The following is a 57,440-nucleotide window of genomic DNA, read 5'->3' on the forward strand; positions in this document are numbered from 1 at the left end:
CTGCTTGATGGGCAAAGAGGCGTGTTACCGGACAGCGAAAATCACCGCCTGCACGAAGCGCTGGTGACTGATTTGAACACTGCAAAAAATGCCTACGCCAGCTACCGTGCGACGCCACTGCAGGACGATGAGCGCGCGGCGGGTGACAAACTGGACCTGGTCTGGCCGACCTACATCAGCACATCACAAAAGATTGTCGAACTGATAGACGCCAAAAATCTGGACCAGGCCGCCGTCATCCTCAACGGCACCAATAACATCGCGTTCAGTGAAGCGCGAAGCCTGATACGGGCGATGGTTGATTCCAACAACCGACAGATAGGCGAAGGCGCTGCTGAGGCGGAAGCGTTGCACCGCACCGCCATACTGTCGTTGACGACCGGGATCATCATTGCGTTCGTCCTGGCAATCGCCCTTGGCGTCTTCATCACCCGCATGATCACACGTCCATTGGCGCTGGCCGTGTCTTACGCACAGGAGATTGCAGGTGGGGACCTCACCCGAGCCATCAGCGGCAACAGCCACGACGAAGCAGGCCAGTTGCTCAATGCCATTTCTGCGATGCAAGGGGGCCTGAAGCGTACCCTCACACAAATCGCCAACGCATCGGATCAACTGGCCTCAGCCGCCGAAGAACTGTCAGCTGTGACCGAAGAAAGCACACGCGGGTTAACCCGTCAGAATGATGAAATCCAGCAGGCTGCCACGGCGGTCAACGAGATGACCGCTGCGGTTGAAGAAGTAGCACGTAACGCCGTCACTACTTCACAAGCCTCAAGCAGCGCCAGTAGCGACGCCATTAACGGTCAGTCACAAGTCAAACAGACCGTGACAGGCATCACCCACATGGTGGCCGAAATCACCGATTCCAACCAGGCAGTGACCGAACTGGCCGGCAATGTCCGGGAGATCAGCAAGGTGCTGGACGTGATTCGCAGCATTGCCGAACAGACCAATCTGCTGGCCTTGAATGCCGCTATCGAAGCGGCCCGTGCGGGAGAGCAAGGTCGTGGTTTTGCCGTGGTGGCCGACGAAGTTCGTGCCTTGGCCCATCGCACCCAGGCCTCCACCGTGGAAATCGAAGGCATGATCAGCACTGTGCAACGCGGGGCCGACGGGGCCGTGAACGCCATGGGCAAGAGCCTGGCACTGGCCACTCAAACCCAGGACCTGGCGCAGGACGCCGGTTCGGCGTTGCAGAAGATTACGGACGGCGTTTCGATCATCAACGAACGCAATCTGGTGATTGCCTCCGCCTCCGAAGAGCAGGCCCAGGTCGCACGGGAAGTGGACCGTAACCTGACGAACATCCAAGACCTGTCGACCCAGAGTACCGCGGGGGCCAATCAGACGGCGGCCGCTAGCCAGGAGCTGTCTCGCCTGGCCGGTTCGTTCAGCACCTTGGTCGCCCAGTTCAAACTCTGAGCGCCGCCGCCCCACTCCCGCAAGGACCACACCGGACCGTGTGGGGCGGACCTGCTTACGACGGGAGCGACCCGGTCTATCTGAAAGGATCGAGGTGTTAGAAATCCCGCTTGTAGAAGATGTCCAGCGAACTGGCCACGCCGCTGGCGGCTTCGAGGTAGACTTTTTTGCTCAGCTTGTAACGCAAGGCGATGGTGTTGGCCGGTTCAAACACGCCTACGCCATAACGCAGGCTGAGCTTCTCGGAGATGTTGCCGCTGGCCACCACACTGGTGGTATTGCCGCTGCCTTGGGTATCGAGCTGGAAGTCCTGAATGCCCAGATCCTTGGCCAACCCGCTAGTGACCCCGGAGCTGCCCATCAAACCCAAGCCGAGGGCGGCCTGGGCGAGCATGTTGTTGTCTTCACCGGTGGTACTCAGCGGACGCCCCAGCACCAGGTAGGACAACGCCTGCTCCTGACTCATCGCCGGCTCGGAAAAAATCTGCGTGGTCGGCTGTTCGGCACTGCCGCTCAAGCGAATGCCGGCAATCACGTCGTCGGTCTGGCGAATCGCTTCGATGTCCAGGTACGGCTGATCGATGGGACCGGCAAACAGCAATCGGGCCCGACGCACCGTCAGCCGCTGGCCGTAGGCGCGATAACGCCCGTCGTTGAGCCAGAGCTCGCCGCGTGTGTCCATGTTGTCGCCGATGTGCACATGACCTTGCAGGTTGGCGGTCAGGCCGAAGCCGGCAAAGCTGAGTTTGTCTTCCCCGACCACCACATCGATGTCCATCGCCATGGCCATCGGCGGCTTGCCCTCTTCGGTCTGCTGACCGATGATCACCGTGTCATCGGAGACCTTGACCGTCGACGGCGGCAGCTCACGCACGGTGATTTCGCCCTTGGGCACCAGCACTTTGCCGACGATTGCGAGTTTGTCGTCCTTCATGGAGATTTTCAGGTCCGGCGCGACTTCCAGCGCGGCGTAGGGTTCGACGGTGACCGGCAACTGCGTGCCTTTGAGGGCCAGGTCCACCACCAGCGCCTGGCCCCAGGCGATATTGCCATTGAGAGTGCCCTGCCCGGCCTTGCCACTTTTCCAGCCGCCGTTCAGCTGTACGGTTTCGCCGGCAATCACCGCTTGAAGTTGCAGGGCCTGGAGCGCCATCGGCAGTTCTGGCCCGGAGATTTCACCGTCGCGCAGCTCAAGGTTGCCGTTGACCTGCGGCGCCAGCAACCCGCCAGACAGCGTGCCGCTGCCGTTCAAATGCCCGGTGAGTTTCTCGACCATCGGCACAAACGGCCGCGCCACCGACAAATCCAGGCCATTGAGGCGGAATGAGCCGGTCAGCGGTTTGTTCTTCGGCAACGGGTTGATCTGCGCCTGCAGCATCAGCTCACCAAGCTTGCCACCGACGAAGCTGAGGTCGGTGTCGATGCGTTTTGGCGTGAGTTTGCTGGTGAGTTTCAGGGTCTGGTACGGGAAGTCCAGCCACTGATCCTTTTCCTTCATGCGCAACGTGCCGCCGCTGGCATCGACGCTGATCTGGCCGTTCGGGCCGCTGGCCGGCAAGTCCAGTTGCAGGTCGGCGTTGAGCCGGCCCTGCCAGGCAAAATCCTTCGGCAGCCATTGCGCCAGGCTGTCGATCGGGAACTGCTTGAGGTGGTAACGCAGCTTTGGCTCCGGCATCAAGCGCTGGTCTTCGCCACACAGGCTGGCCGGGCCGGACATCCAGCAATGGGCACCGAAGTTGATTTTGCCGTCCGCCAGCCGTTCGAGTCTGGCCGGGTTTTGCAGCTTCCAGTCCTGACCACCGGCCTGGATATCGCCACTGGCCAGACGCCCGCGCCAGTTACCTTTATCCAACGCGCCGTCAAGACCGAGCGCCAGTTTCAGTTTCGGTCCTTGCAGGTCGAGGGTCAGCTTCTGGTTTTTGATGTCGCCCTGGCCGCTGGCGGTCAAGGTGCCCAGTGACGTGTCGCCGGTCTGAATGCCGCTGCCCTTGAGGTCGATCTTCGCCCGTTGGGCACTGTCGAGGGTGGCATCCAGATTGAGGCTTTGCAGGCGGTTGTCTTCGAAAACCAGTTGCGTGCCTTGCAGGGCGAGCTTGCCTTGCGGTGCCTTGAGCGTGCCGGCGACATTGACCCGACCATTGAGCTGGCCGCGCAGTTGCGGCCAGAGTTGGGCGAGGCGCGGCATTTTGATGTCGATCTGGCCGGCGAGTTTCTGTTGCAGGCTGCCTTGGCCATTGATGCTGTTGTCACCCAGGCGAATCTGCAACGCGCTGAGGTTCCATTGCTCGCCGCCGCCATCAGCCTTGGCTTGCAACACCGCCGGCTGCCCGCGCAGTTTGCCTTTCAGGTCCAGGTCGGCGGTCAGGCTGAGCCTTTCATTCTTCATCTCGCCTTTGCTGCGTAACGGACCCGCCAAGGTACCCGGCAACTCCGCGAGCCAGTACGCCGGGTTGATCGCCGAGAGGTCCAGCGCGGTATCCCAGGCGATGCCGTCGGCAAATTGCAGGTTCAGGTGCCCTTCGGCCTTGCCCTGCCCGGCTTCGAGCTTGAATTGCGGCAGATGGATTTGGCTCAGGTCGCCGCTGAACGGGCTGTTCAGGCTGAACGCCCCGGCCGGACCATCCAGTGCGGCCTTGAAGTTACCGATGTAGTTGCCGTCGGTGTAGGAGACTTCACCGTTGAAGCTGCGCAGTGCCACTTGCGGCTCGTCGATCAGCGGATAGAGGCGGTGCCAAGGGAAATCCAGCCAGTCGATTTTCGCTTCGGCACTGAAGCCTTTGCTCCAGTCCAGTTGCCCGGTGAGCTTGAGGCTTTGTTTGTCATTGGCGGTCAGGTCGAGACCCGCGATTTGCGCGCCCTTGGCGTCAACCTTGCCTTGCAGCGACAACGCGACCGGGCCAAGTTCGGCAGGCAACGTGGCTTTGCCGAGCAACTGGTAGCCGTTTTTCAGGTCGCCATCGCCGGTGAGTTCCAGTTGATTGAGTTGCAGGGTGTCCGGCAGCTCGGCGCTGGCCTTGAAGCCGTCAGAGATGATGCGCACTTTGGCCGGCAGGTTTTCCACCAGCGGCTGCAATTCGCCGGTCAACTGCCCGTTCAGGTAACCGCTGCTGTCGGCTTTCAGGTTCAGGGTTTTCAGCAGATCGCCGTCGACCTTCAACACCAGCGCCCAGGGTTCGGTGCCCGGCGCCGGCAAGGTCAGTTTGCCTTCGGCGGTCAGCGGCCAGTTGCCGCTCGGTTGCAACAGGCCAGACAGGTTCAGGCTCAGTTCATCCCGCTGCAAGTGCACCGAGTCGATCTGCAAACCCTGTTCGGTCCAGTGCGCCGCCAGTTGCAGGCCTTTGAGCTCTTCACTGCCATTGAACAGCAGACGGCCGACCTTGACGTCACCCAACTCAATGGCCAGCGGCAATTTCAAGTCTGGAAGGCTGATCGGCCCGCTGCTTTGCTCTTCTGCGCCTGGCGGAAATTGCAGGCTGACCTGCTCGGCCTGCAATTGCTCGATGCACAGCGTCATGCGCGTCAGGCACAGTGGCGACCAGGCGAAAATCGCCTGGTTCAGCTCAACCCGGCTGTTGTCCTGCTGCCACAGCAGATGGTCGGCGCTCCACTGTCCACCCAAACGGCCCTGGAAATTCTCCACGGTCAAACCCGGCACAAACCCGAGCGCCCAGCGACTGCCCGTCGCCGTACCCAGCACGATGATCAAGGCCAGCACGACCAGCATCAGCAGCGCCGGGATCGCCAGCAGCGCTATTTTCAAACCACGCTTCACAGCTCAGGCCCCATGGAAAAGTGCAGTCGAATGCCGCCGTCGTCGTCCATCGCGTGGGCCAGGTCGAGGCGAATCGGCCCTACCGGCGAAACCCAGCGCACGCCAATACCGACGCCGGTCTTCAGGTTCGGCAGTTCGAGGGTGTTGAAGGAGTTGCCCTGATCGATGAAGGTTGCGACCCGCCACTTTTCGGCGATGGAGTATTGATACTCGACGCTGCCGGCCACCATGTAGCGGCCACCGATACGGTCGCCCTCGGAGTTCTCCGGGGACAGGCTCTGGTAGTCGTAACCGCGCACGCTCTGATCGCCACCGGCGAAGAAGCGCAGAGACGGCGGCACCGATTTGTAACCGTTGGTGGCGCTGCCGCCGACCTGCACCCGACCGAGGAAGCGGTGTTTATCGAAGACCGTGGTCAGGCCTTTGACCAATGCCGTGCCATACACCAGGTTGGTGTCCGAACCCAATCCTTCCTTGGCGACCTTGGTTTCGAATTGCAGGCGATAGCCATTATGCGGATCGATGCGGTTGTCGCTTTTCAGGTACGAATAGCTCACGCCGGGCATCAACAAGGTACTGAGCCCCGAGTCGTCACCGAGTGTGTATTCCTCGCGTTGCCATTTAAGCGACACCACCCGCTGCCACCCGCTGGGCAACTTGCTGTGCCATTCGGGGCCGAGGGTCAGCAATTTGCTGCGGGAGTCGGTGCCAGCGATATCTTCATATTGATAGCCAGCGGCCCAGCGCAGTTTGTCGGTCAACGGTGGGTCCAGGGGAATGTCGTAAAACACCCCGACGTTCTGCCGCGGTGCCGACAGTTCGGCTTCCCAGCCATAACTGTCGCCTTGCGGGTTGACCCAGTGCCGGGTCCAGTTGGCCTTGATTCGCGGGCCGACGTCGGTGGAAAACCCCAGACCCAAGCCCATGGTCCGCGGCTTGCGGGTGTCGAGTTTGACCGCCACCGGGATCACGTCGTCCTTGGAGGCCGTTGGCGCCGCGTCGACGCGCACGCCTTCGAAATAACCGCTCGATTGCAGCGCCTGATTGAGTTCGGCGATCAGTTCGGAGTCATAGGGCGTACCGGCCTTGAACGGCACCATGCGTTGCAGCAGGTCTTCGTCGAACGGCGTGTCGCCTTCAAAACTGACTTTGCCCAGCGCATAACGCGGGCCGCTGTCGTAGATCAATTCGATATCGGCGACGCCCGCGCGCGGGTCCACCAGCAGCTTCTGGCGAGTGAAGCGCCCACTGAAGAAGCCGAAACGCGAGGCCTGGTTCTGGATCAACCGCTTGGCGTCTTCGTAACGGCCATGGTTAAGCACCGCGCCTGGCATTAGCAGGTCGCTTTTGGGCACACGAAAGGATTTGAGCGAGGCGGCAGGACCGTCGACACGTATCGTGACGTTACGCAAATGGATCGGCTCGCCGGGATCGATGTTCAGCACCAGGCGCGGCGTCTTGCCGCCCTTCACGTCGCTGTCGATTTGCGGCTGGTAATACCCCAAGGCCTGGGCGGCCTTGCGCGCCTGTTCTTCGGCGCCGCGACTGAAGCGCAGCAAGGCTTCTTCATCGCGATCGCCGAGGCTACCGATATAGCCCTCTATATTGGCCTTCAGTTCATCGTTGGACGGTTTGATCCGCACATCCAATTCACTTTGCGCCAGCGCCGCGCAGCTGGATAACAGCATCAACAGGCCGCTGGTGATTCTTCCTGGAACATTCATAGGCGCGGATGCTATCACGAGCTTGGGAGCCTGATAGAGCCGGACTTGTCCCATAAGTTCGGCGATTACGCTGTTGCTGTTTGTAACACCTGCGGGTTGGCGTGGAAAAACACGTGCTCACGAATCGGTCCTACGGCCACTTCGCCGATTTCCTCATAGCCCTGACGCTTATAGAACTCCAGATAGCGAGGATTCCCGGTGTCGAGGATCACGCCTTGGGAGTGCTCATCGACCGCGCACCAGTTGTGCACCGCTTGCAGCAACTGTTCGCCAAAGTGCTTGCCCTGGAATTGCGGGTGAACCCCCAGCAATGGCAGGACGTGCACCGAGTCGGACGGCACGCACGCCATCACGGCGGCGTGGTAATCGAGGTAGCGTCGGGTACAGCGAAACCCGGTGCTGAGTACCATCCGCAGGCGCCAGGCCCAGCTTTCGGTGATGCCCAGGCGGCGTTGCGGCGGCGCGATCAGGGCGATGCCGATCAAGCGGTCATTCACCAGTAGGCCGATGGCCGGCAAATCCTGCAGAAAGTGCTGTTTGATCAGTTCGCGCACCGTCGCCCGGACTCGCTGTTCATAACCGGGGCGTTCGGCTTCGAACAGGTAGCCGAACGTCGGCTCGTGCCGGTACGCCTGGTACAACAGGGAACGCGCTTCGCGGGAATAGCCGCTGTCGAGCATGTGAATATCGGCGATGGCGGTCGAGGTTTCGGGCATAACGGCGGATCTCCCTGGGGCACAGCTCAGATGGCTGCGCTCTTCTTGGTACGAGCCTTGGGGTGGCTTCACAGTTCCCCAGACAGGTATAGACCAAGCGAGGAGCTTCATCGACCGGGCTTGCCCGCGAAGAGGCCGGATCTGCCAACACATCTCTGACAGGACACAACGAATCCCCTCACCCCAAAGCTGGCCCCATTCCTACATGTCAGCTAGCATCGCACTTTTGCCAGGACTGCCGACCATGAAGATCGTCTCCTTCAACATCAACGGGCTGCGCGCTCGCCCGCATCAGCTGGCGGCGCTGATCGAAAAGTATCAGCCGGACGTGATCGGGTTGCAGGAAACCAAGGTCCACGACGACCAGTTTCCCCTGGCCGAGGTGCAGGCGCTGGGGTATCACGTGTATTTCCACGGCCAGAAGAGTCACTACGGCGTGGCCCTGCTCTCGCGCCAGGAGCCGATTGCGCTGCACAAAGGTTTCGCCACGGATGAAGAAGACGCTCAACGGCGCTTTATCTGGGGCACGTTCGCCGACGCCAATGGCGTGCCGGTGACCATCATGAACGGCTATTTCCCACAGGGCGAAAGCCGCGATCACCCCACCAAGTTCCCGGCCAAGGAACGTTTCTACAGCGATTTGCAGCAATTGCTGGAAAGCCAGTTCAGCAACGACCAGCCGATCGTGGTGATGGGCGATGTGAACATTTCCCCGGAAGACTGCGACATCGGCATTGGCCCGGATAACATGAAACGCTGGCTGAAAACCGGCAAATGCAGCTTCCTGCCCGAAGAACGCGAATGGATGGCACGCCTGAAGAACTGGGGTCTGGTGGACAGTTTCCGTCACCTGAACCCGGAGGTTGCCGACCGTTTCAGCTGGTTCGACTACCGCAGCCGCGGTTTTGAAGATGAGCCCAAGCGTGGGCTGCGGATTGACCTGATCATGGCGTCCAACGGGTTGTTGCCTCGGGTCAAGGACGCAGGCGTGGATTACGAACTGCGCGCAATGGAAAAGCCTTCCGATCACGCGCCGATCTGGCTAGAGTTGAGCTGATAACGTTTTGCTGATCATTCCCACGCTCCGCGTGGGAATAATCACCGTCATCGTTCAGAAACCTTACTGACTTATTCTCCCGGCACTTTCTTTGGCTTATTAAGGTGCCGGCATGTCCCTGCGCGTGTTGTTCCTGCTGCTCGGCGCCGTGCTGCCGTTGACAGTATCGGCCGGCGATCTGCCGACGCCCGAACGCGGCCCGGTGCTGCGCGTCCAGGGTTCCAACACCATTGGCGCGGCGTTGGGGCCGGCGCTGGTCGAGGGGTTGATGCATGAACAGGGCCTGCTCAAGGTGCACCGCGAAGCCCCGGACAAAGCCAACGAACAACGCATCGTCGGCGAAACCGCTCAGGGCCGCCGAGTCGAGGTGGAAGTCGCGGCCCACGGTTCCAGCACCGGATTCAAAGCCCTGAAAATCGCCTCCGCCGATCTCGCGGCCTCGTCACGGCCGATCAAGGACAGCGAACGACTGGATCTCGAATCGCTGGGCGACCTGAAAAGCCCGGTTGCCGAACAAGTCATCGCCATCGACGGGCTGGCCATCATCCTTCATCCGCACAATCCGCTGAAGCAGCTCAACACCGAGCAATTGGCACGAATCTTCAGCGGCGAGACGAAAACCTGGGAAGAACTCGGCGGCACCGGTGGGACAATTCATCTCTACGCGCGGGATGACCAATCGGGCACCTACGACACGTTTAAGGAACTGGTCCTCAGCCCGCGTGGGAAAATGCTGAGCGGCAACGCGAAACGCTTCGAATCCAGTGAGCAATTGTCCGACGCGGTGAGTCTGGACCCGCAAGCCATCGGCTTCATCGGTTTGCCTTATGTGCGCCAGGCCAAAGCCGTGGCCATTGTCGATGGTGACTCCCAGGCCATGCTGCCGCTCAATAGCCTGATCGCGACGGAAGATTACCCGCTGTCCCGTCGGCTGTTCTTATACCTGCCGCCGAACGGGAAAAATCCCTGGGCCAAGGCGCTGGTGAAGTTCGCCCAGAGCAGCAATGGCCAGGCGATTGTTGCGGCCAATGGTTTTATCGCGCAAACCGTTCAGGCCATGGCCGTCACACCGAATGCGCTGATGCCCGAGGGTTATCAGGCACTCAGTCGGCATGCCCAGCGGCTGACGGTGAATTTTCGTTTCGAAGAAGGCAGCGCGACGCTGGACAACAAGGCCCGCCAGGACCTGTCGCGGGTGCTCGACTATATAAGGCAGCACGACAAAGCCAATCGGCAGGTGACGCTGGTAGGGTTTGGCGATGCCAAGAGCGACCCCGCGCGGGCCGACCTGCTGTCGAAACTGCGGGCCATGGCGGTGCGGCGAGAACTGGTGAAAAGCGGCGTGGTGTTTCGCGAAATTCGCGGTTTTGGCGCCGAGATGCCGGTGGCGGCCAACAGCGGGGATGAAGGGCGGATCAAGAATCGGCGGGTTGAGGTTTGGGTGTATTGAAGTAAGCACCAAACATTGTGGCTTGGGGGCCTACTGTGGCGAGGGGGCTTGCCCCCGTTGGACTGCGAAGCGGGCCTCAAACCGGCCACCGCATTTTTCCTGGAAAGACGCGGTGTACAATTTACGACTGCTGCGCAGCCGAACGGGGGCAAGCCCCCTCGCCACAGGTCTCAGTGCCCCCTGCGCATCATTTCCTTAGGCACATACTTGCCGATCTCGAACTTGCCAATCGCCGCGCGGTGCACTTCGTCCGGGCCGTCGGCCAGGCGCAGGGTGCGTTGCATGGCATACATGTAGGCCAGCGGGAAATCATTGGACACCCCTGCCCCGCCATGGATCTGGATCGCCCGGTCGATCACCCGCAACGCCACGTTCGGTGCAACCACTTTGATCTGCGCGATCTCGCTCTTCGCCACTTTGTTGCCGACGGTGTCCATCATGTACGCCGCTTTCAACGTCAGCAGTCGCGCCATGTCGATCTCCATCCGCGAGTCGGCGATTTTGTCAATGTTGCCGCCCAGACGCGCCAGAGGTTTACCGAATGCAGTGCGGTTGACCGCCCGTTTGCACATCAGCTCCAGCGCACGTTCAGCCATGCCGATCGAACGCATGCAGTGGTGAATCCGGCCCGGGCCGAGGCGACCCTGGGCGATTTCGAAGCCGCGTCCTTCGCCCAGCAGGACGTTTTCGTACGGCACCCGGACGTTCTCGAATAGCACTTCGGCGTGGCCGTGAGGCGCGTCGTCGTAACCGAACACCGGCAGCGGACGCACAATCTTCACGCCCGGCGTATCCACCGGCACCAGAATCATCGAGTGCTGCGCGTGGCGTGGTGCATCCGGATTGCTCAGGCCCATGAAGATCAGGATCTTGCAGCGCGGATCGCAGGCCCCTGAAGTCCACCATTTCTTGCCGTTGATCACCCACTCATCGCCATCACGCACGGCACGGGCAGCCATGTTGGTGGCGTCGGACGAGGCCACGTCCGGCTCGGTCATGGCGAACGCCGAGCGGATCTCGCCGCGCAACAGCGGTTCGAGCCAGCGTTGCTTCTGCTCTTCGTTGGCGTAACGCACCAGCACTTCCATGTTGCCGGTGTCGGGCGCCGAACAGTTGAACGGCTCTGGGCCCAGCAATGAGCGACCCATGATTTCCGCCAATGGCGCGTATTCGAGGTTGGTCAGGCCGGCACCGAGTTCGGACTCAGGCAGAAACAAATTCCACAGGCCTTCAGCCTTGGCCTTGAGTTTGAGCTCCTCCATGATTGCTGTCGGCTGCCAGCGATCGCCCTCGGCGACCTGGCGTTCGAACACCGCTTCGGCGGGGTAAACGTAGGTGTCCATGAACGCAGTCACGCGCTCACGCAGTTCCTGGACCTTGGGCGAATAAGCGAAATCCATGGCAGCTCTACCTTTTAATCAGGGGTTCAGAGGAGTTGTTCAGGTCATGCAATCGATGCTAGAACAGCTACGAAAATTTACCTAACCTATTCTCGGCGTGTATTAACATTCATCACCGATATATGATCGGCTGATTGCCAAGGCCCTCGGGTCCGATCAAGACGCCCCTGATAACAAGAGTGCAGCGCATGAATCTGAGCAAGGTCGACCTCAACCTTTTCATCGTCTTCGACGCGATCTACACCGAAGCCAACCTGACCCGCGCCGGGCAGATCGTCGGCATTACTCAACCGGCGGTGTCGAACGCTCTGGCCCGTCTGCGCGAGACCTTCAACGACCCGCTTTTCGTGCGCACCGCCCAGGGCATGGTGCCGACGCCGATGGCGCAGAACATCATCGGGCCGGTGCGTAACGCCCTCTCCCTGCTGCGGGTGTCGGTGCAGGAAAGCCGCATCTTCAACCCGTTGCAGGCGGTCAAGACCTACCGCATCAGCATGACCGACCTCACCGAAGCGGTGATCCTGCCGCCATTGTTCCAGCGCCTGCGCCGCCTGGCGCCGACGGTGATCATCGAAAGTTTCCTGTCCAAACGCCGCGAAACCACCAAGGAACTGGCGGCCGGGCGCCTGGATTTCGCGGTGGATGCGCCGCTCAACACCGACCCGCAGGTGCGCCACGTCAAGTTGATGGAAGACCGTTATGTGTGCGCCATGCGCAAGGGCCATCCGCTGGCGGGCAAAGAGAAATTCACCCTCGACGATTACCTGTCCCTGACCCACATCCATATTTCCAGCCGCCGCAGCGGCCTGGGCTATGTCGACCTGGCCCTGGGCAAAATGGGCATCCAGCGCAAGATCGCCCTGCGCTCCCAGCATTACCTGATGGCGTCCCAGGTGTTACAGCAGACCGACATGGTCATGACCGTGCCGGAACGCTTCGCCCGTCGCCATGATTTGTACTCGGTGAACCTGCCGGTCAAAGAAGTTCCGCCGGTGGAAACCCACCTCTACTGGCACGAAAGCACCGACCAGGACCCGGCCAACCGCTGGATGCGCGAGCAGATGATCGAGTTGTGCCAGCAGGTCACGGCGCACGAGAAGAAGCTGGATACGGTGTAGGACGTTAATCCGCGTCATCGTTCTTCGCGGGCAAGCCTCGCTCCTACAAGGTTAGCGTCGAACCACGATTAAATGATCGACACCAAACCTGTAGGAGCGAGGCTTGCCCGCGAAGAGGCCCGTCACTACACAGACAATTCATGCCCCTTGACGTAAACGTCAACCTGACATTAGCTTAGCGCCATGACCTTTTTCGAGCGCTTCCATGAGCAGCCAGACCTATAGCATTTCCGACCTCGCCCGCGAGCTCGACATCACCACCCGGGCCATTCGCTTCTATGAAGAGCAAGGCCTGCTCAGCCCCGAGCGTCGCGGTCAGGAACGCATTTATTCGCCCCGTGACAAGGTCAGTCTGAAGCTGATCCTGCGGGGCAAGCGCATTGGTTTTTCCCTGGCCGAATGCCGCGAGCTGATCGAGCTCTATGACCCCTCCAGCGGTAACACCAAGCAATTGCACAGCATGCTGGCGAAAATTGCCGAGCGTCGGGAACAACTCGAGCAGCAACTGCTGGACATCGAACAGATGAAGCTGGAACTCGACACAGCCGAGGAGCGCTGCACCCAGGCGCTGGAGCAGACGATCAAGAGCCAGCAGCTCGTGTAGGAGCTGAGCTTGCTCGCGAAAGCGGTATGTCCTTCAACATGGATGTCGACTGACCTGACGCTTTCGCGAGCAAGCTCAGCTCCTACAGGGCTCTGTGAACATTCATACAATCTCAACAGGTCGATTCCCATGTCCCTCCCCACCCACGTACGCCTGGTCGAAGTCGGCCCCCGCGACGGTCTGCAAAACGAAGCCCAACCCATCAGCGTCGCGGACAAGGTGCAACTGGTCGATGCGCTCACCGCCGCTGGCCTCGGCTATATAGAAGTCGGCAGTTTCGTCTCGCCCAAATGGGTGCCGCAAATGGCCGGTTCCGCCGAGGTCTTCGCGCAGATCCAGCGCAAACCAGGGGTGACCTATGGCGCCCTCGCCCCCAACCTGCGGGGCTTTGAAGACGCTATCGCCGCCGGGGTCAAGGAAGTCGCGGTGTTCGCCGCAGCGTCCGAAGCGTTCTCCCAGCGTAATATCAATTGCTCGATCAGCGAGAGCCTGGAGCGCTTCGTGCCGATCATGGACGCCGCCAAACAACACGGCGTCAGCGTGCGCGGTTACGTGTCCTGTGTGCTGGGCTGCCCTTATGAGGGTGATGTCAAGCCTGCACAAGTCGCCCGGGTCGCTCGCGAGCTCTATGCGATGGGCTGCTACGAGGTTTCGCTGGGAGACACCATCGGCACCGGCACCGCTGGCGCGACCCGCAAGATGTTTGAAGTGGTTTCGGCCGACGTGCCACGGGAAAAACTGGCCGGGCACTTCCACGACACCTATGGCCAGGCCATGGCCAATATCTACGCCAGCCTGCTGGAAGGCATTTCGGTATTCGACAGCTCCATCGCCGGCCTTGGCGGCTGCCCGTACGCCAAGGGCGCCAGCGGTAACGTCGCCACCGAAGACGTGGTTTACCTGCTCAACGGCCTGGGCATCGAGACCGGGATCGACCTGGACGCCTTGATTCGCGCCGGCCAGCAGATTTGCGCGGTGCTGGGGCGCCCTACCGGTTCTCGCGTGGCCAAGGCTCGCAGCGCACAGTGACAGTGTGGATGTGTCCGGGTGTTACCGCGTGTTCTGGCACGTGGGGCGGAAACGAGTAACACGGAAACAAATTGTCAGGTTTGGTACGGGTGAAAAATCTCACAAAAAATCAAATCATTGATTTTAAAGGACTTTTCAAAGTTGGCATGGCTTCTGCTATCTCTATGGCATAACAAGAATAAAAAGCTGCAAACCAATAAAAATAAGACGTAACGACTCTGACATAACAAGAACAACACGGCAGAGACGCAGCTAACAGATTTTTTTGGAGAAGGTGTGCTTTTCAGGGTGCTTTTCGGAGTAACCCGCAACCGGGCAGAGAACAATAAAACTACCTTCAGGTAGCTCCCGAACTGGTTGGATCGCTTGGCGAAAAAGTAGATCAGCGCTCAAAAAAATACGTTTGCTCTTGATCCCGGATGGGGATCGACAAAAACAGCGGTAAAGGGCCACGGTTGCCAAAAACAACAACAGACCGCCCCTCAATAATAAAAAAAGAGCACGTAACGACAAAATTAAAGGGGAGCTTCGGCTCCCCTTTGTGCTTTCTTGTCTTTCTATTTTTCTCGACCCACATGTGGAAGCAGGCTCGCCCCCACACTGGTTATGTGTCAGGCGTTTTTGCTGCGCAGCTCCTCGATGCTGATCTCGCGCATCCGAAACTTCTGGATCTTGCCGGTCACGGTCATCGGAAACTCCTCGACGAACTTGAAGTAACGCGGCGTCTTGAAGTGCGCGATACGCTCCTTGCACCAGGCTTGCAGTTCCTGCTCGGTAGCGCTGTGGCCGGGATGGAATTTGATCCAGGCGACAATCTCTTCGCCATACCGGGAGCAAGGAATGCCGATCACCTGCACATCGGCAACCGCCGGGTGGGTGAAGAAGAACTCTTCAAGTTCGCGCGGGTAAATATTCTCACCGCCGCGAATGATCATGTCCTTGTTACGCCCGGCGATGCACACGTACCCCTCTTCGTTCATGCTCGCCAGATCGCCGGTGTGCATCCAGCCAGCGTCATCGATAGCCTCGGCGGTGGCTTGCGGGTTCTTCCAGTAGCCGAGCATCACGCTGTAACCCCGAGTGCACAGCTCGCCAATGGTGCCGCGTGGCACCAGATTGCCCGCCTCGTCGATGATCTTGCTTTCCAGTTGCGGCTGGGTGCGGCCGACCGTGGTGACACGCAATTCCAGGTCGTCCGACGGACCGGTCTGCAAAGACACGGGGCTGGTTTCCGTCATGCCGTAGGCAATCTGCACTTCGCTCATGTGCATTTCGCCGATAACCCGACGCATCACCTCGATCGGACACGTCGCCCCGGCCATGATCCCGGTGCGCAGGCTCGACAAATCAAATTCGGCGCGCTTGGGCTGATCGAGCATGGCGATGAACATGGTCGGCACGCCATAAAGCGCGGTGGCTTTTTCTTCGGCGACGGTGGTCAGGGTCAACAGCGGATCGAAGGCATCGTTGGGGTAAATCATGGTGCTGCCGTGGGTGACGCAGCCGAGGTTGCCCATGACCATGCCGAAGCAGTGATACAGCGGCACCGGAATCACCAGCCGATCATCGGCGGTCAGGCCGAGGCTTTCGCCGACCATGTAACCGTTGTTGAGAATGTTGTAGTGGCTGAGGGTCGCGCCCTTGGGGAAACCGGTGGTGCCGGAGGTGTACTGGATGTTCACCGCCTGGTCGAAATGCAGGCTGTCCTGGCGTTCGTGCAATGGCTCGATCGACACACTGGCTGCCAGATCGGCCAATTGCGACCACGGCAGGAAACCCGAGGGTGGCTGCGCATCCAGGCTGATGACCCCACGCAGTTCCGGCAGGCGTTCGCTCTGCAAGCGGCCGATGGATTGCTCCGCCAATTCCGGTACCAACCCTTGCAGCATGCCGTGATAGTCGGAGGTCTTGAAGGCCCCGGCGCAAACCAGCCATTGGCAGCCGGATTGCTTCAATACGTATTCGAGTTCCGAACTGCGATAAGCCGGGTTGATGTTGACCAGGATCACGCCGATTTTCGCACTGGCGAACTGGCTGATGCACCACTGGGCGCAGTTCGGGGCCCAGATGCCGAGCCGGTCACCGGTTTGCAAACCCAGCGCCAGGAATGCTCTGGCGTGCAGATCAACAGCATCCGACAGCTGCTGCCAGGTGTAACGCAGTTGTTGGTGGCGCACGACCAGCGCCTCCCCGTTCGGGTATTGCGCGACGGTGTTATCAAACGCCTGGCCGATGGTCATCGCCAGCAAGGCTTTGTCCTGGGAACCACGGGTATAGCTGCGCTGCGGGTTTGCACTGGGTTGATCCATGACGACCCCTATTGTCTTTATTGTAGGAGCGAGGCTTGTGTGGCAAGCCACATAAGGCGACGCAGGTCTTTCAGAACTGGCTCTACTCTCGCTCAAGTTGACGTTAACGTAAAGGGTGATTGACAGCCATTCGTCACAGGCTTACGTTAACGTAAAGGTGAGAGCTGAATCACTGCCCTCCCCACCCTACAAAAAGCCAAAAGGTGCCCCATGAGCTACCCATCCCTGAACTTTGCCCTCGGTGAAACCATCGACATGCTGCGCGATCAGGTTCAGTCCTTCGTCGCCAAAGAGATCGCCCCGCGCGCCGCTCAGATCGACATCGACAACCTGTTCCCGGCCGACCTGTGGCGTAAATTCGGCGACATGGGCCTGCTGGGCATCACCGTGCCGGAAGAGTACGGCGGCGCGGGCCTGGGTTATCTGGCGCACGTGGTCGCCATGGAAGAAATCAGCCGTGGTTCGGCCTCGGTCGCCCTGTCCTACGGCGCGCACTCCAACCTCTGCGTCAACCAGATCAACCGCAACGGCACTCATGAACAGAAAAGCAAATACCTGCCGAAACTGATCAGCGGCGAGCACATCGGTGCCCTGGCCATGAGCGAGCCGAACGCCGGTTCCGACGTGGTCTCGATGAAGCTGCGCGCCGACAAACGCGGCGATCACTACGTACTCAACGGCAGCAAGACCTGGATCACCAACGGTCCTGACGCCAACACCTACGTGATCTACGCCAAGACCGATCTGGAAAAAGGCCCGCATGGCATCACCGCGTTCATCGTCGAGCGCGACTGGAAAGGTTTCAGCCGCAGCAACAAATTCGACAAGCTCGGCATGCGCGGCTCGAACACCTGCGAGCTGTTCTTCGATGACGTCGAAGTGCCGGAAGAAAACATCCTCGGCGTACTCAATGGCGGCGTGAAAGTGCTGATGAGCGGCCTCGACTACGAGCGCGTGGTGCTTTCCGGTGGCCCGACCGGGATCATGCAGGCCTGCATGGACCTGATCGTGCCGTACATCCATGACCGCAAACAGTTCGGCCAGAGCATCGGCGAATTCCAGCTGATCCAGGGCAAAGTCGCCGACATGTACACCCAACTCAATGCCAGCCGCGCTTACCTGTATGCCGTGGCCCAGGCCTGCGAACGTGGCGAAACCACTCGCAAGGACGCCGCCGGGGTGATCCTCTACAGTGCCGAGCGCGCCACGCAAATGGCCCTCGACGCGATCCAGATTCTCGGCGGCAACGGCTACATCAACGAATTCCCGGCCGGTCGTCTGCTGCGTGACGCCAAGCTGTATGAAATCGGCGCCGGCACCAGTGAGATCCGTCGCATGCTGATCGGTCGCGAACTGTTCAACGAAACCCGCTAAACGGAGCTGTCCATGGCTATCCTGCATACCCAGCTCAACCCCCGTTCGGCGGAGTTCGCGGCTAACAGCGCGGCGATGCTCAAACAGGTCGACGCCCTGCACACCCTGCTCGCGCAAGTGCAGCAAGGTGGTGGCCCGAAGGCGCAAGAACGTCACACCTCGCGGGGCAAACTGCTGCCCCGTGAGCGGATCAATCGCCTGCTCGATCCGGGTTCGCCGTTTCTCGAGATCAGCCAACTGGCGGCCTACGCGGTGTACGGCGAAGACGTTCCCGCCGCTGGCGTGATTGCCGGGATCGGCCGGGTGGAAGGCGTCGAATGCATGATCGTCGCCAACGATGCCACCGTGAAAGGTGGCTCGTACTACCCGCTGACCGTTAAAAAACACCTACGCGCACAGACCATCGCCCAGCAGAATCGCCTGCCGTGCATTTATCTGGTGGACTCCGGTGGCGCCAACCTGCCGCGCCAGGATGAAGTGTTCCCGGACCGCGAACACTTCGGGCGGATCTTCTTCAACCAGGCCAACATGAGCGCCATGGGCATTCCGCAAATTGCGGTGGTCATGGGCTCTTGCACCGCCGGGGGCGCCTACGTTCCGGCGATGGCCGACGAGGCGATCATGGTTCGTCAGCAGGCCACCATCTTCCTCGCTGGCCCACCGCTGGTGAAAGCCGCGACCGGTGAAGTGGTCAGCGCCGAAGACCTCGGCGGGGCCGATGTGCACTGCAAGATTTCCGGGGTCGCCGACCACTACGCCGAAAGCGATGAACATGCCCTGGCATTGGCCCGGCGCAGCGTGGCCAACCTCAACTGGCGCAAGCTCGGCGAACTGCAACAACGTACGCCGATCGCGCCGCTGTATAGCAGCGACGAGTTGTACGGCGTGGTCTCGGCCGACGCCAAGCAACCGTTCGATGTGCGCGAAGTGATCTCACGACTGGTGGACGGCTCGGTGTTCGATGAGTTCAAGGCGCTGTTCGGGACGACGTTGGTGTGCGGCTTCGCCCACCTGCACGGCTACCCGATCGCGATCCTCGCCAACAACGGCATCCTCTTCGCCGAGGCCGCACAGAAAGGCGCGCATTTCATCGAACTGGCCTGCCAGCGCGGCATTCCGTTGCTGTTCCTGCAGAACATCACCGGGTTCATGGTCGGCCAGAAATACGAGGCCGGCGGCATCGCCAAGCACGGCGCGAAATTGGTGACCGCCGTGGCTTGTGCCAAGGTGCCGAAATTCACCGTGATCATCGGCGGCAGCTTCGGCGCCGGTAACTACGGCATGTGTGGCCGGGCCTACGATCCACGCTTCCTGTGGATGTGGCCGAACGCGCGAATCGGCGTGATGGGCGCCGAACAGGCGGCGGGTGTGCTGGTGCAGGTCAAGCGCGAGCAAACCGAGCGCAGCGGGCATCGTTTCAGCGCCGAGCAGGAAGCCGAGATCAAGCAACCGATCCTCGATCAGTACGAAGAACAGGGGCACCCCTACTACTCCAGCGCCCGGCTGTGGGACGACGGCGTCATTGACCCGGCGCAGACCCGCGACGTGTTGGCCCTGGCCTTGTCGGCGTCGCTGAACGCACCCATCGAACCGAGCCGCTTCGGCGTGTTCCGGATGTGATCTGGAGAAAACCATGAGCGACTTCAATACCCTTGAGCTGCAGACCGATCCCCGTGGTTTTGCCACCCTGTGGCTCAGCCGAGAAGAAAAGAACAACGCGTTCAACGCCGAAATGATCCGCGAACTGATCCTCGCGCTGGATAAAGTGTCGAGCGATGCCAGCCTGCGTTTTCTGCTGATCCGTGGGCGCGGCAAGCATTTCAGCGCCGGTGCCGATCTGGCCTGGATGCAGCAATCGGCCGAACTCGATTACCACACCAACCTTGATGACGCACGGGAACTGGCGGAGTTGATGTACAACCTCGCCAAACTGAAAGTCCCGACGCTGGCCGTGGTGCAAGGCGCGGCATTTGGCGGTGCACTGGGCCTGATCAGTTGCTGCGACATGGCGATTGGCGCCGACGACGCGCAGTTCTGCCTGTCGGAAGTGCGCATCGGCCTGGCGCCAGCGGTCATCAGCCCGTTCGTGGTGCAAGCCATTGGCGAGCGTGCGGCGCGGCATTATGCCTTGACTGCCGAACGTTTCGGCGGGCAACGGGCTCGGGAAATCGGCCTGTTGTCAGAGAGCTATCCGATGGCTGAGCTGGAGCAGAAAGTCGATCAGTGGATCGACAATCTACTGCTCAACAGCCCGGCAGCCATGCGCGCCAGCAAGGATCTGCTGCGTGAAGTCGGCAACGGCGCGCTGACTCCGGCGCTGCGCCGCTACACCGAGAATGCCATCGCCCGAATTCGCGTCAGCCCGGAAGGTCAGGAAGGCCTGCGCGCCTTCCTGCAAAAACGTTCGCCCACCTGGCAAGCCGAAATCACCCTCAAGGAGCCGCGTTGATGAGCGCAACTGTTCTCACCACCCTGCTGGTGGCCAACCGTGGCGAAATCGCCTGCCGGGTGATGCGCACCGCCAAGGCTCTGGGCCTGACCACTGTGGCCGTGCACAGCGCCACCGACCGTGACGCCCGGCACAGCCGCGAAGCGGATATCCGCGTCGACCTGGGCGGCAGCAAAGCCGCCGACAGTTACCTGCAAATCGACAAACTGATCGCCGCCGCGAAAGCCAGCGGTGCTCAGGCGATTCATCCCGGTTATGGTTTTCTCTCGGAAAACGCCGGGTTCGCCCGGGCGATCGAGGCGGCTGGCCTGATCTTCCTCGGCCCACCCGCCTCGGCCATCGACGCCATGGGCAGCAAGTCCGCGGCCAAAGCCTTGATGGAAACCGCCGGTGTGCCGCTGGTGCCCGGCTATCACGGCGAAGCCCAAGACCTCGACACCTTCCGCGATGCCTGCGAACGCATCGGTTATCCGGTGTTACTCAAGGCCACGGCGGGCGGCGGCGGCAAAGGCATGAAAGTGGTCGAGGACGTCAGCCAACTGGCCGAAGCCCTGGCCTCGGCGCAGCGTGAAGCACAATCGTCGTTCGGCGATTCGCGGATGTTGGTCGAGAAATACCTGCTCAAGCCACGTCACGTGGAAATCCAGGTGTTCGCCGACCAGCATGGCAATTGTCTGTACCTCAACGAGCGTGACTGCTCGATTCAGCGTCGTCATCAGAAAGTCGTCGAAGAAGCACCCGCTCCAGGCCTGACCCCGCAATTGCGTCGGGCCATGGGCGAAGCCGCCGTACGCTCGGCTCAAGCGATCGGCTATGTGGGCGCCGGCACCGTGGAGTTTTTGCTGGATGCGCGCGGTGAGTTCTTCTTCATGGAAATGAACACGCGCCTGCAAGTCGAACACCCGGTGACCGAGGCCATTACCGGCCTCGACCTGGTGGCCTGGCAAATTCGTGTAGCCCGCGGCGAAGCGCTGCCGATGACACAGGATCAGGTGCCGCTGATCGGCCATGCGATCGAAGTGCGGTTGTACGCCGAAGACCCGGGCAACGATTTTCTGCCGGCCACCGGGCGCCTGGCGTTGTACCGCGAATCCGCCGAAGGGCCGGGGCGTCGTGTGGACAGTGGCGTCGAAGAAGGCGACGAGATTTCGCCGTTCTACGACCCGATGCTTGGCAAGCTGATTGCCTGGGGCGAAGACCGTGAACAGGCGCGGCTGCGATTGCTGAGCATGCTCGAGGAGTTTGCCATTGGCGGGCTGAAGACCAACATCAACTTCCTGCACCGGATCATCGGCCACCCGGCGTTTGCCGCCGCCGAACTGGATACCGGGTTCATTCCGCGTTATCAGGAGCAACTGCTGCCAGCACCTTCGCCGCTCAGTGATGAGTTCTGGCAAGCGGCGGCCCAGGCGTTTGCGCAAAGTCAGCCGGCTGTGTTACGCGCCGATGATCCGAGTTCGCCGTGGGCCTTCAACAATGGTTTCCGTGCCGGATTGCCGACAGAAATCACCCTGCATTTGAGTTGCGAAGGGCAAGACCGGGCGCTGACCCTGGGCGATGCCGACGCGCATACCGCACGGCTCAAGGGTGAATACCTGCTGACCGAGCACAGCGGTTTGCGCCGCCAGCACCGGGCCATCCGCCGTGGCGATGCGCTGTATCTGCAATGGGACGGCGAGCTGCGCCGCATCGAGTCGTATGACCCGATCGGCGCCGTCGAAGCCAGTCACAGCCATCAAGGCGGGCTTACCGCGCCCATGAACGGCAGCATCGTGCGGGTGTTGGTGGAGGCCGGGCAAACGGTCGAAGCCGGGGCGCAACTGGTGGTGCTGGAAGCGATGAAGATGGAGCACAGCATTCGCGCGCCCCACACCGGGGTAATCAAGGCGTTGTATTGCCAGGAAGGCGAAATGGTCAGCGAAGGCAGTGCGTTGGTGGAGTTGGAGCAAGCGTGAAATGAAGATCGGTCCTACGCGTTGCGAGGACCGATCCGATTAGAATTTGGCAGTCGCCTGAACCACCACGCCGATGATTCGGCATTCCTCGGTGTAAAGGGCTTTCGGATACGTCGGATTGAGCGGGACCAGGTAACGCTGCCCGCCCTCTTCGATCAGTTTGCGAAAGACCGCCTCGGCGCTGCCGGGCCATTGGGCGATCACCAGTTTGCCAGGCTCCGGCACGATCGCCGGGTCGACCAGAATCAGCATGCCCTCGGCAATGCTCGCTCCCGTAGGGGCGGTCATCGCATCGCCGACCACCACCAGCCAGAACGCCGCGCCCTGTGCGTGGTAATCGGACAGCTCGAAACGTGGCTTGCTGACAGCCAGCGAAGTACCGTAGGTCGATAGCTCGCCGTCGCGCACCTCCCCGGTTTCCCGCCAGTCACTGACCGGGTAGCGAAAGTACGGGTTGTACTTTTGCGCCAGGGAGATCTCCTCATCCTCTGAGGGCAGCGGCTCCCTGATCACCATCGCCACTTCCAGATAGTCCATGCCGAGCGCCCGCAAGACACGATTCATCTCTGCGATGCCGGGCTGACGACGTTTATTGAGCCAGTGGCCGACGCCACCCTGGGACATCCCGATGCGCTCGGCGAGTATTTCCTGAGTGACTTTGAGTTCACTCATTTTGGCCTTGACCAATTCAATCCATTTATCCATGTGCGGCACGATACGTGGGGTACTCCGACCATCAAAACACAAATTGTAGTATTAAAACTGAAGACACAAATACAGTAAGTACTAAGCTGGGCTCACGGATTTGAATTTCTCACGGAGCTCGCCATCGTCATGACCATCCCCAGCAATACCTTGCCCGATATGCAAATCGACACCAGCCTCACCTCGCCAAAAGGCTCTGCCGCGGCGCAGCGCGCACTGGACTATTACTTGAAACCAGCTGTGTCAGAAGTAGCCAGCGAAGAACGTTTCTTTGATGTGAACCGTAACATCAGCAGCGAAGAGGCGCTGGTCCATGCTTCGGATCTGCTGCGGTGCGCCGTTGCCACCGCGCATGAGTCAGCCAACCAACTGCAGGGCGCAAGCCGGGATCTGGCGTTTTCGACGGTGCACATGATCGACATGGCCAAGGCGATGGTCGAACGGGCCCTGGAGGGCAATCAGAACAATTGAGGCGGGAGCATATTGGAGGAGGACAGGAAAATTTTTCCAATCGCGCAGGTAGAAACATTTGACTTGCAAATGATAATGATTATTATTGAATCAACTGGTCGCGAGATCAGTCGATAGACCAAGAGACCTTAGGTCGGACTCCTGGACTATCTCCTCATCAGGCTAATCACGGTTTTTGACCCGGCTTTTTGCCGGGTCTTTTTTTGCCAGTCAGGCTGGCTTTGGCTTCAGGCTAATGAAGTCTGTAGGTGCTGCAAAATTCGATTGGCGCGGATGATATCAAAAGAATATCTACTGCCAAGAGAAGCCCGGCAGCACTGGGCCAAACTAACGAAAATAGCACTTGAGAATCAATTGCGCAGTCTCTAAGCTGCATCGGCGTCAAGGAGGACGCCCCCCCTTTTACCCCCCGTAATTTCCCCCGGTTTCTCCCCCTCTTGCGTGTAAAGTAGCAGCCATAAAAATCGTATTCAGGAAATGATTATGGCCGGGGCTAAATCTTCTTTCGACATCAGCGCTAACTTCGACAGCGGCAACATTGATGTGCTGGACATCAGCAATCCTCTGCAAGCATTGCTGGCCATCAGGCCAGACACTCGCAGCCAGCATTTCCAGTGGTTCCATTTCAAGGCCAGCGGCCTGCATGTGGGTCAGGAGCATTGGTTTCGTCTGAACAACGCCAGCAAATCCTCATACAACAAGGCCTGGGATGGTTATCAGGCGGTGGCGTCCTACGACCACGTCAACTGGTTCCGGGTGCCGACCATCTTCGAAGGCGACTGCCTGCGTTTCAGCCTTGAAGCCACTGCCACCCATGCCTGGTTCGCCTACTTCGAACCCTACAGCCGTGGCCGTCACGACTGGCTGATCGAACAGGCACTGACCAAGGCCGGCACCGAACTGTTGGCCACCGGCAAGAGCGTTGAAGGTCGTGACATCCAGTTGTTGCGCAAAGGAACTGGCGGCGAAGGCCAGCGCAAGGTCTGGATCATTGCCCAGCAACACCCCGGCGAACACATGGCCGAATGGTTCATGGAAGGCGTGATCGAACGCCTGGAAAAACATGACGACCCGGTGCTGAATAAGCTCCTGGCCAGCGCCGACCTGTACTTGGTGCCGAACATGAACCCGGACGGCGCCTTCCACGGTCATTTGCGCACCAATGCCATGGGCCAGGACCTGAATCGCGCCTGGCAGAACGCCAGCCAGGAAATCAGCCCGGAAGTGCTGTTCGTTCAGCAGCAAATGGAAAAATACGGCGTCGACCTGTTCCTCGACATCCATGGCGATGAAGAAATTCCCTACGTGTTCACCGCCGGTTGCGAAGGCAACCCCGGCTATACACCGCGGATCGAAAAACTCGAAGAGCGCTTCCGCAGCCATCTGAAGCACCTGACCAAGGACTTTCAGACCAAACACGGCTACACCCGCGACGAACCGGGCAAAGCCAACATGACCCTGGCCTGCAACAGCGTCGGTCAGAAGTTCGACTGCCTGTCCTTTACCATTGAAATGCCCTTCAAGGACAACAACGACGCGCCGAATGCGCTGACCGGCTGGTCTGGTAAGCGTTCGAAGCAGTTGGGCAAGGATGTGCTGACGACCATTGCCGACATGGTCGATACCTTGCGCTGATCACCCTTGGACAAAAGATCGCAGCCTTCGCAGCTCCTGCAAGGCTGCGATTTTTTGATGTTTTACTCAGCCGGGATCCGCACACAATCCTGGGGCCCCAACAGCCGCCCATCCTCGGCGCGCAATTCCAGCGGCCGCACCGGTCGACCGTTCTCACGATCGACAACCTGCGAATGCGCCTCCCCCGCCTCATAGAAAAACGCCTCGCCCCACTGCCGCAACCCGATGATTAACGGGAACAAGCCCTGGCCCTTCTCCGTCAGCACATATTCCTGATACGCGCTGCCATCCGACGCCGGCACCAGATCGAAAATCCCGTGGGCCACCAATGTGCGCAGGCGTGCCGAAAGAATGTTCTTGGCCATGCCGAGATTGCGCTGGAACTCACCGAAGCGTCGCAGACCATCGAACGCATCGCGCACGATCAATAGCGACCACCAATCCCCAATCGCATCCAGTGAACGAGCGACCGGGCATTCGGCGCCTTCCATGCTTGTACGTTTAACCATGACCACGTCCGCCGGCAACCAATGTGGTTGCAATATAAAACCAGAATCCTTACCGTACAACTGGTTTTATATTGCAACCACACAAGGAAGCCTGTGATGAAACCTGACCACCCGTTAAGCGGCGCCGTGGTGCTGCTGTTTGCCGTCGCCTGCGGCCTGGCCGTCGGCAATGTGTATTACGCACAACCATTGCTCGATGCCATGGCCGAAGCCTTCGCCATGGACCCGGCAACCATCGGTATCATCATCACCCTCACTCAGATCGGTTATGGCGTGGGCCTGTTGTTGCTGGTCCCTCTGGGGGATCTGCTCAACCGCCGCCGATTGATCGTCTTGCAAACCCTGCTGTCGGCACTGGCCTTGTTGATGATTGCGTTAGCGCCGAGCAGCACCTGGCTGTTGCTCGGCATGGCGCTGACCGGGTTAATGGCGGTCGTGACGCAAGTCCTGGTGGCCTACGCCGCGACGCTGGCCATCCCGGCGCAACGTGGACGTGTGGTAGGCGTGATCACCAGCGGCATTGTCGTCGGCATTCTATTGGCACGAACGGTGGCCGGCGGCATGGCCGACCTGGCTGGTTGGCGTTCGATTTATCTGCTGTCCGCCGGGTTGACCCTGGTGATGGCGCTGCTGTTGTTTCGAGTACTGCCCAGGCACGAAGACGCGCGACCGGATAGCGCTTACGGCGCGTTGATCGGCTCAGTCTTCACGTTGTTCAAGGAAGAACCGGTGTTGCGTCAACGGGCCATCCTTGCCCTGCTGACGTTCGCCAGTGCCATGGTGCTGTGGACCCCTTTGGTATTGCCGTTGAGCGCCCCGCCGCTTTCACTGTCCCACACCGAAATCGGACTGTTCGGGCTGGCCGGGGCTGCCGGCGCACTGGCCGCTGCTCGCGCCGGACATCTGGCCGATCGTGGCCTGGGTCAATGGACCAGCGGACTGTCGTTGTTGCTGATGCTCGCCTCATGGCTGCCCATCGCCCTCACTCAATCCTCGCTGTGGGCGCTGCTGCTCGGGGTGATTACGCTGGATCTGGGTTTGCAGGCCGTCCATGTCACCAGCCAGAGCATGATCTACAGCGTGCGCCCCGAAGCGCAAAGCCGACTCACCGCCGGCTACATGCTGTTCTATTCGATCGGCAGCGCCTTGGGCTCTATCGGTTCGACGGCGATGTATGCCTGGGGCGGCTGGATCGCGGTGTGCTGGCTGGGTGCGGGCATCAGCGCCGTAGCGTTGATCTATTGGTGGCTGACGCTCGCCGCCAAAACACCCAACACCTGTGGCAAGCCCCCTCGCCACAGTTATCGGCAGTCCCCCGACTCACCCACGGTCCCTGCCCCGCAACATGCTGTCCAGCACCTCATCGCGGCGCACCCAACCGTGAAACAACGCCGCCGCCAGGTGCAGCAGCACGGTCAGGAACAGTAGATACGCCAGATACCTATGTGCCTTGCGCAGGAATGCAAACACCTGCGCATTCGCCGGCAGGATCGACGGCAGTTGCAACGAGCTGCTGAGCATCACCGGATCACCAGCCGCCGATATCATCGCCCAGCCCAGCAGCGGCAAAATCAGCATCAAGGCGTACAGCAAGACATGCGAAGCCTTCGCCGCGAGCACTTGCCAACCCGGCAAGTCCGCCGGCAGCGGTGGTTGCCGGGTCGAAAAACGCACGGCCAGACGCACGACCACCAACAGCAGAATGGCGATGCCCAACGGTTTGTGCAGGTGGATCAACCACTCGTGACGCTCGGACACCGAGGCCACCATGCCGGCGCCGATGAACAGCATCGCGATGATCATCAGCGCCATCAGCCAATGCAGCAGCCGCGCCAGGGGAGCGAAATGGTTCGGTTGAGCGCTCATTGATGAGCCTCCTGCTTGGCGTTGGGCAACTGATTCACTTCGCTGGTGCGACGCAGATAGGAATTGGCATAGCCCGCTGAACGAGCGGCGAGCAGCGGGTCGTCGGAGCCTTCGATACCGCTGGGCAATACCAGTGGGTCGTAGTTGATGTCACGGCACTCGCCATTGAGTTGTGGCTGGGTGCTTTCGAGCACCAGAGTGCCGGCGTTCACAACTTTTCGGTCGCCGGGCCAGGCCTTGCTCGCGTCGTTGACCGGGTCCCCAGAGTTCGCCAGGGTGATGTTCAACTGCCAACGCAGCGGTCCGGCGGACAAACGCTGAACCAGATCCTTCTCCAGAAAGTCAGCGCCCTCCGGTGCCGTCGCGCCCGCCGCATCCTGAGCAACCGGGGTCATGCTCCAACGCACCGCTTGCCGCTGCCCCGCTGCGTTCACCAGGTAAAACGCATTGACGCTGTTATACGTCTCGGTCGCATAACTGGCAGAAGGTTTGGCAGTCTTGATCCAGGCAAGAAACGGCGCGGCTTCCGGGTGAGAACCGAAGAACGCCGGCACCGCCGCAGGATTCGGTTTGCCGGTGGCCGGGTCCGGTGACTGCGCCTGTTGCAGCTGATAGAACGCCTCGGGCGTGCCCACCGGGAACACCGGCATGCTGTTCATCCCGGTGCGCCACTGCTGACCGTTGGCCTGGGTAAAGCGCAACGCCAGGCTGCGGATCGGCACGCTGTTGTCCGGTGCGTAAGGGTTGCCGGCAGGCAGCGCGAAACGCCCGACCACCGGGGTCCGCGCTTCATTGAACACTTGGGCGCTGGAATACTCGCGCACCTGGCCGCTGCTCTCGAAATGCCCGATAACGCACACCCCTTTGGCGTGGTTACGACGGAACCCCGGGTGCACGCCGTTGTTTTTCTCCAGCACATTGATCAACGCTTTCGGCGTCAGGCGCTGTGGGTCGAGTGTGCCGTTGACGTAGGCAAAAGCCCCGGCCAGCGCGGCGACCACCACGGCAATGCCGGTCAGGCGCAACGTCAGGCTCGCGGTGCTCAGGGGCGGCCGAGACGGCCCTGTTGTAGATGAGCGATCAACCATGAAAGTCTCCGGGGCCGTAGGCCACAGGGGGAAAGAGCTATGAGACGAACGTCACGTAGGATTATTCCCCCTGAACTGTAGTTTCTTTCAAAGCACCGCTAGCGACGAATCCTCAAGGTTGGTCAAACCGGGTTAAAACTCGGCTCACGCTTCTGCAAAAAAGCCTGCATACCTTCCTGTTGCCCCTGCGTGGCAAACAAACCATGAAACACTCTTCGCTCGAAAAGAAGGCCATCGCGCAATCCTGACTCCAGTGCCCGGTCCACTGCTTCTCGCGCAGCCAGTGTGGCGGTTTTGGCGAAACCGGCAATGATCTGCGCTGCGGCCAAGGATTGCTCCAGCAGATCGCTGGCAACGATGACCCGCGACACCAATCCTGCCCGCTCGGCCTCTTCGGCCGACATCGAGCGTCCGGTCAAAATCATGTCCATGGCCTTCGACTTGCCGATCAGGCGCGTGAGACGTTGGGTCCCGCCCATTCCAGGCATCACCCCCAACCTGATTTCCGGTTGGCCAAAACGAGCGTTATCGGCAGCAAAGATCAGATCGCACATCATGGCCAACTCACAGCCGCCACCGTATGCATAACCGGCAACAGCGGCCAGCTTGGGCGTACGCAACGCGGCAAAGGCTTCCCAATCGGCGAAATAATCCTCATGGACCATGTCCAGGTAAGATTTTCCGTACATCTCCTTGATGTCGGCACCCGCCGCAAAAAAATCCGCTGTCCCGGTGATCACGAAACAGCCGACTCCGGGGTCGCGGTCTAGCCGTTGCAAGGTGTCCAGCAGTTCGCGCATCAGGGCCGAACTCAAAGCATTCCTGGTCTGCGGCCGATTAAGACGAATCAATACGACTCGATCATGACGTTCGATCAATGTGTGCATGGTGATCTCATTAAATAGATGTGAAATGTTTGAATGAAAAAACGCTCTTGGCACACTTCAGGAATCCCAGATTGCGCCATACGCCGGAATGCCCCGCCCCTCCATTTCCTCAACCACTCGCTGGGTGAGCGTCTGGTTCGAAATGCAGATCACCGCCTCGGCACCGAACGAGCAAACCGCGTCATAAGCCAGTTGCACAAGGTCTGGCTTGCCGAGCACATCGGTGTCCCAGATCAAGGCATCAGGATTGGCCCGCAGGATCTCTTCCACCAGTTCGTCACCGTAGGTTTTTCGCGGGCTGCGGGTCGACCAGACCAGCCGTATCGGTACTTGCCTGGCCAACAAATGGGGCAACACCGGGCCGATGCCGCTGCCCGTGGCGATGTACACCACCGATTTGAACAGGGTTTCGATGTGCGCCACGCCAGCGGTGGTAATGCCTTTGACCCAGACATGCGTCGGCATTTGCTCGATGAACTCGCCGGTCCAATCACCTGCCCGGGAAATGATCAGGCGAAAACCCGCTTCACCCGGTGCGGGAATATTGGCAAAGGAATGCCACTCCATCAGCGGGTTGAGACTGATGGCGTTGGAGGAGCCGGCAAACGGCGTGACATGGTCAAAACGGGCTATTACCGCATGAGAAGAAGGCCTGATCAGTTGCACCGGCACTTTGCGCAGACGAAACCATGGCAAGGCGATGCTGAACGTCAGCACAATCAGCATCCAGAATGCCACCGACGTCGACAGCGCCTCGCTCACGGAGGCCTGCGGGTTCTGGTCCCGGGTAAACAGAACGCTCCATACCCAGAACAGGGCAAGTGCGGTCCACCCACCAAAGCGGTGCATTCGCTCGAAGCCGTTGTGAAAACGCCCGCGAATCCGCGGGTGAGCCATGACGGCCACCAGCAGCAAGATCCCCAGCAACCCGGTGCTCACCCCGAGCAGCGCCAGGGAAACGCCGCCCAAGCTTTCAGTCCAATGCCAGGCCAGGGAGCCGATCAACACCGCGAACCAGCCAATCGCCGCCAGCGCCCCGCCACTGTGCAAGCCGCCGAAGTGGTAAACCTTGGCCAGTGAGCGGCGTATCGCAAGCGGCCAGGAAGTAGGCGCCCGGGTTGCCAGCCAGAACAGCAGATTGATGATGTATTGCTGGCGAATCAAAATCGCCAGCGACAGATTCGCCACCACCAATCCCGACAGCGCCTCAAGGACTATCCCCGTGGATGTCCACCACTGCCCGGCGGTCAACCCATGCGCCAGTGCCGCGATATTGAGTGCAAGCACCAGCGCTACGAGGCGGTTGTAATGCGAGAATATCGGCAACGTCCCCAATCGCCGCCACAGCACGCGCTTGACCGGCAGCGCGGTATCCGGATTCCCCCCCTTCATGCGCCCACCCCTTGCCGGGTCGTCGCGTCGGCCTGGTGCGTCATCGCCCACTCCAGCAGCAAGCGTTTGTCGACCTTGCCGCGTGAGGTCAGCGGAATGTGCTCCACGGCGAGGATCAGCGAAGGGACGCAATAGTAGGCAAGCCGCTCTTCACAGCGCCGTCTTGCATCATCGATGTCCGTGGTAACGGGATAGACGAAGGCCACCAGATGGCGACTGTCGAGTTTCAACGTGACCGCCCGCTCGCAGCGATCAGATGACTCCAGAGCCGCAGAAACAGAGTCGAGCTCCACCCGAAACCCTCTGACCTTGACCTGATCATCGACACGTCCCAGGTGTTCCAGTTCGCCGTTCACTGTCCAGCGCCCCAGATCACGTGTGCGAAACATCATCCGGCCCTGCCCCAGAAACGGATCGGGCCGATAGCGTTCGGCGGTCAGCGTCGGGTTACTCAAATAACCGGCGGTCACACAGTCGCCGCCAGCCCACATCTCACCTTGCTCACCCGCCTGACAGAGCTGGCCCGCCTCATCCAGCACGTACACCGTGTTGTTGGGCGTGGGTTTGCCGATCGTCAATGCACCTGCGCCCCTGTAATGCTGCATGGTGTTGACGATCGTGGTTTCGGTCGGGCCGCAGGCATTGTAAAAAGTGCAGAACGAGGACCAGCGATCAGCCAGGGGCTGAGGGCAAGGCTCCCCGGCAAGGGCCACGACCTTGACTTGCTGACAACGCAATGGATCGAGTGTGCCGAGTATCGAAGGTGTAGCGATCAGCACGTCGCATTGTTCGGCCGTCTGGGCGATGTCCTTGCCACGGATCATCAAGGTCGCACCATGAGCCAGACACCCGAGTATTTCCCAGGCCGCCATGTCAAAGGCGATGTTAAGTATCTGTCCGACCTTGAGCCCAGGCCGCATGCCGAGATTGCCAGGGGCTGTCAGCAAAATATTGCACACATTGCGGTGGGTCACCCGAACCCCATTGGGCAGGCCGGTGGTGCCGGAGGTAAACAGCACGAAACACAACCGGTCCGGGGTTGATGACAGCGAACAGGCCACATTCAGGTCATCAGCGGGTGTTGACGCAACCTCCATGAACTCATCGAGGCAAATGCAGTGTTGCTGCGACGTCAGGGGAATTCGCGACTCGAGGCTCGACAGTGTCAGCACCACCCGCGTCGAGGCCACGTCCATGATGTGGCGCAATTGCGCGGTGGGAGTAATCCCTACGTGCTGAGGGATGTAGGCAGCACCCACTTTCAATGCGGCCAACATTCCCGCCAGCATCGGGATCGAACGCTCCACAAACAAGGCCACGTGATCGCCCGGGGCGACGCCCTGCTGACGCAACAGCGTGGCCAGTCGGTTGGCCTGCCGGTTCAGTTCACCGTAGGTGATGGCTTCGCCCTCACAATGGGCGGCAATGTCCTGAGGTCTGGCGGCGGCTTGCGCCTCGATGGCGTGATGGATCAGAAGATACTCAGGCTCAACCGTCGGCCCACGACCGAACTGCGGCCACACGTCATGGGTGTTGTTGTCCGGAAGCAGCGAACACATCGATGCCGACTCAAGGGAAATTTTGCACTCTTGCATGTTAAAAAATTCTCTTCAGGCTCAATATTTACGTTCAAGCACGGGTGGTTCTGCGCAGCCTGGTGAGAGGCTGGGCTGACTGCCTGAGCTTGCTGCATGGGTTGAGCCGCGAAGTTCGATGCCATTACATGGATTACAAACCCCTCAGAAATCTCCTACACAAATAAGTAATAGTTTTCCCCGACGAAGGAATAAACCACGGTAGCCGGCGTCCTTCTTGTCAGTGCCATTCATCACAGCCAGAGAACACGCCTTTTCCATGAACAACATCGACGGACAATTGCGTGAAATCATTCCCAGGCTGCGACGCTTCGCCGTGTCGCTGACGCGCAACCCCAGCAGTGCCGACGATCTGGTGCAGGCAAGCCTGGAACGAGCGCTGTCGAATTGGAGCGCTAAACGTCCGGAGGGCGACCTGCGGGCCTGGCTGTTTTCGATTCTTTATCGGCAGTTTCTCGACGCCCACCGCCGCTCCCGGCGGTATGCGCGGATGCTCGAATTCTTTACCGGGCGCGACGATGCACAGCCTTCGGTAGAACGCACGGTAATCGCCCAGTCGACCCTGCAAGCCTTCGATCAGCTCAACACCGAACAGCGCGCGCTGCTGCTCTGGGTATCGGTGGAAGGCTTGAGTTACAAGGAGGTCGCCGAGATTCTCGACGTCCCCATCGGCACCGTGATGTCACGCCTGTCCCGCGCGCGTCAGGCCTTGCGCCAGCTCAGCGACGGCGAAATCACCCGCCCTTCCCTGCGGAGACTCAAATGATCAACCTGCCTCCCAACGAGCGTGACCTGCACGCCTACGTCGATCACCAACTCAGCGATGCCGACCGACATCAAGTGGAAATTTATCTGGCCGGCAACGCCGAAGTGGCCGCACAAGTACGCGCCTGGCAGCAAGACGCCCAACAATTGCGCGCAGCCCTGAGCGGCGCCTTGCAGCAACCGGCCAATCCGCAACTTGACCCGGCGCTGATTCGCCAGCGCCTCAAACGCCAGTCTCGCCGTCATCTGGCCAGTGCCGCGATGTTGTTGATTGCGGTCAGCGTCGGCGGATTGGGCGGTTGGCACGCGCGGGAGATGACTCTGGTCAGCCCCCCACTGCCGATGGCCGATGCGATGCAGGCCTACCGACTGATTGCTCAGCAAGGCATGCTGCCGGCGGATTACCAAGTCAGCGACGATGGCGATATGCAAGGCTGGCTCGACCGCTATTTCAGCCAGGCCCATCGCCTGCCGAACTTGGCGGGGGCAGGCTACAAACCGGTCAGCGGCCGTTTGCTCAGTACCGAACAAGGGCCGGCAGCGATGGTGGTCTACGAAGATCAGGGCGGCCACAAAGTCAGCTTTTACGTCCGTCCGCCGGGACCGAAAAACTTCCTCCTGCCCCGCGGCAGCCGCAGCGACGGCGAACTGCAGGCCGAGTATTGGTCGGATGCCGGGTACAACTACGCGATGGTCAGCCCGAGTGACACACCGGCGGCGCAGATGCTCAAGCAGACACTGAAGTTCTGATCCGGGTTGTGGTCACCCCTGCCCAAACACCTGCGAAGGCCTGCGCAACAGCGGGTCGAACGGGTTGATCCGCGGCCCGATCAACGCCGCTTCGCGCTTGAGCATTTCCACCACGGTCGGCAAACGATCCGGCCCCAGGCGATCACTGATCGTGGCTACGCTCAACGCCGCCACCGCCCGGCCGTCGCGATCGAGGATCGGCACGGCCACGCCGGCCATGCCCTGCAACACGCCGGTGTTGCGCCCGGCGTACCCGAGCGCGCGCACATTCTCGACTTCCGAGCGCAGGAACACTTCGTCATACAGGTGAAAATCCTTGAGCCGCGGCAAGTTGTAGTGAATCACCGTGTCGCGTTCCTCTTGCGGCAGGAATGCCAGAATCGCCAGGCTGCCCTGACCCACGCCGAGCGCCACCCGTCCGCCGATGTCACCGGTAAATGTGCGGATCGGAAACGGCCCTTCACTGCGGTCCAGACAGATCGCATCAAAGCCACTGCGCGCCAGCAAAAACAGCGAATCGCCCAGCGATGCCGATAACCGCAGCAATGCCGGCCGCGCCAGTTCTCGCAGGTTGTTGGTATTGCCGGCGCGGGCCGCCAAGGCAAAAAACTCCAGGCTCAGGCGATAGCGTTTGCTGCGGGCGTCCTGCTCGACCATGCCCTCGTCCATCAAGCTGCGCAGCAAGCGGTGGGTAGTCGGTTGCGACAAGCCGATGCGCTGCGCCAGTTGCGTCACGCGTTCGCCGCCCTCGACGGTGTCACCCAGGCTGCGCAGCACCGCAAACAGTCTTGAGACCGCACCGACACCGACTTCATTTTTGTTTTCATTCCGATCAGTGGAATCTGACATTTGATTTCTCATCAATAAATTTACTCACTGAATAAAACTGAAAATAGTCATCGCTTCAGTGAAATAGGTTATTGAGCCCATCCTATTCTTCGTCCTACTCTGCGTCCATACAGGGGCGATTCGAACAACAACGGCAGCCGACACATGTCGAGCGCCAACACCCCCCGCAACATCTTTTCGTATCTGCCCATACAAAAAAGCGCGCCGTTGGCGACGCATAACAATCTCAGGTGGAGCGCAGTCATGGCCTTTGTGCAGCTTGAAAACCTCGGCAAACGATATGGCGAGATCGACGCAGTCGTCGCCACCAACCTGTCGGTGGAAAAAGGCGAGTTCGTCTCACTGCTCGGCCCCTCCGGCTGCGGCAAAACCACCACCCTGCAAATGATCGCCGGCTTCGTCGAAGTCAGCAGCGGACGCATTGTGCTGGACGGTCGCGACATCACCCACGCCAAACCCGCCAGCCGTGGCCTGGGCGTGGTGTTCCAGAGTTACGCGCTGTTCCCGCACATGACCGTGCAAGACAACGTCGCCTTCGGCCTGCGCATGCGCAAAGTACCCAACAGTGAGTTGCAGCAACGGGTGGACCGGGTGCTGAAACTGGTTCGCCTGCACCAGCACGCCGAGCGTTACCCGCGAGAGCTTTCCGGCGGCCAGCGCCAGCGTGTTGCACTGGCCCGGGCGTTGGTGATCGAGCCGCCGGTGTTGCTGCTCGACGAACCGCTGTCCAACCTCGACGCCAATTTGCGCGAAGAGATGCAGTTCGAAATCCGCCGCATCCAGCGCGAAGTCGGGATCACCACGCTGATGGTCACCCACGACCAGTCCGAAGCGCTGTCGATCAGCGATCGGGTGGTGGTGATGCAGGCCGGGCGCATCACCCAGATCGACGCCCCTTACACCCTCTACGAACACCCGCGCACCGAGTTCATTTCCGGGTTCGTCGGCAAAGCCAATCTGCTGCCCGGTAAGCGAGATGGCGCCGGCGTGGTTCAGGTGTGCAACACCGGCAACGGTGAACTGACGTTAAGCCTGCGCCCGGAGAAAATCGATCTGCGGGAAAAAGGCCATGGCCGTCTGCAAGGCAAGATCGCCAGCCGCTTCTTCCTCGGCAGCCAATGGTTGTACGGCGTAACGACAACCCTGGGCGAACTCTGCGTGGTGCGCCGCAACGACGGCTCGGCGCCACTGGCCGAAGGCACGGCGGTCGGCCTCGACTGGGACGCGGCACTGCTGCGGGTGCTGAGTGTCGACGAGGTGTCGGCATGAATACGCTCGCCGCCATCCGTCAGGGACGCCAAGGGTATGTGTTGTCGGCGCCGGCCCTGGCGTTGTACGTCGGCCTGCTGGCGATCCCGCTGCTGCTGACGCTGGTGTTGTCGTTGAACGTCTTCGACTACAGCTCGGGGATCAACAGCGACGCCTACACCTTCGCCCATTACAGCAGCCTGCTGGGCGATCCGTACTTCTACGAGATCTTTCTGCGCACGATGTGGATCAGCGCCCTGACCACCCTGCTCTGCGTGCTGATCGGCGTGCCCGAGGCCTACATCCTCAGTCGCATGGGCGCACCGTGGCGTTCGATTTTCCTGATTCTGATCCTCACGCCGCTGCTGATTTCGGTGGTGGTGCGGGCGTTCGGCTGGAGCCTGTTGCTGGGCGCCGACGGGCTGGTCAACCAGACCTTGCAAGCCTTCGGTGGCTCGCCGATGAAGCTGCTTTACACGCCGTTCGCAGTGGTGATCGCGCTGGTCCACGTGATGCTGCCGTTCATGATCATTCCGGTCTGGACCTCGCTGCAAAAACTCGACCCGGCCGCCGAGCAGGCTGCGCTGTCACTGGGCGCCAGCCACTTCACGGTGATACGCAAAGTGGTGTTGCCGCAGGTCATGCCCGGCGTGCTCTCCGGCACCTTGATCGTGTTCGGCCTCGCGGCCAGTTCCTTCGCCATTCCCGGCCTGCTCGGCGGACGCCGGCTGAAGATGGTCGCCACGCTGATCTACGACCAGTACCTGTCGGAGCTGAACTGGCCGATGGGCGCCGCGATTGCCGTGGCCCTGCTGTTGCTCAACCTGCTGATCATGCTGTCGTGGAACCGAATGATCGAAGGCCGCTACAAGAAGTCATTGGGATAATTCGTCATGTCCAGAAACGGTCCTTTCGCCCTGCTGTTCCATGCCCTGGTGGTGCTGTTCATGCTCGCGCCGCTGGTGGTGGTGTGCCTCGTCGCCTTCACCCCGGAAAACACCCTGAGCCTGCCGACCACGGATTTCTCCCTGCGCTGGTTCCGCGCCGTGTTCGAACGTGCGGACTTTGTCGATGCGTTCTACAACAGCCTGATCCTGGCCTTCAGCGCGGCCAGTCTGGCGACGCTGATTGCGGTGCCGGCGGCGCTGGCGATCACCCGCTTCGAGTTCCCCGGACGGGACTTTTTCAACGCCCTGTTCCTGTCGCCGATCATCATTCCGCACCTGGTGCTGGGGGTGGCGTTGCTGCGCCTGTTCGCGCTGATGGGCGTCAACGGCAGCTTCGCCTGGCTGATCTTCGCCCATGTGCTGGTAATCACGCCGTATGTGTTGCGGCTGGTATTGGCGTCGGCCATAGGCCTGGACCGAAGCGCCGAACACGCCGCGCAATCCTTGGGTGCCGGACGCTTCACGCTGTTCCGGCAAATCACCTTGCCGATGATTCTGCCGGGGGTCGCCGGTGGCTGGCTGCTGGCGTTCATCAACAGTTTTGACGAGGTCACGTTGTCGATCTTCGTCACCTCGCCGGCCACGCAAACCTTGCCGGTGCGCATGTACGTGTACGCCACCGAATCCATCGATCCGATGATGGCGGCGGTGTCGGCCCTGGTGATCGCGCTGACCGCGCTGACGATGATTCTGCTCGATCGGGTCTACGGCCTGGATCGGGTTCTGGTGGGTAAACAATGAGGGCGCCATGGCTCTGCTGAAACGACTGGCCGAAGGCGACCGCCCGGCCCTGGACTTTACCCTCGACGGCGTGCCTGCCAGCGGCTTGCTCGGCGACACCCTGCTGACCGCCGTGCTGACCTGCAGCGAACACCTGCGCGGCAGCGACTTCAGCGCCGAACCCCGCGCCGGCTTTTGCCTGATGGGCGCCTGCCAGGACTGCTGGGTACGCCTGGGCGATGGCCGCCGGGTGCGGGCCTGCTCGACGCAGCTTGAAGCCGGCCAGCAGGTCAGCCGCGAACCGGGGCGCTCGGTATGAACGCGGTGGTGATCATCGGCGCCGGCCCCGCCGGGATTCGTGCGGCGCAGACGCTGGTGGCGCATGGCGTGCGCCCGGTTCTGCTGGACGAAGCCGCACGCGGTGGCGGGCAGATTTATCGGCGGCAGCCGATGAACTTCAAGCGCTCGCCCGTCAAGTTGTATGGCTTCGAAGCCCCCAAGGCCAACGCGCTGCATCAAACCATCGACGCACTGCGCAAACAACTCGATTACCGCCCCGACACGCTGGTATGGAACGCCGAGGCCAACGCGCTCGACACCTTGCACGAGGGCCGCGCCATACGCGTGGCGTTCTCCCGGGTGATTGTCGCCACGGGTGCCACCGACCGGATTCTGCCGGTGCCGGGCTGGACGTTGCCGGGGGTGTACAGCCTCGGCGCGGCGCAGATCGCCTTGAAGTTTCAGGGCTGCGCCATTGGTGAACGCGTGGTATTCGCCGGCAGCGGACCGTTGCTGTACCTGGTGGCGTATCAATACGCCAAGGCCGGTGCCAACGTGGTCGCGGTGCTCGACAGTTCGCCGTTCAGCGCTCAGGCCCGCGCCCTGCCCGGTCTGTTGTCACAACCGGCTACCCTCGCCAAAGGCCTCTATTACCGCACCTGGCTGACCGCCCACGGCATCCCGGTGCATCAGGGCGCCAGCTTGTCAGGCATCGATGGCCAACAGCGTGTGCAATCGCTGATCTGGCGCAACGCAAAAGGCCAACATCGAATCGACTGCGACGCCGTCGCCTTCGCCCATGGCCTGCGCAGCGAAACCCAACTCGCCGATCTGCTGGGCTGCGAATTCACCTGGAACCCGCTCAACCGCGCCTGGCTGCCACAGCGCGACAGCGCCGGGCGCAGCAGTGTCGCCGAGGTGTACCTGGCGGGTGACGGCGCCGGCATCATGGGCGCCGACGCGGCGGAAATGGCTGGCGAACGGGCAGCCCTGGCGCTGCTCGAAGACAGCGGTTACCTGCTCCCGCCGCAACGTGCCACCCAGCTGGAACAGTCGCTGAAAGCAATCGGCAGATTCCGCCAGGGCCTTGAGCGTGCCTTTGCCTTCCCCGAAAGCTGGGCCACCGACGCTGCGGATGACCTGATGATCTGTCGCTGCGAAGAAGTACGCGCCGGCGACATCCGCCAGGTGGTGCGCGAAGGTCATTGGGAGATCAACCGGGTCAAGGCCCACTGCCGGATCGGCATGGGTCGCTGTCAGGGCCGGATGTGCGGGGCCGCCGCCGCGGAAATCATTGCCTGCGAAAGTCAGCGTTCAGTAGCCGACATCGGTCGGTTGCGGGCTCAGGCACCGATCAAACCCTTGCCGTTCGGTCTGGAGGTCGAGCCATGATCGAAGTCGAGGCGGTCATCATTGGCGGTGGCATTGTCGGGGCCTCCGCCGCCCTGTTTCTAAGCAAGGCCGGCCGACGCGTGGCACTGCTGGAGCGGGACTTTTGCGGTTCGCATTCCAGCGGCGTGAACTATGGCGGCGTGCGTCGTCAGGGCCGGCCGCTGTCGCAATTGCCGTTGTCGCAACGGGCCCACGAAATCTGGGGACAGCTGCCGCAATTGATCGGCATCGACGGTGAGTACCAGCGCAGCGGTCACCTGAAACTCGCCCGCAGCCTCAACGATCTGCATGCCTTGCAGGATTACGCCGCCAGCAGCCAGGGGTTCGGCCTTGATTTGCAACTGTTCGACCGCAGTGAGTTGCGCGCACGTTTTCCGTGGGTCGGAGACGTCGCGGTCGGTGCTTCGCTGTGCCCGGACGATGGCCACGCCAACCCGCGCCTGGTGTCTCCAGCGTTTGCCCAAGCGGCACGTCGGCATGGCGCGCAGGTGCATGAGCAATGCGCAGTCACGGCGGTGGAACACAATGGTCAGCGCTTTCGCGTCAGCACTCAATCCGGCCTCGAACTGCGCGCCCCCTGGCTGCTGAACTGCGCCGGCGCCTGGGCCGGCAACCTTGCCGCGCAATTCGGTGAAGCGGTGCCGATGCACGCCGGGCACCCGGCGATGCTGGTCACCGAGCCGTTGCCGCTGGTGATGAATGCCAGCACCGGCGTCGAAGGCGGCGGCATCTATGCCCGTCAGGTCGCGCGGGGCAATTGTGTGTTGGGCGGCGGCCAGGGCTTTGCCCTTGATGGTGCCCGCGCCCGACCTGGCCAGAGCGCGGTGATCGAGATCCTGCGTCAGGCCGTCGAGCTCTACCCGTTTCTTGAAGGCGCCCAGGCGATTCGTACCTGGAGCGGCACCGAAGGTTATCTGCCCGATCGTCAACCGGTGATCGGTCACAGCAGCATGCAACCCGGTCTGTTGCACGCATTCGGCTTTGCCGGCGCGGGCTTTCAGATCGGGCCTGCGGTGGGCCAGGCGCTCACCGAGATCATCTGTAGCGGCGCGTCAAAGACGCCGCTGGATGCGTTTTCCATCACCCGGTTTCACTCCATCTCCGTAGCTTGATAGAGGAAGGTCGCGCCAATGAATAACCTCAAACGCACTGCACTGCTCGGTTTGTCCTGCATGAGCGCCCTGCTCACGGTCACTCAGGCCCACGCCGAACCGACGCTTTACCTGGGCATGAACGGCGGGACCATGGAGCGGCTCTACGCCGACAAGGTGCTGCCGGCTTTCGAGAAAGCCAATAACGTCAAAGTGGTGATTGTGCCGGGGACCTCGGCCGATATTCTGGCCAAGGTCCAGGCCAGCAAAGGCAACCCGCAATTGCACGTGATGTTCCTCGACGACGGCATCATGTACCGCGCCATTGCCATGGGCCTGTGCGACAAACTCGAAGACAGCCCGACCCTGGCGCAGATTCCGCCCAAGGGCCGCATCAAGGATCAAGCGGTGGCGGTCAGCCTCGGCGTTACCGGGTTGGCGTACAACACGCGGCTGTTCAAGGAAAAGGGCTGGAACGCGCCGACCTCCTGGATGGACATGGCCGATCCGCGCTTCAAGGACAAACTGGTGTTCCAGTCGATGGCCTCCTCGACCTTCGGCCTGCACGGTTTCCTGATGTTCAACCGGATTCAGGGCGGCAGCGAGACTAACGTCGAACCGGGGTTCAAGGCCTGGCCGAACACCGTCGGGCGCAACGTGCTGGAGTACATTCCGAGCTCGGCGAAAATCTCCGAAATGCTCCAGACCGATGAAGCGGCGCTGTTCCCGCTGACCCCGACCCAGGTCACCGCACTGAAACTCAAGGGCATGCCGGTGGAATATGCGCAGCCGAAGGAAGGCTCGGTGGTGCTCAACGTGGCCGAATGCGCCATCGCCAACAACACCCAACCGGAACTGGCGCAGAAACTCGCAGCCTTCTTGCTGACACCTGAAGCACAGGCTGCGGCGCTTGAAGACGGCGATCAGATTCCGTCGAACCCGAATACGCCAACCACCGACAAGACCCGCGGTCAGGTCGAGGCAATGAAACACTATCTGGAAACGGCGATTGCCATCGATTGGGATCAGGTCAACGAACAGCGTCCGACGTGGAATGACCGGTGGAATCGCAGTATCGAGCGCTAACCTCGAAGATCAGGTGAGAGGGCTTTTGTGGCGAGCTCCTGTGCCACAAAAGCCTTCTCGACACAAAAGCTTGGTCGGCAGCAGTGGAAGGAAAATTACCCACTTGGTTAAACTACGCCGCTGCGGCTCAGGGGGAGCCGGCCTGAAGATTACGGGGTGACATCACATTGGCCGTACGACCGCCCAACCGTCCGCAACTCACACCACGCTGGTCCGCGCTACGCCGTTTTTTCGGCAAGGCATTCGCGGCGCCATCCAGTGGCAGCGCGCAAGGCCGGGTGATCCACGACTACTTCCGCCACAAGGCCCATGTTCAGGGCTACACCCTCAGCCACAGCCAGTTGCGCGTGATCGACTGCATGGCGCAGCACGCGTCGGCGCTGCCGGGGTCATCGACGCCACTCCCCGGACTTTACCTCCATGGTGCGGTCGGGCGCGGCAAGAGCTGGCTGCTCGACGGTTTTTTCCAGGCCATCCCCGTCACGGCAAAACAGCGCCTGCACTTCCATGAGTTTTTTGCGCAGTTGCACCAGGGCATGTTCAGCCATCGCGATCAGCCCGATGCGCTGGCAACCACCCTCGACGAACTGCTGCAAGACTGCCGGGTGCTGTGTTTCGATGAATTCCACGTGCATGACATCGGCGATGCGATGCTCATCACGCGGTTGTTCAAGGCGCTGTTTCGCCGGGGGATTCTGCTGCTGGTGACCTCAAACTACCCGCCGGAAGGTTTACTGCCCAACCCGCTTTACCATGCCCGTTTCAAACCGGTGATCGACCTGATCAACACGCGCATGCAGGTGATGGAAGTCGGCGGCCCCCATGATTACCGCAGTCAGGCGCGACCCCGTGCGCAGCAGCTGTTTACCCAGGGCCAGTACGTCTGGCCGGCCACGGTGAGCCAGCGTCAGGCGCTGCACCTGCTCGAACACGACGCACCGCCCATTCGGCTGCCCGTCGGGACACGACACCTTCAAGCCCGATACTGCGAAGGGCGAACCATTGGCTTCACCTTCGCCGACTTGTGCGAACACCCCACCGCCGTCATGGACTACCTGGAACTGTGCCGGCGCTTCGACCGCTGGATCATCGACAAACTGCCCAGCCTCGCCGGCTGTTCAATCGCCGCCCAGCAACGCTTCATCAACCTGATCGACGTGTTGTACGACCAGGACAAACACCTGATTCTGCTCGGCCACCAGTCATTGCGCGAATGCCTGGATGGCGATGCCATCGACCTGGCGCGCACGCGCAGCCGGCTGGGGCAGTTACTGGAAGTCAGGGAACTCGCCTGACAGCCACCACCACTTTCCCGCTATCATGTCGCCCATTTCCAGGCCCCAGCGCCTTCCTTCAGATCAATAGCGAACCTGCCTATGCACACCCTCGCACAACTGCGCGCCGGCCAACTGTCGGGTATCACCCGCCTGGACCTGGTCTGTGGCCTGACCGAATTCCCCCGGGAAATCTTCGACCTGGCGGACTCGCTGGAAGTGCTCAACCTCAGCGGCAACGCCTTGCGCAGCCTGCCGGACGATCTGCACCGCCTGACCCGTTTGCGCGTGCTGTTCTGCTCGGACAATCAGTTCACCGAACTGCCCGCCTGCCTCGGCCAGTGTACGGCGCTGACAATGATCGGTTTCAAGGCCAACGCCATCGAACACGTGCCGGCCGCCGCCCTGCCGCCGCTGTTGCGCTGGCTGATCCTGACCGACAACCGCATCACGGATCTGCCAACCGAACTGGGCGAGCGCCCGTACCTGCAAAAACTCATGCTCGCCGGTAACCGCTTACAGCGTTTGCCCGAGAGCCTGAGCCACTGTCATCGACTTGAACTGATCCGCATTGCCGCCAATCAGCTCACCGAGCTTCCCGAATGGCTGCTGACCCTGCCGGGCCTGACCTGGCTGGCGTACGCCGGTAACCCATTGGAAACCGAAGCCGATGCGGCCGCACTTGAAGCCACGACGAGCATTCCCTGGTCCGAGCTGAGCCTGGAGCAGAAACTCGGCGAAGGCGCGTCGGGGGTCATTCATCAGGCGCTGTGGGAGCAGACAAAACAGGTCGCGGTAAAACTCTACAAAGGCGAGATGACCAGCGACGGCTCGCCGTTGCACGAAATGAACGCCTGCATCACCGCCGGCATCCACCCTAACCTGATCCGGGTCGAAGGGCGGATCGTCGGGCACCCACAGGCGCAAGCCGGGCTGGTGATGCAACTGATCGATCCGAGCTACCGCAACCTGGCCAGCCTGCCGAGCCTGGCGTCCTGCTCCCGCGACATCTATGCCGACGACACCCGGTTCAGCGCCGGCGTGGCAATGCGCATCGCCAGTGGCATCGCCTCGGTGGCCGAACACCTGCACCGTCAAGGCATCACCCACGGCGACCTCTATGGCCACAACATTCTGTGGAACGAGCATGGCGATTGTCTGTTGGGGGATTTTGGCGCGGCATCTTTCCATGCCACCTCGGACAACCTTGAAAGCCGCGCGCTGCAACGGATCGAGGTACGGGCGTTCGGGATTTTGCTGGGAGAATTGCTGGAGCGGATCGACTCGGGGTTGAGCGCTGAACAGCGGGTCGCGTTAGAGAATTTACAACAGCGCTGCTGTCAGGCGGATGTGTTGGCGCGGCCGGGGTTCAGTGAGGTGGTGCGGGAGATGGCCGCGTTCAACTAGCGGCAAATATAGAACCTGTGGCGAGGGAGCTCCCTCACCACAGGTTAAATCACAACGGTCAGAACCGCTTAACCCGCCAACCCGACAAACATGTCCTGCACGTCATCGTGGTTATCGAGGCCTTCGAGGAACGCTTCGACTTCTGCCATCTGCTCGTCGCTCAAGCCGCTCACCGGGTTCTTCGGCTGATAACCCAACTTGGCCGACAACACGGTGAAGCCTTGCTCCGGCAGCGCTTTCTGTACCGCATCCAGGTCCGCAGGGTCGGTCAGGAACAGCGTCGCGCCGTCTTCGCCCGGCTCGAAATCCTGGGCGCCGGCTTCGATCGCGGCCATTTCCGGATCGGCGTCAGGGCTGTCCGGGGACGCCTCGATCATGCCGACGTGGTTGAAGTCCCAGGCCACCGAACCGGAAGCGCCCAACTGGCCCTTGCGGAACGCCACGCGGATTTCAGCGACGGTGCGGTTGATGTTGTCAGTCACGCATTCAACGATCAGCGGCACCTGATGCGGTGCGAACCCTTCATACGTCACGCGATGGTATTGCACGGTTTCGCCGAGCTGGCCGGAGCCTTTCTTGATCGCGCGTTCCAGGGTTTCGCGAGGCATCGAGGCTTTTTTCGCCTGTTCGACCACCAGACGCAGGTGTGCGTTGGTGGCGGTATCGGCACCGTTGCGCGCAGCAATGGTGATTTCCTTCACCAGTTTGCCGAAGATCTTGCCCTTGGCGTTGGCTGCCGCTTCTTTGTGTTTAACCTTCCACTGTGCGCCCATTACTCACTCTCTTGATCTGTGGCGCCGAGACATCTATTGGCCGACGCGTAGCGCAAGTTTATACGGCCTAAAGATGCCAATCGACCAAAAAATTCCAACATCTTCAGCCCACGACGGGTCGACATCTTCACCAGCGTTTGTAGGGCGATTCTGAAAAGTCGATTTGCGGTGACGCTTCAGGGCTATGGTTTCGTACCCTCTGCGCCCGTTCTCCAAGGCAGAAGCGCGCTCGATGCACAACGACAAGGAAAGCCCCTACACCCTGACACTCCTCGACGGCGGTCTGAGTTTGCAGGTGTTGCAGTTCAATGGCCGCGAGGGCCTCAACCAGCCCTATCGATTCGACATCGAGGTGATCGGCCTCGCGCCGGCGATGAACCTGGATCGGTTGCTGCAACAGCCGGCGTTCCTGAGGCTGTCGGCTGATCAGGGCATTCACGGCGTGATCCACAGCGTCAGCCGCGAACATCGCGGCCCGTATCGGGTCGGCTACTCACTGGTGCTGGCGCCCCATCTGCAACGACTTCAGTTGCACAGCTCGCGTCGGGTTTTTCATCGTCTCAGCGTGCCGGCGATCATGCGTCAGTTGCTGGAAAAGCATCAGCTGCCCGAGCACAGCTATCGCTTCGACCTGACCTGCGGCCACTACCCGCTGCGGCCCTTTTGCATTCAGTACGATGAGAGCGATCTGGCCTTCATGCAGCGGCTGTGTGAAGAAGAAGGCATCCACTTCCACTTCGAACATCAGCACGACGGGCACGTGCTGGTCCTGGCCGATGACAGCCTGAGTTTCCCGCAGGAACCGCTGCTGATGCCGTTCCATGCCGACGTGTTCAACGACCCGCTCTTGCCGGCGATCAGCGAACTGTTCCAGCGCCATGACCCGGACCCCGCCCCGGCACAATGGGATGCCAGAAACCGCGGCGCGCACGTGATCGGCGACGGCGCGGCCAACCACCCGCTCACCGGAACGGGCCCGGTTACGGCAAGACCTGCGCCCGAACAGCTTCATCGCGAACAGCTGGGCCGCCGCTCGCTGGAACGCCTGCGTTGCCAGCACCGGCAGATCCACGGCCAAAGCACCCTGAACGAGCTGCGCAGCGGACGAATCGTACAAGTGGCGCAGCACCCGCTCTCGAGCTTCAACGATCAGTGGCTGCTCACCGACATCCAGCACCATGGGCAGCAGCCGTCGATTCTCGCCGAGGACAAGCCCGGCCATGACATGGCCCGGCGCTACAGCAATCGTTTCACCGCCATTCCCTGGTCAATGGTGTTCAGGCCGGGGCTCAAACAGGTCAGGCCGAGGATCCCGGGCTATCAGACCGCCCGGGTGCTGGGCCCCGTCGGGCAGCCGGCAGCGCTCGACGAGCAAGGCCGAATACAGGTCTGCTTGTGGCCGAAACCGGGGTTCGAGGCGGATGAGTCCGTTGGGCTCTGGCTACCGGTCGCCCTCGCAGCACCGGACGGTCGGATCGATCCGTCCAGGCTGCCCTTGGCCGGCACCGAAGTGTTGGTCAGTTTTCTCGACAGCGACCCGGACCGGCCGGTGTTGTGTGCCGGCATGAGCCACCTCCAGCCTTCCCGTCCCGCTCCCGAGCCGCGCCGCGATGCGCATCTACTGCTCGACTGGCTGATCAACCGCTCGGATCCCATGCCGTGATTTTACCGGGCCGCTCCCGCAGGAATTTATGCTGGCCGCCAACCTTGCGTACGACGCAAAACCTGTGGGAGCGTGGCTTGCCCGCGATAGCCGCGCCGCGGTCTACCCGACGGGCGCCAGCCCAAAAAACGCCTGTATCAAGCGCAAATCCCGCCGCCGTTCCATACAACCGATCATGTGCCGATTGACCAGCCCCTCGCCAATGATCGGCACCGCCGCCACCCGTGGGTCGTGGCTGACTTCCACCGACGACACCACGCCCACGCCTAACTCGGCGGCCACTGCCTCGGTCACGGCCTCGCGACTGTCCAGTTCCAGCAACACCCGTGGATTGACCCCGGCCTGAACGCACGCCTCGTCGAACGTGCGCCGGGTAATCGAACTCGGCTCGCGCAGCACCATGATCACCTGATCCAGCGCCTTGAGCGGCAGCCCTTGCGACTGCTGCGCCCACGGATGGCCCGCGGGCACCAACGCGCAAATCCTCGACTCGCTCAACCCTTGCAGATGCAACCCTTTGCGCGGCTCCACTTCGGTCAGCACCGCCACGTCGGCATGCTCCGACAGCAACGCCGCGAGGGTTTCCTGGGCATTGCCCAACCGCAGGTTCACGGTGATCCCCGGATAACGCGCACGCAGGCTGGCGAGCATCGGCATGACCATGTGCGGGCCATCCGCCGCCACTTCCAGGCGCCCGGTGAGTAGCTGCCGGTTGGCCTCCAGCATCGCCTGCGCTTCTTCGGCCAGGCCGAACATTGCCCGGGTGATCGCCGCGAGCCTGGTGCCCTCTTCCGTCAACTCGACCCGCCGCGCGGTGCGGCGCAGCAAGGTGATCTGGTAGTGCTCCTCCAGCGCCTTGATGTGCCCGGTGACCGCCGGTTGGCTGATAAACAGGCGCTCGGCGGCGCGGGTGAAGCTGCCCTCTCGGGCCACGGCATCGAAGGCACGCAGCTGGAACAGATTCATGAATAACTCTCACTGATGGCTGGCATAACAACAAACAATTTGATTGATAGCACGCCGAATTGCAATTTATGCCCCGTAGTTTCATCCCACTGAGCTTTTGCAAGGACACAAGAATGCGTACTGCCGAGCCCATCCTGCTCACCCCCGGCCCATTGACCACATCGCAACGTACCCGTCAGGCGATGATGGTCGACTGGGGTTCATGGGATGACCGCTTCAACCAATTGACCGCCAGCCTATGCGAGAAATTGCTGGTGATCATCAACGCCGGCGACAGCCACCACTGCGTGCCCCTGCAAGGCAGCGGCACGTTCGCGGTCGAAGCGGCGATCGGCACGCTGGTGCCCCGGGACGGCAAAGTCCTGGTGCTGATCAACGGCGCCTACGGCAAACGCCTGGCGAAGATCTGCGAAGTGCTTGGCCGTTCGTTCAGCACCTTCGAAACCGCCGAAGACGAACCGATCACCACCGCCGACGTCGACCGCCTGCTGCAGGCCGACGCCAGCATCACCCACGTCGCCTTGATTCACTGCGAAACCAGCACCGGCATCCTCAACCCGCTGGCGGAAATCGCCCACGTCATCGAGCAGCACGGCAAACGCCTGATCATCGACGCCATGAGCTCGTTTGGCGCCCTGCCGATCGATGCGCAACAGGTGCCGTTCGACGCCCTGATCGCCGCCTCGGGCAAATGCCTGGAGGGCGTGCCGGGGATGGGTTTCGTCTTCGCTCGCAAAGAAGCGCTGGCGAACGCCGCCGGCAACTCGCACTCGCTGGCGATGGACTTGTTCGATCAGCACAGCTACATGGCCAAGACCGGTCAATGGCGTTTCACCCCGCCGACCCACGTGGTCGCGGCGCTGCACGAAGCCTTGCTGCAATACAACGAAGAAGGTGGTTTGCCGGCGCGGCATCAACGCTACACCAACAACTGCCAGGTGCTGCTCGATGACATGGCCAAACTGGGCCTGCGCAGCTTCCTGCCCGCCGCGATCCAGGCGCCGATCATCGTCACCTTCCACGCGCCGAAAGACCCGCGCTACCAGTTCAAGAAATTCTACGAACGGGTCAAGGCCAAGGGTTTCATCCTCTACCCCGGCAAACTGACCCAGGTCGAAACGTTCCGGGTCGGCTGCATCGGCCACGTCAACCAGGCCGAAATGCACGCAGCGGTGGCGGCCGTGGCCGAGGTGCTGCGCGAGATGGAAGTCATCGAAATCTAAACCACCACTGTTCCCTGTAGGAGCGAGGCTTGCCCGCGAATGCAGACGACACGGTGCGTCAGTTAAACCCTGTAATCGTTCTTCGCGGGCAAGCCTCGCTCCTACAGAGATCAGAGACATGAACTATGTAAACCCAACCAAACTGCAAGCCGCCATCCTCGACTGGGCCGGCACCGTGGTCGACTTCGGCTCCATCGCCCCGACGCAGATTTTCGTCGAAGCCTTCGCCGAGTTCGACGTCCAGGTTTCCATCGAAGAAGCCCGTGGGCCGATGGGCATGGGCAAGTGGGACCACATCCGCACCCTGTGCAATCAGCCACCAGTTGCCGAGCGTTATCGCCGGGTGTTCGGCCGCACGCCGACCGACGACGACGTCACCGCCATCTACCAACGTTTCATGCCGCTGCAGATCGAAAAAATCGCCGAACACTCGGCACTGATTCCGGGCGCCCTGGACACCATCACCAACCTGCGTCAGCAAGGGATCAAGATCGGCTCGTGCTCCGGCTACCCGAAACAAGTCATGGACAAAGTGGTAGAACTGGCCGCCACCAACGGCTACGTCGCCGATCACGTGGTCGCCACTGACGAAGTGCCCAACGGCCGCCCATGGCCCGCTCAGGCCCTGGCCAATGTGATTGCGCTGGGCATCGACGACGTCGCGGCCTGCGTGAAGATCGACGACACGGTGCCGGGCATTCTCGAAGGTCGCCGTGCCGGCATGTGGACCGTGGCGTTGATCTGCTCCGGTAACGCGCTGGGTCTGGACTACGAAGGTTATCGCGCGCTAAGCAGCGACCAACTGGCCAGCGAACGCAAGCGCATTCATGCCCTGTTCGAAGGCTCGCGACCGCACTACATGATCGACACCATCACCGACTTGCCCGAGGTGATCGCCGACATCAACAAGCGCCTGGCCAACGGCGAGATGCCGCAAGCCAACTGATCGCACCCCTCGCCTCATAATAAAAGCGCCAGTTCCTTGGATGGAACTGGCGCTTTTTTGTGGTCGATCACTTGATTTAGAGCATTGAGCGGCCCATTTGCCTCGGGCAAATCCTGCGAAACAGGATTACAGTTAGTGCACGCCGTCGAACAAGAACGGTGACTTCAGACCAGAATTGTGAGGAAACACCGTATGCCCTGGAAGAATTCCGAATCACGCTACAGCACCGTATCGATCGCGCTGCACTGGTTGATGCTGGTTCTGTTAATACTGGTCTACGCCTGTATCGAATTTCGCGGGATCTTTCCCAAAGGCAGTGGCGGCCGAACGCTGATCAAGGAAGCGCACTTCATGCTCGGCCTGACCGTGTTCGTGCTGGTCTGGTTGCGGCTGTTCGCCCGCAGCCTGGGGCCGGCACCGCAGATATTCCCCGCCTCCCCTCGCTGGCAAACCGTGGTTGCCAGGCTGATGCATTGGGCACTGTATATTTTCATGATCACCGTGCCGGTTCTGGGTTGGCTGACTACCAGCGCCGAAGGGCATCGGGTGATGTTCTATGGCGTCGACTTGCCATTGCTGATCGAAGAAAACAAACCGCTGGCCAAGCAGTTCCAAGGCTGGCATGAGCTCGGCGCCACCATCGGTTATTGGCTGATCGGGTTGCACGCGGTGGCCGGGATTTACCACCACTATGTGGTGCGCGATAACACCTTGCTGCGGATGATGCCCAAACGCGGTTAATCGCGACCGCTTTGCTCGAAACCCCGGCGGCCCTGCAAGCCGCCGGTGTGGATGAAGATCAGGCGCGTGCCTTGGGGAAATTTACCAGCTTCGACTTGTTGCTTGAGAGCCATGAGCGCTTTGCCGGTGTACAGCGGCTCGAAAAGAATGCCGCTGGCCTGTTCGGTCTGCTCGATGAATGCAAGCAGCTGCGGATCGACTTTGGCAAAACCGCCACGGCTGGCGTCCAGTAGTTCATACAAGGGATCGACCCAACCGGCTTCCCGCCCGATCATCTCGACCTGCTGCGCCACGCCATGATCATCGGGCACCGCCAGCGCGCCATACACCGGGTGTTCACCCGCCTCGGCCAGCACCAGACCGGCCAGGGTCGTGCCCGTTCCGCAGGCCAGCCACCAGCCGTCGTAATGGCTCCAGCCCAGACCACTCAGTTGCTCGCGGGCCTGCGTCACCAGCTGCATGCAGCCCTTCGCCCCACGCAAGCCACCACCACCTTCCGGCACCGGTTGCAGCTCGGGATACTGCGCCCGCCACGGCTGCCAGAAACCCGGCTCATGCCGCGCTCGATAACCGCCATAACCCAGCCAGTGCAACTGCATGCCGAACGCCTGCAAGTCCTTTACTGTCGGGGTGTCTTGCGGATGCCCGCGCAGCAAACCGACCGTGGTGAACCCGAAGCGCTTGCCTGCGGCGGCCAATGCGTGGAGATGGTTGGAGTGAGCACCGCCCAGGCTGATGATGCCTTGGGCGCCGTTCTGGTCGGCGGCTTTCAGGTGTTCGATGAGTTTGAACCACTTGTTGCCGCTGATCAGCGGGTCGATCTGGTCCAGACGCAGGATGGCAACGTCGATGCCGGCGGTGGTGAGCCAGTCGAGGTGAAGGGGTTCGAGAGGGGCTTGGGGGAGCCAGTCGGCAGGAGGAAAAAGCATTGATGCGTTACGTTCTGACGAAAAACAGGAGTCTATCAGCCAGCACGAACCCTGTAGCAGCTGCCGAAGGCTGCGTTCGGCTGCGAAGCAGTCGTCAATCCTGACACCTCGGTTTACCTGGAATACCGCGATGGCTGATTTTGCGACTGCTGCGCAGCCGAACGCAGGCTGCGCCAGCTGCTACAAGGGATAGCTGCGAACGTTAGAGTTCAGCCGCCAACCGCGAACCCTGGTTGATCGCACGCTTGGCATCCAGCTCCGCCGCCACGTCCGCGCCGCCGATCAAGTGCACGTTCTGCCCGGCCGCAACCAGACCGTCGTGCAACTCGCGCAATGGATCCTGCCCGGCGCAGATCACGATGTTGTCCACCGGCAGCACCTGCGGTTCGCCGCTTTCGCCGATGCGGATGTGCAGGCCTTCGTCGTCGATCTTCAGGTACTCGACGCTGTTGAGCATTTGCACCTTTTTGTTCTTCAGACCGGTGCGGTGAATCCAGCCGGTGGTCTTGCCCAGGCCATCACCGACCTTGGAGGTCTTGCGTTGCAGCAGGAATACTTCGCGGGCCGGCGCATGCGGCGCAGCCTTGATGCCCGCGACACCGCCACGTGCTTCAAGGTGCGTATCGATACCCCACTCCTTCCAGAACGCGTCGCGGTCCTGACTGGTGGCCACGCCTTCGTGCACGAGGAATTCCGACACGTCGAAACCGATACCGCCAGCGCCGATTACCGCGACGCGTTTGCCCACCGGTTTACGCTCGAGGATCACGTCCAGGTAGCTCAGCACCTTGGCGTGCTCGACACCCGGAATCGCCGGCACCCGCGGCGCGATGCCGGTAGCGAGGATGATTTCGTCGTAACCGCCCTCGACCAGCTGTGCCACGTCCACACGGGTGTTCAGGCACAGCTCGACGTTGCTGGTCTGCAACTTGCGGTTGAAGTAGCGCAGGGTTTCGAAGAACTCTTCCTTGCCCGGCACGCGCTTGGCGATGTTGAACTGGCCGCCGATTTCGCTGGCCGAATCGAACAGCGTCACCTGATGACCGCGCTCGGCGGCCACGGTGGCGGCGGACAGCCCCGCGGGACCGGCGCCAACCACGGCGATTTTCTTGATCTGCTGCACCGGCAGGTAATTGAGTTCGGTTTCATGGCAGGCCCGCGGGTTCACCAGGCAACTGGTCAACTTGCCGCCGAACGTGTGATCCAGGCAAGCCTGGTTGCAACCGATGCAGGTATTGATTTCATCGCCACGGCCGGCCGCCGCCTTGTTGACGAAGTCCGGGTCGGCGAGGAACGGCCGCGCCATCGACACCATGTCGGCATCGCCTTCGGCCAGGATCTGCTCGGCGACTTCCGGGGTGTTGATGCGGTTAGTGGTGATCAGCGGAATACTCACCGAACCACGCAGTTTCGCCGTGACCTTGCTGAACGCTGCACGGGGCACCTTGGTGGCTATGGTCGGAATCCGCGCTTCGTGCCAGCCGATGCCGGTGTTGATGATGGTTGCGCCCGCCTGCTCGATGGCCTTGGCTAACTGCACGATTTCTTCCCAGGTGCTACCGCCTTCCACCAGGTCGAGCATCGACAGGCGGAAGATAATGATGAAGTTCGGGCCGACCGCTTCGCGCACCCGACGGACGATTTCCACCGGCAGGCGCATGCGGTTTTCGTAGACACCTCCCCAGCGGTCAGTGCGATGGTTGGTGTGGGCCGCGAGGAACTGGTTAATGAAATAACCTTCGGAACCCATGATCTCGACGCCGTCGTACTCGGCTTTTTGCGCCAGGGTCGAGCAGGTAACGAAATCGCTGATCTGCTTCTCGATGCCTTCCTCGTCCAGCTCTTTAGGCTTGAACGGGTTGATCGGCGCCTGGATCGCGCTCGGCGCCACCTGTTTCGGGCTGTAGGCATAACGCCCGGCATGCAGGATCTGCATGCAGATCTTGCCGCCCGCCTCATGCACCGCGCGGGTGACGATCCGGTGTTTGAGCGCTTCTTCATCGGAGGTCAGCTTGGCCGCGCCCGAGTAAACCCCACCCTCATCGTTCGGGCCGATACCGCCAGTGACCATCAGGCCTACGCCGCCACGGGCGCGTTCGGCAAAGTACGCGGCCATGCGCTCGAAACCGCCGGGTTTTTCCTCGAGGCCCGTGTGCATCGAACCCATCAGGGTACGGTTGCGCAACGTGGTAAAACCCAGGTCCAGCGGGGCCAACAGGTGCGGGTAATGAGCGGCGGCCATCGGTAACTCCACAACGAGCGATCACGGAAAATTTGCAGGAGCTCTTCGGCCCCCGTCAGTCATGTTCGACAGACTAAGAGTCGCACCGCTGTCACTCAATGACCGTAACTGACAACTTATTGATCCAAATGCGCAGCGCCCCTTGGCAAGCGCTGGCATGGGCCCTACCCTAGTCGCGAACCCTGCACACGGCCGCTGACTGTTTTCCATGCGCAAACTTCTGTACCTGACCCTCTCCATGGCGTTGATCGCCGTTCTGACGACCTACGCGATGTGGGCCGCGGACCGTCCGGTGGGTCATTACCTGTCGGACCTGCGCATCAATCTCGCGGTCGATCAGGGCACACCCGCCGATCGTGGCAATCTGCTGGGCATCCAGCCCGAGCTGTTCCCCACCGACTATCAAAGCCCTGAACGCCTGCACCGCAAGCTCGCGGCCTATTTGCAGAAGGCCCAGGACCAGGGCCTGCTGAATGAAAAAACCATCGTCGTACTGCCTGAACATGTCGGCACCTGGCTGATGGTCAGCGGCGAGAAAGACGAGCTGTACCAGGCCACCACCCTCAAGGAAGCCATGAACTGGCTGGCGGTGAGCAACCCGCTGCAGTTCATCCGCGCCCTGATCAGCGCCGAAGGCAGCAACCGTCTCGACGACGCGCACTTGCGGATGAAAGCCAAACGCATGGCCAAGGATTACCAGGCGCTGTTCGGTGGCCTGGCGAAAGAATTCCACGTGACCCTGGTGGCCGGTTCCATCGTGCTGCCCGAGCCGAGCGTCAGCGACGGCACCCTGCACATCGGTCGCGGCGCGCTGTACAACAGCAGCGTGGTGTTCGGTCGCGACGGCCTGCCAATCGGCCAGCCCCAGCGACAAGTGCACCCGACGTTCGCTGGACGTGGCACGCTCCAAGGCAATTCCGATCATCCGGTCAACGTCGTCGACACCCCGGCCGGACGCCTCGGCGTGCTGATCGGCAGCGACAGCTGGTACCCCGACAACTACCGCAAACTTGACGCCCAAGGCGCGCAACTGGTGGCGGTCCCGGCGTTCGTCGTCGGGCGTGGGTCCTGGGATCAACCATGGCGCGGCTATAGAGGCCTGCCCGCGCCGGGCTCTGTCAGCCTCAAGGCCGGCGAACTCAGCGAAGGTCAGGCCTGGCAGCGGCTGACGCTGACCGCCCAACCACCGGCCAGCCAGAGCATCGCCGGCATGAGTGTGTTCCTGCGCGGTCAGTTCTGGGACAAGAGCAGCGCCGGTCAAAGCTTCCTCAGCAGCAACGGGCAGCATTTCGCCGACAGCGATGCCCGCGGCGCGCAATTGCTGAACCTCTGGTTGTAAGCGATGAAACCGCAGCCGATGCGCCTCGGGGATCTGTCGGTGGGCTTCGTCCATAGCCTGGCCGACGCGGTGCGCAGCCATGGCCTGGACCCACAACCGTTGCTGGAACAGTACGGCCTCGACGCCGCGCGACTGGCCGAAGCCGGCGCCCGCCTGTCGATCCCGCGCTACATGCGCCTGGGCCACGGCGCTATTCAACTGACCGACGACCCGGCGCTGGGTTTGCGCATGGGCCAGCTCAGTCGCCTGAGCCAGGCCGGCTTGGCCGGCGTCACCGCCGCCCAGGCTCCCACCGTGCGCGAAGCGGCGCGCTGCCTGATTCGTTTCGAAGCGCTGTACGGCTCCAACTATCGAGGCCAGTCGAGCTTTCACGAAGACGCCCAAGGCGCCTGGCTGCGGTTCTATTCGATCAGCCCCTACAACGCCTACAACCGCTTCGTGGTGGATTCGATCATCGCTGGCTGGTTGCAGCAATTGTCCAGCGTGAGCCCTGCCCCACTGCGCGCCGAACGAATCGAGATCGAATTTGACGCACCGGATTACCTTGAGGCCTATGCCGTACTCGGCGACTGTCCGATTCAGTTTGGCGCCGAACAGAATCAACTGCGCCTGGGCCTGGACAGCCTCGCCCAGCGCAACCCGGAGCACTGCCCGAGCACCTGGCGGCACCTGCTGCAACTGTGTGAACGGGAACTTGAGCAACTGACACGCACCCGCAGCCTGCGTGAACGCATCACTCAGTTGCTGGGCCCGTTGCTCAATGGTGGCCGGGAACCCGACCTGGAAGAAGTGGCGGCACGCCTGAAGCTGCCAACCTGGACCTTGCGCCGCAAACTCACCGAGGAAGGCACGCAATTTCGTGCAATTCTCAACGATACACGTCGTGACCTGGCCATGACCTACATCCGCGACACTGAACTGGCGTTCGGCGAAATCGCCTATCTTCTGGGGTTTGCCTCAGCCGAAGCCTTTCAGCGCGCTTTCAAACGCTGGAACGGCCAGACGCCCGGCGAGTTTCGCCGCAGTCAGCGTAATTACAGCTCGGTAGCGTCTTCGGCCGGTTCCAGCGGGTCCAGTTCAAAGGCCTGATACTCGAGCAGTTCTTCTTGATAATCGTCCATTATTAAACCCCCATCGCTTGTTGAAAAAATCGCTTGAATAAATGACCAACGCCTTGAGCATAAAGTGCCCGCATGAAAGAAAAATGACGCGGGTACGACACTACGTCGCTACTGAATAAAACGTAGCAGGTGGTCAGGAATTTATCACTGGATTTTTCGACACGGACTGTGGGAATACAGCCCGACTTGATGTGGATCAGTCTTGAAGGACGTTACGGGAGCGGTATCGTCTGACCCGCCCCCATAACAAGCAAGCCCATTACTGGCCGGAGACAGGTATCGCCGAAATCGGCTCGGTCGGTGGCGGCAGCGTGCTCGAGTCCGCTACTGGAGTGACCGTTTCCGTGGACGACGTCGGCTCGCTGCTCTTGGCCGGGGTAATCGGCGCTGTTTCAGCAGGCGGCACAACAGGCTCCGAAGTGGCAGGCGCGGCGGCAGGTGCGGGCTCGGCTGCCGGCGCTGGTGCAGGTGCAGGTTCTGCCGCCGGTGCCGGGGTTGGCGCCAACTGAGCGGGCGCAGCCTTGGCTTCAGGCATCCCCAGTTCGGTTTTCGGCTTCTCGATAATGTGCGCGGCCTTCTTCGCTTCCGGCGGCAGGAACAGTTCGACCAGGGTAAAGAAACGCTCGTAGAACTTGGCCGAGGACACGGTTTCACTGGCGACCTTGACCATCGAATCATCGGACGAGCCGATCGGCATCGATACCGAGCCCAATACGCCGACGCCGAGGCTGGCGGAGTTGTTGGTCTTTTTCAGCGCATATCGGTCCTGCAGGGCGTTGGCGAACATGGTCGCATGGTGCCCCTCGCTGCCGTCATCGGCACAAACCACACTGAAGCTGATCTCCATATGGGTTTCGCCGGTCTGCTGGAAGCTCTTGTGCCCACTGACCAGTTTCGGATCGCTGCTGGTGATGATGTAACCCTGGCTAAGCAAGGCCCGACGGGCGGCTTCGCAGGTTTGTGCATCGGTCACCGGGTAGCTGCGCGAAAACGTTCCCGAGTCGTCGAAGTTCTCATGCTCATAGATGGCGGCCTTCTTCGACGAACAACCGGCAGCGGCGGCCAGCACCAAGGCCAGCCCTACAACACGCATGGGAATTGATTTAAACATTGAACATCCTGAGGAAAACGGTTCGAGGCGTATTGTGCAACAGATCGA

The 57,440-nt window shown here is 61.1% G+C and carries 48 protein-coding genes and 1 pseudogene (1 of these 49 only partly in view); 31 read left to right on the forward strand and 18 right to left on the reverse strand.

The genetic code is table 11. The features are described from left to right. Both LOY28_RS30160 and LOY28_RS30165 read left to right on the forward strand, forming a co-directional pair. Positions 1-567: pseudogene (locus tag LOY28_RS30160) on the forward strand (MCP four helix bundle domain-containing protein) (its annotated part extends 216 nt beyond the left edge of the window); the annotation flags it as partial. After that, positions 562-1,425, forward strand: coding sequence for a methyl-accepting chemotaxis protein (locus tag LOY28_RS30165; protein WP_371924316.1), 864 nt, complete (start codon positions 562-564; stop codon positions 1,423-1,425). The pseudogene LOY28_RS30160 and the gene LOY28_RS30165, both read left to right, overlap by 6 nt. 97 nt (positions 1,426-1,522) lie before the next feature. Here the strand turns inward: LOY28_RS30165 and LOY28_RS19305 are convergent, their stop codons facing one another. The 3 genes from LOY28_RS19305 to LOY28_RS19315 all read right to left on the reverse strand — a co-directional run bounded on the left by LOY28_RS19305 (position 1,523) and on the right by LOY28_RS19315 (position 7,637). Then, positions 1,523-5,197: a translocation/assembly module TamB domain-containing protein gene (locus LOY28_RS19305; RefSeq protein ID WP_258612380.1), complete on the reverse strand. Its 3,675-nt coding sequence runs from the start codon at positions 5,195-5,197 to the stop codon at positions 1,523-1,525. Continuing rightward, the gene (locus LOY28_RS19310; RefSeq protein ID WP_026286360.1) at positions 5,194-6,921 is read right to left on the reverse strand and encodes an autotransporter assembly complex family protein; all 1,728 of its coding nucleotides are present in this window, start codon (positions 6,919-6,921) and stop codon (positions 5,194-5,196) included. Before LOY28_RS19310 ends, LOY28_RS19305 begins: the two co-directional genes overlap by 4 nt. Before the next feature lie 65 nt (positions 6,922-6,986). Then, a complete protein-coding gene (locus tag LOY28_RS19315; protein ID WP_018925466.1) occupies positions 6,987-7,637 on the reverse strand; it encodes an N-acetyltransferase in 651 nt (216 codons plus the stop codon). A 244-nt stretch (positions 7,638-7,881) separates the two neighbouring features. On the opposite strand from LOY28_RS19315, the gene xthA reads away from it, so the two are divergent. Both xthA and LOY28_RS19325 read left to right on the forward strand, forming a co-directional pair. Next, positions 7,882-8,694 (forward strand): exodeoxyribonuclease III, encoded by an 813-nt coding sequence (xthA, locus tag LOY28_RS19320; protein WP_258612381.1) that lies wholly within the window; start codon positions 7,882-7,884, stop codon positions 8,692-8,694. Between the two features lie 112 nt (positions 8,695-8,806). Then, positions 8,807-10,144: a phosphate ABC transporter substrate-binding/OmpA family protein gene (locus tag LOY28_RS19325; protein WP_258612382.1), complete on the forward strand. Its 1,338-nt coding sequence runs from the start codon at positions 8,807-8,809 to the stop codon at positions 10,142-10,144. Positions 10,145-10,314: 170 nt separating this feature from the next. Here LOY28_RS19325 and LOY28_RS19330 read toward each other — a convergent pair whose 3' ends face one another. Continuing rightward, on the reverse strand, positions 10,315-11,544 hold the full coding sequence (locus tag LOY28_RS19330) for an acyl-CoA dehydrogenase (RefSeq protein WP_018925463.1): 1,230 nt from the start codon (positions 11,542-11,544) through the stop codon (positions 10,315-10,317). A 188-nt stretch (positions 11,545-11,732) separates the two neighbouring features. Between LOY28_RS19330 and LOY28_RS19335 the strand changes: the two genes are divergently transcribed. The 3 genes from LOY28_RS19335 to LOY28_RS19345 all read left to right on the forward strand — a co-directional run bounded on the left by LOY28_RS19335 (position 11,733) and on the right by LOY28_RS19345 (position 14,295). After that, positions 11,733-12,662, forward strand: a complete 930-nt coding sequence (locus tag LOY28_RS19335) for a LysR family transcriptional regulator (protein WP_018925462.1) — start codon at positions 11,733-11,735, stop codon at positions 12,660-12,662. 205 nt (positions 12,663-12,867) lie between these two features. Next, positions 12,868-13,266, forward strand: coding sequence for a MerR family DNA-binding transcriptional regulator (locus tag LOY28_RS19340; protein WP_007904077.1), 399 nt, complete (start codon positions 12,868-12,870; stop codon positions 13,264-13,266). Positions 13,267-13,395: 129 nt separating this feature from the next. Next, positions 13,396-14,295 (forward strand): hydroxymethylglutaryl-CoA lyase, encoded by a 900-nt coding sequence (locus LOY28_RS19345; protein WP_018925461.1) that lies wholly within the window; start codon positions 13,396-13,398, stop codon positions 14,293-14,295. 611 nt (positions 14,296-14,906) lie between these two features. On the opposite strand, the gene LOY28_RS19350 is transcribed toward LOY28_RS19345, so the two are convergent. Then, a complete protein-coding gene (locus LOY28_RS19350; RefSeq protein WP_086945007.1) occupies positions 14,907-16,604 on the reverse strand; it encodes an AMP-binding protein in 1,698 nt (565 codons plus the stop codon). Positions 16,605-16,814: 210 nt separating this feature from the next. Between LOY28_RS19350 and LOY28_RS19355 the strand changes: the two genes are divergently transcribed. The 4 genes from LOY28_RS19355 to LOY28_RS19370 are packed head-to-tail and all read left to right on the forward strand — an operon-like array spanning position 16,815 to position 22,382. Then, a complete protein-coding gene (locus LOY28_RS19355; RefSeq protein WP_007940933.1) occupies positions 16,815-17,978 on the forward strand; it encodes an isovaleryl-CoA dehydrogenase in 1,164 nt (387 codons plus the stop codon). 12 nt (positions 17,979-17,990) lie between these two features. Then, complete coding sequence (locus LOY28_RS19360) at positions 17,991-19,598, forward strand: carboxyl transferase domain-containing protein (RefSeq protein WP_018925459.1); 1,608 nt, start codon at positions 17,991-17,993, stop codon at positions 19,596-19,598. Positions 19,599-19,611: 13 nt separating this feature from the next. Further along, positions 19,612-20,427 (forward strand): gamma-carboxygeranoyl-CoA hydratase, encoded by an 816-nt coding sequence (locus LOY28_RS19365; protein WP_258612383.1) that lies wholly within the window; start codon positions 19,612-19,614, stop codon positions 20,425-20,427. Further along, positions 20,427-22,382 (forward strand): acetyl/propionyl/methylcrotonyl-CoA carboxylase subunit alpha, encoded by a 1,956-nt coding sequence (locus LOY28_RS19370; protein WP_018925458.1) that lies wholly within the window; start codon positions 20,427-20,429, stop codon positions 22,380-22,382. Before LOY28_RS19365 ends, LOY28_RS19370 begins: the two co-directional genes overlap by 1 nt. A 39-nt stretch (positions 22,383-22,421) precedes the next feature. Here LOY28_RS19370 and LOY28_RS19375 read toward each other — a convergent pair whose 3' ends face one another. Then, a complete protein-coding gene (locus tag LOY28_RS19375; RefSeq protein ID WP_018925457.1) occupies positions 22,422-23,087 on the reverse strand; it encodes a LexA family transcriptional regulator in 666 nt (221 codons plus the stop codon). A gap of 129 nt (positions 23,088-23,216) precedes the next feature. Here LOY28_RS19375 and LOY28_RS19380 point away from each other — a divergent pair, with 129 nt between their 5' ends. Further along, on the forward strand, positions 23,217-23,558 hold the full coding sequence (locus LOY28_RS19380) for a DUF6124 family protein (protein ID WP_018925456.1): 342 nt from the start codon (positions 23,217-23,219) through the stop codon (positions 23,556-23,558). 483 nt (positions 23,559-24,041) lie between these two features. Then, positions 24,042-25,193, forward strand: coding sequence for a M14-type cytosolic carboxypeptidase (locus tag LOY28_RS19385; protein WP_018925455.1), 1,152 nt, complete (start codon positions 24,042-24,044; stop codon positions 25,191-25,193). Between the two features lie 62 nt (positions 25,194-25,255). Here the strand turns inward: LOY28_RS19385 and LOY28_RS19390 are convergent, their stop codons facing one another. Further along, entirely contained in the window at positions 25,256-25,702 is a 447-nt protein-coding gene (locus LOY28_RS19390; RefSeq protein WP_026286359.1) for a helix-turn-helix domain-containing protein, read from the reverse strand. 96 nt (positions 25,703-25,798) lie between these two features. On the opposite strand from LOY28_RS19390, the gene LOY28_RS19395 reads away from it, so the two are divergent. Continuing rightward, the gene (locus LOY28_RS19395) at positions 25,799-27,130 is read left to right on the forward strand and encodes an MFS transporter (RefSeq protein WP_258612384.1); all 1,332 of its coding nucleotides are present in this window, start codon (positions 25,799-25,801) and stop codon (positions 27,128-27,130) included. Here LOY28_RS19395 and LOY28_RS19400 read toward each other — a convergent pair. The 5 genes from LOY28_RS19400 to LOY28_RS19420 form a co-directional block, all read right to left on the reverse strand. Beyond that, a complete protein-coding gene (locus LOY28_RS19400; protein ID WP_018925452.1) occupies positions 27,023-27,568 on the reverse strand; it encodes a cytochrome b in 546 nt (181 codons plus the stop codon). The genes LOY28_RS19395 and LOY28_RS19400 overlap by 108 nt on opposite strands. Further along, on the reverse strand, positions 27,565-28,656 hold the full coding sequence (locus LOY28_RS19405; RefSeq protein WP_096479890.1) for a catalase family peroxidase: 1,092 nt from the start codon (positions 28,654-28,656) through the stop codon (positions 27,565-27,567). Before LOY28_RS19405 ends, LOY28_RS19400 begins: the two co-directional genes overlap by 4 nt. Positions 28,657-28,778: 122 nt before the next feature. Further along, positions 28,779-29,543 (reverse strand): enoyl-CoA hydratase-related protein, encoded by a 765-nt coding sequence (locus LOY28_RS19410; protein ID WP_309475730.1) that lies wholly within the window; start codon positions 29,541-29,543, stop codon positions 28,779-28,781. Positions 29,544-29,600: 57 nt separating this feature from the next. Further along, positions 29,601-30,935, reverse strand: coding sequence for a membrane protein (locus LOY28_RS19415; protein WP_018925449.1), 1,335 nt, complete (start codon positions 30,933-30,935; stop codon positions 29,601-29,603). After that, positions 30,932-32,494, reverse strand: coding sequence for an amino acid adenylation domain-containing protein (locus LOY28_RS19420; RefSeq protein WP_111454088.1), 1,563 nt, complete (start codon positions 32,492-32,494; stop codon positions 30,932-30,934). Before LOY28_RS19420 ends, LOY28_RS19415 begins: the two co-directional genes overlap by 4 nt. Positions 32,495-32,789: 295 nt before the next feature. Here LOY28_RS19420 and LOY28_RS19425 point away from each other — a divergent pair, with 295 nt between their 5' ends. Both LOY28_RS19425 and LOY28_RS19430 read left to right on the forward strand, forming a co-directional pair. Then, entirely contained in the window at positions 32,790-33,296 is a 507-nt protein-coding gene (locus tag LOY28_RS19425) for an RNA polymerase sigma factor (protein WP_086945058.1), read from the forward strand. After that, on the forward strand, positions 33,293-34,045 hold the full coding sequence (locus tag LOY28_RS19430; RefSeq protein ID WP_258612385.1) for an anti-sigma factor: 753 nt from the start codon (positions 33,293-33,295) through the stop codon (positions 34,043-34,045). Before LOY28_RS19425 ends, LOY28_RS19430 begins: the two co-directional genes overlap by 4 nt. Positions 34,046-34,057: 12 nt before the next feature. Here the strand turns inward: LOY28_RS19430 and LOY28_RS19435 are convergent, their stop codons facing one another. Then, positions 34,058-34,894: an IclR family transcriptional regulator gene (locus LOY28_RS19435; RefSeq protein WP_018925445.1), complete on the reverse strand. Its 837-nt coding sequence runs from the start codon at positions 34,892-34,894 to the stop codon at positions 34,058-34,060. A 243-nt stretch (positions 34,895-35,137) separates the two neighbouring features. Between LOY28_RS19435 and LOY28_RS19440 the strand changes: the two genes are divergently transcribed. The 9 genes from LOY28_RS19440 to LOY28_RS19480 all read left to right on the forward strand — a co-directional run bounded on the left by LOY28_RS19440 (position 35,138) and on the right by LOY28_RS19480 (position 44,338). Next, on the forward strand, positions 35,138-36,163 hold the full coding sequence (locus tag LOY28_RS19440; RefSeq protein WP_258612386.1) for an ABC transporter ATP-binding protein: 1,026 nt from the start codon (positions 35,138-35,140) through the stop codon (positions 36,161-36,163). Further along, on the forward strand, positions 36,160-37,029 hold the full coding sequence (locus LOY28_RS19445; protein WP_086945059.1) for an ABC transporter permease: 870 nt from the start codon (positions 36,160-36,162) through the stop codon (positions 37,027-37,029). Before LOY28_RS19440 ends, LOY28_RS19445 begins: the two co-directional genes overlap by 4 nt. A 6-nt stretch (positions 37,030-37,035) precedes the next feature. After that, a complete protein-coding gene (locus LOY28_RS19450; RefSeq protein WP_019580025.1) occupies positions 37,036-37,830 on the forward strand; it encodes an ABC transporter permease in 795 nt (264 codons plus the stop codon). Positions 37,831-37,837: 7 nt separating this feature from the next. Beyond that, positions 37,838-38,128 (forward strand): (2Fe-2S)-binding protein, encoded by a 291-nt coding sequence (locus LOY28_RS19455; protein WP_018925441.1) that lies wholly within the window; start codon positions 37,838-37,840, stop codon positions 38,126-38,128. Continuing rightward, a complete protein-coding gene (locus tag LOY28_RS19460; protein WP_258612387.1) occupies positions 38,125-39,480 on the forward strand; it encodes an NAD(P)/FAD-dependent oxidoreductase in 1,356 nt (451 codons plus the stop codon). The genes LOY28_RS19455 and LOY28_RS19460 overlap by 4 nt, the downstream gene beginning before the upstream one ends. Continuing rightward, positions 39,477-40,592, forward strand: coding sequence for an FAD-binding oxidoreductase (locus LOY28_RS19465; protein ID WP_258612388.1), 1,116 nt, complete (start codon positions 39,477-39,479; stop codon positions 40,590-40,592). The genes LOY28_RS19460 and LOY28_RS19465 overlap by 4 nt, the downstream gene beginning before the upstream one ends. An 18-nt stretch (positions 40,593-40,610) precedes the next feature. After that, positions 40,611-41,657, forward strand: a complete 1,047-nt coding sequence (locus LOY28_RS19470) for an ABC transporter substrate-binding protein (protein WP_258612389.1) — start codon at positions 40,611-40,613, stop codon at positions 41,655-41,657. A 167-nt stretch (positions 41,658-41,824) separates the two neighbouring features. Then, on the forward strand, positions 41,825-42,952 hold the full coding sequence (gene zapE / locus LOY28_RS19475; protein ID WP_111454094.1) for a cell division protein ZapE: 1,128 nt from the start codon (positions 41,825-41,827) through the stop codon (positions 42,950-42,952). A gap of 81 nt (positions 42,953-43,033) precedes the next feature. Continuing rightward, positions 43,034-44,338 (forward strand): leucine-rich repeat-containing protein kinase family protein, encoded by a 1,305-nt coding sequence (locus tag LOY28_RS19480; protein ID WP_018925436.1) that lies wholly within the window; start codon positions 43,034-43,036, stop codon positions 44,336-44,338. A 68-nt stretch (positions 44,339-44,406) separates the two neighbouring features. On the opposite strand, the gene LOY28_RS19485 is transcribed toward LOY28_RS19480, so the two are convergent. Further along, a complete protein-coding gene (locus LOY28_RS19485) occupies positions 44,407-45,111 on the reverse strand; it encodes a YebC/PmpR family DNA-binding transcriptional regulator (protein WP_007940960.1) in 705 nt (234 codons plus the stop codon). Positions 45,112-45,343: 232 nt separating this feature from the next. Here LOY28_RS19485 and LOY28_RS19490 point away from each other — a divergent pair, with 232 nt between their 5' ends. Continuing rightward, the gene (locus LOY28_RS19490; RefSeq protein ID WP_258614491.1) at positions 45,344-46,774 is read left to right on the forward strand and encodes a type VI secretion system Vgr family protein; all 1,431 of its coding nucleotides are present in this window, start codon (positions 45,344-45,346) and stop codon (positions 46,772-46,774) included. A gap of 102 nt (positions 46,775-46,876) precedes the next feature. Here the strand turns inward: LOY28_RS19490 and LOY28_RS19495 are convergent, their stop codons facing one another. Further along, positions 46,877-47,740: a LysR substrate-binding domain-containing protein gene (locus LOY28_RS19495; protein ID WP_018925434.1), complete on the reverse strand. Its 864-nt coding sequence runs from the start codon at positions 47,738-47,740 to the stop codon at positions 46,877-46,879. 113 nt (positions 47,741-47,853) lie between these two features. Here LOY28_RS19495 and LOY28_RS19500 point away from each other — a divergent pair, with 113 nt between their 5' ends. The 3 genes from LOY28_RS19500 (at position 47,854) to LOY28_RS19510 (ending at position 50,650) form a co-directional block, all read left to right on the forward strand. Further along, positions 47,854-48,963 (forward strand): 2-aminoethylphosphonate--pyruvate transaminase, encoded by a 1,110-nt coding sequence (locus tag LOY28_RS19500; RefSeq protein ID WP_258612390.1) that lies wholly within the window; start codon positions 47,854-47,856, stop codon positions 48,961-48,963. Between the two features lie 118 nt (positions 48,964-49,081). Beyond that, the gene (gene phnX / locus LOY28_RS19505) at positions 49,082-49,909 is read left to right on the forward strand and encodes a phosphonoacetaldehyde hydrolase (protein WP_018925432.1); all 828 of its coding nucleotides are present in this window, start codon (positions 49,082-49,084) and stop codon (positions 49,907-49,909) included. A gap of 192 nt (positions 49,910-50,101) precedes the next feature. Continuing rightward, the gene (locus LOY28_RS19510; RefSeq protein WP_018925431.1) at positions 50,102-50,650 is read left to right on the forward strand and encodes a cytochrome b; all 549 of its coding nucleotides are present in this window, start codon (positions 50,102-50,104) and stop codon (positions 50,648-50,650) included. Here the strand turns inward: LOY28_RS19510 and LOY28_RS19515 are convergent. Continuing rightward, positions 50,647-51,579, reverse strand: a complete 933-nt coding sequence (locus tag LOY28_RS19515; RefSeq protein WP_018925430.1) for a 1-aminocyclopropane-1-carboxylate deaminase/D-cysteine desulfhydrase — start codon at positions 51,577-51,579, stop codon at positions 50,647-50,649. The two genes, LOY28_RS19510 and LOY28_RS19515, sit on opposite strands and share 4 nt — an antisense overlap. A gap of 202 nt (positions 51,580-51,781) precedes the next feature. Continuing rightward, on the reverse strand, positions 51,782-53,821 hold the full coding sequence (locus LOY28_RS19520; RefSeq protein WP_086945068.1) for an FAD-dependent oxidoreductase: 2,040 nt from the start codon (positions 53,819-53,821) through the stop codon (positions 51,782-51,784). Between the two features lie 208 nt (positions 53,822-54,029). Between LOY28_RS19520 and LOY28_RS19525 the strand changes: the two genes are divergently transcribed. After that, entirely contained in the window at positions 54,030-55,160 is a 1,131-nt protein-coding gene (locus LOY28_RS19525) for a carbon-nitrogen hydrolase family protein (RefSeq protein WP_018925428.1), read from the forward strand. 3 nt (positions 55,161-55,163) lie between these two features. Further along, entirely contained in the window at positions 55,164-56,249 is a 1,086-nt protein-coding gene (locus LOY28_RS19530) for an AraC family transcriptional regulator (RefSeq protein WP_018925427.1), read from the forward strand. 291 nt (positions 56,250-56,540) lie between these two features. Here LOY28_RS19530 and LOY28_RS19535 read toward each other — a convergent pair whose 3' ends face one another. Further along, on the reverse strand, positions 56,541-57,392 hold the full coding sequence (locus tag LOY28_RS19535) for a DUF2242 domain-containing protein (protein ID WP_258612391.1): 852 nt from the start codon (positions 57,390-57,392) through the stop codon (positions 56,541-56,543). Between the last annotated feature and the right edge of the window lie 48 nt (positions 57,393-57,440).

The sequence above is a fragment of the Pseudomonas sp. B21-017 genome (genome assembly GCF_024749245.1).
Classification (GTDB): Bacteria; Pseudomonadota; Gammaproteobacteria; order Pseudomonadales; family Pseudomonadaceae; genus Aquipseudomonas.

Coding starts and splice junctions, on each gene's coding strand:
- LOY28_RS19470 (WP_258612389.1), top strand. CDS start 40,611: ATGAATAACCTCAAACGCACTGCACTGCTCGGTTTGTCCTGCATGAGC.
- LOY28_RS19370 (WP_018925458.1), top strand. CDS start 20,427: ATGAGCGCAACTGTTCTCACCACCCTGCTGGTGGCCAACCGTGGCGAA.
- LOY28_RS19380 (WP_018925456.1), top strand. CDS start 23,217: ATGACCATCCCCAGCAATACCTTGCCCGATATGCAAATCGACACCAGC.
- LOY28_RS19495 (WP_018925434.1), bottom strand. CDS start 47,740: ATGAATCTGTTCCAGCTGCGTGCCTTCGATGCCGTGGCCCGAGAGGGC.
- LOY28_RS19430 (WP_258612385.1), top strand. CDS start 33,293: ATGATCAACCTGCCTCCCAACGAGCGTGACCTGCACGCCTACGTCGAT.
- LOY28_RS19460 (WP_258612387.1), top strand. CDS start 38,125: ATGAACGCGGTGGTGATCATCGGCGCCGGCCCCGCCGGGATTCGTGCG.
- LOY28_RS19515 (WP_018925430.1), bottom strand. CDS start 51,579: ATGCTTTTTCCTCCTGCCGACTGGCTCCCCCAAGCCCCTCTCGAACCC.
- LOY28_RS19440 (WP_258612386.1), top strand. CDS start 35,138: ATGGCCTTTGTGCAGCTTGAAAACCTCGGCAAACGATATGGCGAGATC.
- LOY28_RS19520 (WP_086945068.1), bottom strand. CDS start 53,821: ATGGCCGCCGCTCATTACCCGCACCTGTTGGCCCCGCTGGACCTGGGT.
- LOY28_RS30165 (WP_371924316.1), top strand. CDS start 562: ATGCAAGGGGGCCTGAAGCGTACCCTCACACAAATCGCCAACGCATCG.
- LOY28_RS19450 (WP_019580025.1), top strand. CDS start 37,036: ATGTCCAGAAACGGTCCTTTCGCCCTGCTGTTCCATGCCCTGGTGGTG.
- LOY28_RS19525 (WP_018925428.1), top strand. CDS start 54,030: ATGCGCAAACTTCTGTACCTGACCCTCTCCATGGCGTTGATCGCCGTT.
- LOY28_RS19465 (WP_258612388.1), top strand. CDS start 39,477: ATGATCGAAGTCGAGGCGGTCATCATTGGCGGTGGCATTGTCGGGGCC.
- LOY28_RS19435 (WP_018925445.1), bottom strand. CDS start 34,894: ATGTCAGATTCCACTGATCGGAATGAAAACAAAAATGAAGTCGGTGTC.
- LOY28_RS19425 (WP_086945058.1), top strand. CDS start 32,790: ATGAACAACATCGACGGACAATTGCGTGAAATCATTCCCAGGCTGCGA.
- LOY28_RS19415 (WP_018925449.1), bottom strand. CDS start 30,935: ATGAAGGGGGGGAATCCGGATACCGCGCTGCCGGTCAAGCGCGTGCTG.
- LOY28_RS19360 (WP_018925459.1), top strand. CDS start 17,991: ATGGCTATCCTGCATACCCAGCTCAACCCCCGTTCGGCGGAGTTCGCG.
- LOY28_RS19400 (WP_018925452.1), bottom strand. CDS start 27,568: ATGAGCGCTCAACCGAACCATTTCGCTCCCCTGGCGCGGCTGCTGCAT.
- LOY28_RS19405 (WP_096479890.1), bottom strand. CDS start 28,656: ATGGTTGATCGCTCATCTACAACAGGGCCGTCTCGGCCGCCCCTGAGC.
- LOY28_RS19355 (WP_007940933.1), top strand. CDS start 16,815: ATGAGCTACCCATCCCTGAACTTTGCCCTCGGTGAAACCATCGACATG.
- LOY28_RS19335 (WP_018925462.1), top strand. CDS start 11,733: ATGAATCTGAGCAAGGTCGACCTCAACCTTTTCATCGTCTTCGACGCG.
- LOY28_RS19500 (WP_258612390.1), top strand. CDS start 47,854: ATGCGTACTGCCGAGCCCATCCTGCTCACCCCCGGCCCATTGACCACA.
- LOY28_RS19480 (WP_018925436.1), top strand. CDS start 43,034: ATGCACACCCTCGCACAACTGCGCGCCGGCCAACTGTCGGGTATCACC.
- LOY28_RS19510 (WP_018925431.1), top strand. CDS start 50,102: ATGCCCTGGAAGAATTCCGAATCACGCTACAGCACCGTATCGATCGCG.
- LOY28_RS19375 (WP_018925457.1), bottom strand. CDS start 23,087: ATGGATAAATGGATTGAATTGGTCAAGGCCAAAATGAGTGAACTCAAA.
- phnX (WP_018925432.1), top strand. CDS start 49,082: ATGAACTATGTAAACCCAACCAAACTGCAAGCCGCCATCCTCGACTGG.
- LOY28_RS19340 (WP_007904077.1), top strand. CDS start 12,868: ATGAGCAGCCAGACCTATAGCATTTCCGACCTCGCCCGCGAGCTCGAC.
- LOY28_RS19325 (WP_258612382.1), top strand. CDS start 8,807: ATGTCCCTGCGCGTGTTGTTCCTGCTGCTCGGCGCCGTGCTGCCGTTG.
- LOY28_RS19485 (WP_007940960.1), bottom strand. CDS start 45,111: ATGGGCGCACAGTGGAAGGTTAAACACAAAGAAGCGGCAGCCAACGCC.
- LOY28_RS19310 (WP_026286360.1), bottom strand. CDS start 6,921: ATGAATGTTCCAGGAAGAATCACCAGCGGCCTGTTGATGCTGTTATCC.
- LOY28_RS19315 (WP_018925466.1), bottom strand. CDS start 7,637: ATGCCCGAAACCTCGACCGCCATCGCCGATATTCACATGCTCGACAGC.
- LOY28_RS19530 (WP_018925427.1), top strand. CDS start 55,164: ATGAAACCGCAGCCGATGCGCCTCGGGGATCTGTCGGTGGGCTTCGTC.
- LOY28_RS19345 (WP_018925461.1), top strand. CDS start 13,396: ATGTCCCTCCCCACCCACGTACGCCTGGTCGAAGTCGGCCCCCGCGAC.
- LOY28_RS19455 (WP_018925441.1), top strand. CDS start 37,838: ATGGCTCTGCTGAAACGACTGGCCGAAGGCGACCGCCCGGCCCTGGAC.
- LOY28_RS19410 (WP_309475730.1), bottom strand. CDS start 29,543: ATGCACACATTGATCGAACGTCATGATCGAGTCGTATTGATTCGTCTT.
- LOY28_RS19445 (WP_086945059.1), top strand. CDS start 36,160: ATGAATACGCTCGCCGCCATCCGTCAGGGACGCCAAGGGTATGTGTTG.
- LOY28_RS19395 (WP_258612384.1), top strand. CDS start 25,799: ATGAAACCTGACCACCCGTTAAGCGGCGCCGTGGTGCTGCTGTTTGCC.
- LOY28_RS19535 (WP_258612391.1), bottom strand. CDS start 57,392: ATGTTTAAATCAATTCCCATGCGTGTTGTAGGGCTGGCCTTGGTGCTG.
- xthA (WP_258612381.1), top strand. CDS start 7,882: ATGAAGATCGTCTCCTTCAACATCAACGGGCTGCGCGCTCGCCCGCAT.
- LOY28_RS19385 (WP_018925455.1), top strand. CDS start 24,042: ATGGCCGGGGCTAAATCTTCTTTCGACATCAGCGCTAACTTCGACAGC.
- LOY28_RS19490 (WP_258614491.1), top strand. CDS start 45,344: ATGCACAACGACAAGGAAAGCCCCTACACCCTGACACTCCTCGACGGC.
- LOY28_RS19350 (WP_086945007.1), bottom strand. CDS start 16,604: ATGGATCAACCCAGTGCAAACCCGCAGCGCAGCTATACCCGTGGTTCC.
- LOY28_RS19330 (WP_018925463.1), bottom strand. CDS start 11,544: ATGGATTTCGCTTATTCGCCCAAGGTCCAGGAACTGCGTGAGCGCGTG.
- LOY28_RS19390 (WP_026286359.1), bottom strand. CDS start 25,702: ATGGTTAAACGTACAAGCATGGAAGGCGCCGAATGCCCGGTCGCTCGT.
- LOY28_RS19420 (WP_111454088.1), bottom strand. CDS start 32,494: ATGTGTTCGCTGCTTCCGGACAACAACACCCATGACGTGTGGCCGCAG.
- LOY28_RS19365 (WP_258612383.1), top strand. CDS start 19,612: ATGAGCGACTTCAATACCCTTGAGCTGCAGACCGATCCCCGTGGTTTT.